This is a genomic window from Anaerolentibacter hominis, assembly GCF_032380675.1.
Classification (GTDB): domain Bacteria; phylum Bacillota; class Clostridia; order Lachnospirales; family Lachnospiraceae; genus Anaerolentibacter; species Anaerolentibacter hominis.
The window spans coordinates 115,344-173,014 of record NZ_JAWDIX010000003.1 but is presented as its reverse complement, the minus strand read 5'-3'; the positions used below and the strand labels follow the sequence as shown (position 1 = coordinate 173,014).

Here is a 57,671-nt window from a genome sequence, read left to right as displayed (position 1 = left end):
ACTATATATTACAGATCTGAACTCGACCAATGGAACTTATGTAAATGGCATACGGCTGACACAACAGGAGAAACAACTTCTGCAGCCGGGAGATCAGGTATTATTTGCCAGGCTGGAATTCCGGCTGGTACGTGAGGAATAGAAACACTCTTATTTTGTTTATATTGCTTCCAGGCTTAAAAAATAGTAAAATGAGAACCAGAACAAGAAAGGAGTCTGATATGATAGATCAGATAAAAAATGTTCTGGACTCATTGGGGTATCGTGCAGTTTCGCTGAATGTGGCAGGCTGCGCTATGTATTTTACGGAAGAAAACGCAGAAATGTATATTGTTGCTCTGTTTCACTGTCCCCGTGGGGATGAGTTTACGCAGGCCCAATATGAGCACATACTATATCAGATTAAATATGGATTTTTGCCGGAGCGGGGAAAGAACCGTCATATTCTGGGAATTATCTGTACGAATGTACCAGATGAAGGAAGAAAGATATATTCTGAACAGTACGGCGGCTGGATCGTGGATGAATATAATAAGCGGCTGCTGGTTTATGATATGCCGGCCAACTTTTTTTATCCGGTACGCGCCTCTATCGAAAGGCTGCTGGCACCGTTTTCTGCCGCACAGGGGAGCAACCCGTACCAAAGTACCCGGAGTTCCGTTAACCAGGCCCGGCCGGATAAGAGGAAGAACCGTTTTTTTTCTCCCTGTAATACAGTTATTATAGCGGTTAATATAATTGTATACCTTGTAGTTTCTCTGGGCGGCTCCGTCTATGATTCCGAATATATGCTCTCAAAGGGAGCTATGTACTGGCCTTATGTAATAGGAGGGAAAGAATACTACAGGTTATTTACTTATATGTTTCTTCACTTTGGACTTAGTCATTTGTTTAATAATATGCTGGTTCTCTGGTTTATCGGTGATAATCTGGAGAGAGCGGTAGGAAAAGTGAAATATCTGATTATATACTTCGGGACCGGAGTGCTGGCAGGAGCAGCGTCCATGATTTGGAATATGAGCAGGAGCCAGCCGGTTGTATCCGTAGGAGCTTCGGGGGCTATTTTTGGAGTGGTTGGAGCTCTGCTCTATGTGGTAACCGTGAATCGGGGCAGATTGGAAGACCTGAGTACCGGACGCCTGATGCTGTTTGTCCTGCTCAGTGTCTACAGCGGGATAGTCAGCCAGGGCGTTGATAATATGGCGCACATCGGCGGCTTTATTTCAGGTCTGGTTCTTGCGCTGATTCTTTATCACAAAAAGGAACGCAGGAATAATGGTTCAGTATGGTGACAATTTCTGATATGTCGGAGCGAAGCTGAACCCAGTAGGGCAATAATTTCAGGTTTGGATCTTTGGCCTCCAGCAGCTGTACCGTACTGCTTACTGCTGCAATCGGATTGCGCAGGTCATGAAGCGCCTGTTCGAGGAGGCCGGAGGAATCGTCATGGTCGGAAGATAGAATGGACGTTTGAGTGACCGGACGATCGTTCATAAGTGTAGAAGGCTGATCTTTAAGCAAACTTAGCACCTCCGTTCAGGTAAATTCTGGAATTATAATGATATCAGGTATTCTGGCAAACAGCAATAAAAATGTTGTTACAATTTTAGACAGTTTGTGTCTATTTAAAGGAGGATTTCAGTAATGAAAGAGGATAATTGTATTTTTTGTAAAATTGCGGCTGGAGAAATACCGTCCATGACGATTTATGAGGATGAGAACTTTCGGGTAATCTTCGATATTGCGCCTGCTTCCAGGGGCCATGCGATTATACTGCCGAAAAATCATGCGGCAAATATCTATGAACTTTCCGAAGAAGACTGCTCCAAAGTTTTTGTGGTTGCCGCAAAGGTTGCCAGGGCAATGAAAAAGGTTCTGAATTGCGACGGCATGAATGTGCTGCAGAATAACGGAGAGATTGCCGGTCAGACCGTATTCCACTTTCACGTGCACCTGATTCCCAGATATAAGGATGATACAGTAACGATTACCTGGAAGCAGGGCGAAGCTGATATGGAAGAACTGGAACAGATAGCAGATAAAATAAAAGAAGAACTGTAAATATATGTGGCAGTTTTGCCTAAGACAGCAAAACAGGCCGCAGATGCGGCCTGTTTGTTCTTGCATAGGAAAGTTCTCCAAACTTTCCTATGCAAGAAAATAACCATCCTATGCGCACTCGCGTAAAAGGAGATAGTCAGCGAAGCTGACTACGCTCGGCGCGCAAAGCGTGCAAACCCCTCAAAGATTGAGGAGTCAGGGGAGCTGAGGTGGGCTGCCCGCTTTGTTCATTACAATTTTTCGGCTTTTTTCGATTCTGGTGTACGAACATTCTGATTGATTAAGCCAACGATTTTTTCTATAGCATTGCTCTGACCGCTCAGTTCCATAGCCTGAATATAAGAATTCAGGTTTGAGTAGACGGTCGTCACCGCTTCCATAAGAGTTTCATTAGACATCTTTTCTTCTTCGAGCACATAGCTGAATCCCTGACGTTCAAAGGATCTGGCATTTAATATCTGATCTCCTCTGCTGGCAGCAGCCGGAAGCGGGATCAGGATATTTGGTTTGCGCAGCGCCAATAGTTCACATATTGCATTTGCGCCGGCCCGGGATATTACAATGTCAGAGGCTGCAAACAGATCAGCCAGTTCTTTCTTAATGTATTCAAATTGTACATAGCCGGGAGTTCCTTCCAGGACAGGGTCCAGTTTATCTTTGCCGCACAGATGAATGACCTGAAAATCCCTCAGAAGTTCCGGAAGAACCTTGCGGACCGCATCGTTGACAGACGCAGCGCCCAAACTGCCGCCGATCACCATTAATACCGGCTTGGAGGAAGTGAAATGACAGTAATCCAAACCTGATATTTTATTGCCGGCATAGAGCTCTTTCCGGATCGGAGATCCGGTTAACACGGCCTTATCTCCGGGCAGATTATTCAGTGTCTCCGGAAAATTGGCGCAGATTTTTGTGGCCCAGGGAATACACAGACGATTCGCCAGGCCGGGTGTCATATCCGATTCATGAATGATAGCAGGGATTTTTCTACGTTTTGCAGCCAGTACGACTGGAACCGCCACAAACCCGCCCTTGGAAAATACAATATCGGGTCTCAGCTTTTTTAACAGTGTGTTCGCCTGGGAACAGCCCTTTAATACCTTGAAGGGATCAGAAAAATTCTTCGGGTCAAAGTAACGGCGCAGTTTGCCGGAAGATATACCATAATATGGAATACCAAGATCTTCAATCAGTTTCTTTTCGATCCCGTCATAAGAACCGATGTAATGTACATCATAACCTTCTTCTTTTAATTTAGGCAGCAACGCAATATTGGGAGTTACGTGACCCGCTGTGCCGCCTCCGGTTAATACAATTCGTTTCATATCCGTACTTCCTTTATTTTATACTAAAACTTGTGCAGAGACCGGCGTTTAGCCCTTTACATACTCTTTTAGTGCGCGGGCCAGCTGGTCCGGACAGGATGTAGACTTGTATCCGCATTTGATTCCTTCCAGACGCGTGATGGCTTCGTGAACTTCCATACCCTCAACCAATCGGGCAATACCTGTAGTATTCCCCGCGCAGCCGCCATCAAAACGGACCGATGCAAGCCTGCCGTCTTCCACCTCAAAATGAATGGCTCTGGAGCAGACTCCTGATGTCTTGTATGTCATTTGATCATACCCTTTCCGTTAACTTTATCCTTTATTCTATACTATGACCTTTTTTTTTGCAAACCCTATTCTTTTCTGCTAATATATTATTAAATTTCAATTCGGAGGAAGAAAAAGGTTGAAGGTAATCTTTCAACCATACGTATTGGGCCTATTCCCGTTTTGGGAGGGACTCAAAACGGGAAAGGCATGGGTATAAAAATGAAAAAGATAGGCATTATCGGAGCCATGGAAGAAGAAGTTGAACAGTTGATTGCAGAGATGAACGACAAGCAGCTGGTACGGAAGGCTTCTATGAATTTTTATACAGGGAAGCTCTGCGGATGTGATGCTGTTGTAGTCCGGTGCGGAATCGGGAAGGTAAACGCGGCACTGTGCGTTCAGATTCTGGCAGATATCTTTGAGGCAGACTGTGTGATCAATACGGGAATTGCCGGCGGTCTCGATGCCCGGATCAAAATTGGAGATGTGGTTGTCTCTACAGAGGCCCTGGAGCATGATATGGACGCAGGGGGATTCGGTTATGAGGCAGGAGTGATACCACAGATGGATGTCTCCGTCTTCCAGGCAGATGAGCCATTGCGCGATCTGGCAGTCCGGGTATGCAGGGAGGTAAATCCGGATATTCAAGTACTGCCCGGCCGGATTCTCACCGGGGACCAGTTCGTCTGCAGCAGAGAGAAAAAGGAGTGGCTGACAAAGACTTTTCACGGAGCCTGTGTGGAGATGGAAGGCGCGGCAATTGCCCATGCAGCCTATCTGAATCAGATCCCGTTTGTCATCCTGAGAGGTATCTCCGATCAGGCGGATGATGGTGCGGAGATGGACTACGATACGTTCGAAAAGCTGGCGATCTTGCACAGTGTCAGACTGGTGAAGGGAATGCTGGAACAGTTGATGTGATAAAGTTCTGCATGGTTCCCCTTTTTTCCTTAAAATACAGTAAAAAACGGCCGGGACAGGGCTGGTTTTTGTCGAGATTTTACGACGAAATCATGGCCTGGAAGTCTTGTTTGCAGAGGGCTTGTCCGCTATACTTGTTGTGATAACTTTAGAAGGCAGTCCGAAAAACAGTGTGATCCACAGCCGGTTTTTCAGATCTGGCTGCCCGGAGTACAACCAGATAACTGTGTGCGGGACAACAAAGCCAGGTACCTTTGCTGTTCGATTTTCTGGGTTTGGTGATAATAGCGGTATAGACGCAAATCACTGGAAACGGTATTCTGCAAGGAAGGAAAGGAAGGGGCTTACATGGTAAAATTTTTAGAAAATCATTGGATTATCTATGGAATGCTTGGAATCTGCGGACTGGAGATATTACTGCGCCTGATTTTGAGCGGCATGTACACCAGACTGATAAGGACATCCAATAAAATTGGGAGTACAAAGAACAAGCTGATGAAACGGTTTTATGAAGCCGGACAAAAGGCGCTTAAGGGCGAAATACATATACAAAATGTGGATATATATGTGGATAAGTGCCTGTTTAACCACAAATGCGGTGGATTTCGTCTTTCTACCTGGGAAAGATTATGCAGAAAATTGACGGCATTGTGCTTTCTGACCGGCTCAGCCGGGGTTGTTTTGGGACTTTATTATGAGGTGGGACCGAACTATATGTTATCCACACTGGTCACCTTATTTGTGTCTGGGGAATTGTTGATAATTATGGAGATACTGTCTAAATTACCCCTTCAGAAAGAAATGCTGTATGTGAATATGAGAGACTATATGGAGAATGCCCTGGGTGTGACCAGGATACAGGAACCGGAACCCGTGAAGGAACCGGTGCTGTCTCTGAAGGAGAGAGCGAAGCGCAGAGAGTCCGATCTCGAAGCGGGACAGGCTTTGGCAGAGCGCACGGCAATGAATCCCAGGGAGCAGCAGGTGGTAAAAGAAGTACTGCAGGAATTCATGACAGAGGCCACCTAAATAAGTCAGAAAATTGTTGTTTTTACTTGCTTATTTTGATACAATAATAGATGAAAAATTCTTTTTTCAAAATGGTTTCGACAGCCTTCGGGCGGGAGATTTTGGAAAGAGAGGGCCGGATTATTTAGAGGGATTTATCAGATATCCGGGCCGGGATGATAGGTATCACTATCATCAAAATTATTGGAAAGGAGCTGCAGTTAAAATGGGAAAACAAGTGACGTTTGACTATTCTCCTGCTAAAGTTTTTATCTCAGATGAAGAAATAAAAATGATGAAGCGTATTACGGACTGTGCCAAGGACGAGCTTCTCGGAAGGCAGGGAGCAGGAAATGATTATCTTGGATGGATTGACCTGCCGGTAGATTACGACAAGGAGGAATTCTCCAGAATTAAAAAGGCGGCGGATAAGATCCGCAGTGATTCAGAAGTGCTGGTTGTAATCGGAATCGGAGGTTCCTATCTGGGAGCCCGTGCTGCAATTGATTTCCTGGGGCATAATTTTGCAAATAGTGTTTCCAGAGAGATCAGAAAATCTCCGGAGATCTACTTTGTTGGAAACAATCTCAGCAGTACATATATGACACACTTACTTGACGTAATCGGCGACAGGGATTTTTCTATCAATGTAATCAGCAAGTCTGGGACAACGACAGAACCCGCTGTTGCTTTCAGAATCTTTAAAAAGAAACTGGAAGAGAAGTATGGAGATAAGGCAGCAGAACGAATCTATGCGACAACTGATAAGGAGAGAGGCGCGCTGAAGAACCTTTCGACGGAAAAGGGCTATGAAACTTTTGTAGTGCCGGATGATGTGGGCGGCCGTTATTCTGTATTGACCGCGGTCGGACTTTTGCCGATTGCAGTCAGCGGTGCTGATATTGATCAGCTGATGGAGGGTGCTGCGTCCATGCGCAAGATTTGCCTGGACAGTGATTATGATAGCTGTGACGCCGCCAAATATGCGGCGATCCGTCATATCCTTCACAGAAAGGGTAAAAAGATTGAGGTTCTGGCTAACTATGAGCCATCCTTCCACTATACAGGCGAGTGGTGGAAGCAGCTCTTTGGCGAGAGCGAAGGAAAAGACCGTAAGGGCATTTTCCCGGCAGCTGTGGATCTGACAACAGATCTGCACTCTATGGGCCAGTTTATCCAGGACGGGGAGAGAATTCTGTTCGAGACTGTGGTGGAGATCGAGGAATCAAAATGTGAGCTTAAAATTGAGGAAGAACCGGTTGATCTGGACGGTCTGAATTATCTGGCCGGCAAGACCGTGGACTTTGTCAATAAGAACGCCATGAGAGGTACTGTTTTATCTCACACAGACGGTGATGTGCCGAACACTTATGTGAGGGTGCCGGAACAGAATGAATATTATCTGGGACAGTTGTTCTATTTCTTTGAATTTGCCTGCGGCATCAGCGGTTATATTATGGGAATTAACCCCTTTAACCAGGAAGGCGTGGAAGGCTATAAGAATAATATGTTTGCCCTTTTGGGGAAACCCGGATATGAAGAAAAGAGAGAAGCTTTATTAAAGCGTCTGTAAAAGATAGTTATAACGATAAAAGGGGCTGTCGCTTTAACGATTGAAAAATCGTGAGCGGCAGCCCCTTTTTTAGGATCAGGAAAGAATATTATTTCGCCAGATAATGCTGGTATGCTTTTCGATAGGCTTTGATATCCGACCCGCCGCACATATCCAGCAGGCTGTTAACAATTTCGCCGATAATCCGGCTTCGGGAGACCATTTCGCTCTCATCCGGAAGCAGAGAAGTGATCAGACTCTGCTGGGATTTTGGAAATAATTCCGGCGCAGCCGAAATATAGATGCCGATGCCTACAATGATGGAATCCACCATCTGATTTTCCAGGGTAAGAAGGGTTTCTGTCAGTACACCGCATATTTTTTTGTCTCCAATATAGACATTGTCAATGTCCCGCACAGACAGGGGAGCGCTGGTGAGCCGCTCCAGGGCGTGACAGATAGAGACGGCAACGGCAGGCGGAAACTGGCGTGTTTCTTCCAGGCTCTGATTGACCCGGAGAAGCAGGCTCATATAGATACCGGTATCGGCCGGCGAGAAAAAGACCGAGCCGCCCCGTCCTCTGCCGCAAGTCTGGTGATTTGCCACGATCAGTGTTCCATGGCCGGTGGCTTCCAGGTTCTTTCTGCGGGCCTCCAGATTGGTGGAATCAATTGATTTATGGGTATAAATAGGAATATTTTTATACTCTTTTTTCAAAAATGGCAGGATGCTCTCGGGAGACAGAATATCGGAACGATCCAGAAGACGGTACCCTCTTCTAGTGGCCGCTTCGATGGGATAGCCCTCTTCCTTCAGAGCCCGGATAGCCTTCCAGACCGCTGCCCGTGTCACCTTCAGGTGATCGGCCAGCTCCTGCCCGGAGATATCGGTCTCCCGGTTTTCCTCCAATATACGAAGGATATAATGTTTCAGTGCCATAGGCTGCCTCTTTTCTCAGGAAACGAAAGGATCATCTTCCTCAATGACCATGATCTCAAAGGCATCGAAAGGAATTGATTCAATAAAATTGTCCTGTGTAAACCGGGTCCTGTCATGACGCTGAAATTCCGCTATATTTTTATCCAGCCAGATAGGTTTCGGCAGATCAAATTCATAACAAAGGCTGTCAATGGCAGAGAAAACCTTTCGGGTCCGGTTGATCTTAGGGCTGTCATCGCAGACGACATAATCTTTCATTAAACGTGTATCTTTCCAGATTTTTCCCCACAGACGAAACATGCTGTTTACCTACTTTCTGATTAAACTCGGCGTAATTTTAGAGTTCCGGTGTATGATGTATTTAGTATATCCGGTTTGTGTTTTGAAGTAAAGGTTGAAAAAATTGCATTTCACAGGTAACTCCCTGGAGGCAATGCTGTCGTGCAACTTGTCCTTGACCGGCAGGCACCGGCCTTGTACACTTAAATAAGAAAACTTCTGGACACAAAAGGGTTTTGAGTGTTCAATGATTCGGCATGGAGGAATGATATGGAAGGCGGAGCAAGAAGGGAAACGATTATCCATATCCTGGAGCAGGAAAGACAGCCTATTTCAGGAGCAGAACTGGCCAGGCGCCTGGGTGTAAGCCGCCAGGTGATCGTACAGGATATTGCACTGCTGCGTGCGATTGATAAAAATATATTATCTACAACCAGGGGCTATTTATACTTCAGCCCTCACCGGGAGAAGGTGAACCGGTGTTTTCCGGTAAGGCATACCACGGAGGAAATTGAGGATGAACTCTGTACCATCGTGGACCTGGGAGGCAAGGTGCTGGATGTAATTGTCAGCCATGAGATCTACGGGCAGATCGCGGCTGATCTGGTCATAGCCAACAGGCAGGATGTATATGACTTTGTAAATAAGGTAAAGTTAAAGAAAACAGTCCCCCTGAAAGAATTAACGGAGGGTATCCACTACCATACGGTGGAGGCGGACAGCGAGGAAACGCTGGATCGGATTCAGGAGGCTCTCCAGGGAAAAAATTACTTGCTTAATCAGTAGACATATGCTAAACTATGGCCGACATAGCTGACAAGACAGCTGTAAATACATAGTGAAAGCGAAGACGGGGGATTGATGATATGAAACGGTTACTGAATCGTATTTTTATTGATGGTCTGAGCGGAATGGCGCTCGGACTATTTGCAACACTTATTGTTGGAACGATTATCCAGCAGGTTGGGCTGCTGATCGGCGGCAATATCGGAAATTATATGTTTACGGCGGGCAAGGTGGCCGGTGCGCTTACAGGCGCGGGGATCGGCTGCGGCGTGGCATATAAATTCAAAGAAAGCCCGCTGGTAGTGCTGTCCGCTGCTACAACCGGTATGGTAGGCGCTTTTGCAAGCAAACTAATCGCTGGGACCGTGCTGGTGGACGGCGCTATAACCCTGGCTGGCCCGGGAGAGCCTCTGGGCGCTTTTGTAGCGGCTTATGTAGGAATTGAAGTTGGACATCTTATCTCAGGGAAGACGAAGATTGATATTGTGCTTACACCCATTGTTTCTATCCTTTCCGGCTGTGCCGTAGGACTCCTGGTGGGCCCCCCGATTTCTTCTTTTATGCTGAAACTGGGTGAGTTGATTAACTGGGGAACGGAGCAGCAGCCTTTCCTGATGGGAATTGTGGTATCGGTTCTGATGGGTATGATTCTGACCCTGCCGATCAGCTCCGCGGCACTTGGCGTTATTCTGAACCTGTCCGGTCTGGCCGCGGGTGCGGCGACGGTGGGCTGCTGTGCCAATATGATTGGCTTTGCGGTGGCAAGCTACAGAGAAAATAAAATGGGCGGATTTCTGGCACAGGGTCTGGGAACCAGCATGCTGCAGGTTTCGAATATCGTGAAAAAGCCGATTATCTGGCTGCCGGCGATTATATCAAGCGCTATTTTGGGACCGGTGTCCACCCTGCTGTTTGGAATGACAAATAATGCAACTGGTTCCGGGATGGGAACTGCAGGCCTGGTGGGTCAGATCATGACGTATCAGACAATGGTCGGCGACGGCGTAAGCGCCACGGTTGTGCTGATCAAAATTTTTATTCTGCACTTTATTCTGCCGGGTATGCTGGCGTTTGGCATTTCGGAGTTTATGCGCAGGAAAGGCTGGATTAAGTCCGGGGATATGAAGCTGGACGTATAATATACAGGCAAATGGCCGGGGCGCTATTGCCGATCAGGTTACGAATGGTTATGGGATGGGAGAGTTATGAGGAATCAGAGATCCAGAAAAATTGTTTTTATTGGGATGTTCGCCGGGCTGATGGCTGTATTTTCCCAGATCTCTTTTCCGGTTCCCTTTTCCACGGTCCCTTTTTCTCTTGGTGTTTTTGGAGCATTTTTAAGCGGGGTGATGCTTTCGCCATCGTCCGCCGTTCAGGCGCAGGCAGTTTATCTTCTGTTGGGCGCGGTGGGGCTGCCGGTATTTTCTCAGTTTACCGGAGGGCTTTCTATCCTGGCGGGACCAACCGGAGGCTTTCTGGCGGGATATGTGCTGCTGGCCTTTTTCAGCAGCTTTGTGTCCCGGAGGATGAAAAAATATCAGATTATCGGAGAATTTGCCGGAATGCTCTTAGGCCTGGCACTGTGCTACATCTGCGGCATGCTGTGGTTTTCCAAAATTATGAATGTGCCGGTGATGTCGGCCTTCGTCCTGTCTGTGATGCCCTTTATTCCCTTTGATCTGGTTAAACTTGTACTGGCGTGGTATGTGGGAAAAATATTAAAGACAGCCTTTGAAAAGTCAGGGCTGCGGATGCCATAAATGAAATAGTACTTTAACAAGATGGACCCCTGGTAAGACTGTGGATGAGAAACAGGTCTTTTCCAGGGGTTTGCTGTATTAAGACATTAGTATAAGGCAATATACCGATTGCTGGCAAGGCGGCAGATTTTTGACAAACCTGGGGATATATAGTAAAATATTTTACATAATTAACGGCAAAATAAGGAATTTTAAGAAAGCCTGAGAATGCACATCTTCCAGGGTTGGCGGCTAGCAGGCCGCAGGAAAGAATGGAAACGGAAAGGAATGGTGAATACATGAAACGAGTTGGCTTTATTACGAGCGGCGGCGACTGCCAGAGTCTCAACGCAACCATGCGAGGCGTTGCGAAAGCATTATATGAGGATTTTCCGGATATTGAAATTTTTGGAATCCTGGAAGGCTATAAGGGCTTGATATATGGAAATTATAAGAAAATGCAGCCTCAGGACTTCTCTGGTATTCTGACCCGGGGCGGAACGATTATCGGTACTTCCAGACAGCCGTTTAAGCTGATGCGGGTGCCGGACGCGAACGGTCTGGATAAAGTAGAGGCAATGAAGGAAAACTATAAAAAATGGAAACTGGACTGTCTGGTTATTCTGGGCGGCAACGGTACACAGAAAACCTCCAACCTGCTCAGGCAGGAGGGGCTGAATGTAGTTGGTCTTCCAAAGACAATCGACAATGATATCTTTGGAACAGATATGACGTTTGGGTTCCAGAGTGCTGTTGATATCGCCACCAGCGCTATCGACTGTATCCATACCACGGCGGCCTCCCACGGCAGAGTATTTATTGTAGAAGTTATGGGGCACAAGGTTGGATGGCTTACTCTGCATGCAGGTATTGCAGGCGGAGCGGACGTGATCCTGCTCCCTGAGATTCCATATGATATTAATAAAGTGGCTGATACGATTCAGAAGAGAAATAAAGCGGGCAAGAGATTTTCCATTATCGCCGCGGCGGAAGGTGCTATCTCCAAAGAAGATGCGGCCCTGCCCAAGAAAGAATTGAAAAAGAAGCTGGAGAATAATCCGTATCCGTCCGTAGCCTATAAGATTGCGGCGGATCTGGAGAAGATTACCGGGCAGGAGATGAGAATTACGATTCCCGGACACACCCAGAGAGGCGGCAGCCCCTGCGCTTACGACAGGGTAATTTCTTCTCGTCTGGGAGCGGCGGCGGCTGAGCTGATCCGACAGGGAAAATTCGGATACATGGTTGGGTTTAAGGGAAATGAGATCATCCCGGTTCCGCTGGAGGATGTGGCGGGTAAACTGAAGATGGTTGATCCGGATGCTTCTATTATCAAGGAAGCAAGACACATAGGAATTAGTTTCGGAGACTAAGGGATATACGGGAATGTCTGCAGGCAGGGACTCTGTTTACCGACATTCCCGCTCCATGTCTCCCTGTCTTTAAGAGGCTGCAGTTTCCGGAAATGGACGGCGGCCGGTGCAAAGGAGTAAAATACATGTCTTATACGGCCCTGTACAGAAAGTTCCGGCCCAAACGTTTTGAGGACGTAAAAGGGCAGGAGCACATAGTCACAACATTGAAAAATCAGATCGCGGGAGAGCGGATCGGTCATGCCTATCTGTTCTGCGGCACCCGGGGAACCGGAAAGACGACGATAGCCAAGATATTTGCCCGGGCGGTGAATTGCGAACATCCTGTAGACGGAAGCCCCTGCGGGGAATGTGAAACCTGCCGGAATATATTGAATCAGACTTCCATGAATGTAATCGAGATTGATGCCGCATCCAACAATGGTGTGGATAATATCCGGGAAATCATCGACGAGGTGCAGTATTCCCCTACGGAGGGGAAATATAAGGTTTATATTATCGACGAGGTACACATGCTGTCCACCGGGGCGTTTAACGCCCTTCTGAAAACGTTGGAGGAACCGCCCTCCTATGTTATTTTTATCTTGGCGACCACAGAGGTTCATAAGATACCGATTACGATTCTCTCCCGGTGCCAGAGATATGACTTTAAGCGGATTACTATTGACACGATTGCGGAGCACCTGAAGGAGCTGCTTGAGAAAGAGCAGGTGGAGGCCGAAGAAAAGGCGGTCCGCTATATTGCCAAGATGGCGGACGGCTCCATGCGTGATGCTCTGAGCCTGCTGGACCAGTGCATTGCTTTTTATTTCGGGAAGCCGCTTACCTATGACAATGTTCTGTCCATGCTGGGTACGGTGGACAGTGAAACATTTGGAAAGATCCTGCTGGAGATCCTTCAGGAAAATGTGGTGGGTGCCATTGAATTGCTGGAGGATATGATCATCCGGGGCATTGAGCTGGACCGGTTTGTCCAGGATTTCACCTGGTTTCTCCGCAATATTCTGCTGCTTCAGGCTTCTGATCAGGCGGCTGATATGGTGGATGTGCCCAGTGATCAGATCAGCTTTTTAAAACAATTGGGAGAAAGAATTGACAGCGACCAGCTGATGCGGTATATTCGGGTATTATCCGAGGCTTCCGGCAGCCTCCGTTACGCGTCTCAGAAGAGGGTGCTGGTGGAGATGACTTTGATCAAGCTGTGCAGGCCTCAGATGGAAAGCAATTACGACAGCCTGCTGGATCGTGTGCGGCAGCTGGAAGAGCAGATTGAGAGGGGTGTCCCGGCCGCGGCTCCGGGACCGGCCGCATCTGTGTCTGCTGCGCGCCAGGATAAGAAAGCGGAGGCCCCGAAACCGGTCCTGCCCGCGGCGCTGTCCGATGAGCTTAAGGCGGTTGCGGCTAACTGGCAGGGAATTGTTGCCAGAGCGGGAGGGGTACTGGGAAATACCTTGACGGCGGCAGTCCCCAGCGTGGGAGAGAATAATACACTGATGCTGGTATTTTCCGATGGATTCGATTACGAATTTGTCAGCAAGGAGCAGCATATAAGAGACATAGAGCAGTTGATTGCGGACGCCATCCAAAAAACGGTGGTTGTTCAGACGAAGCTTCTGGAAAACAGGGAGGATTCCCGCAGCGCAGTGGATATAACAAAACTTGTGAAAAATGTACCGATTGAATTTGAAGATTAAGGAGGATATGAGCGATGGCAAGACGTGGAGGATTCCCGGGAGGCGGTATTCCCGGTAACATGAATAATTTAATGAAACAGGCACAGAAGATGCAGCGCCAGATGGAAGAGAAGGCGAAGGAGCTGGAGGAGAAGGAATGGGAAGCAACTGCCGGAGGCGGTGCGGTAACCGTTAAGGTCTCCGGAAAAAAAGAAGTCCTCTCTGTAAAATTATCAGAAGAGGTTGTAGACCCGGATGATATTGAGATGCTGGAGGATCTGATTGTAGCAGCGACGAATGAGGCGCTCAGGAAGATGGAAGAAGAGTCTTCGGCGGTGATGAATTCCATGACAGGCAGCCTGGGAGGAGGATTCCCATTCTGATATGGATTATTACAGCAATCAAATCGGTAAACTGATCGAATGCCTGGGCAGGCTTCCGGGTATCGGTAACAAATCGGCACAGCGGCTGGCCTTCCATATTATCAATATGCCGGAGGAACAGGTGAAAGAGCTGGCAGATACCATTACCGAGGCGAAGCACAATATCCGTTACTGTGAGGAGTGCTGTACGCTGACGGATGAAGAGCTGTGTCCCATTTGCCGGAGCCCGAAGAGAAACAAGCGGCAGATTATGGTGGTGGAAAATCCCAGGGATCTGGCGGCCTATGAAAAGACAGGAAAGTACGAGGGCGTCTATCACGTGCTTCACGGGGCGATCTCCCCGATGCTGGGCATCGGGCCGGGAGATATTAAACTGAAGGAACTGATGCTGCGCCTGCAGAAGGATGTAGATGAGGTGATTATCGCCACCAACTCCAGTTTGGAGGGAGAGACGACCGCCATGTACATCAGCAAGCTGATCAAGCCTACCGGGATTAAGGTGACAAGGATCGCCAGCGGTGTGCCCGTCGGCGGAGATTTGGAATATATAGATGAGGTTACCCTGCTCCGGGCCCTGGACGGCCGGATCGAGCTGTAAACCGGAAACATAGAACAGACAAAAAGAAAAAGAAGTTCCTTAGCGGAACTTCTTTTTCTTAATTAATGAGAGGGGGAGTATTTTCAAGGTTTCTTGAAAATGTTTACGATTATTAGTATAGACGGAATTTGTGGCGAGAGTGTGTACAGTCTATAAAAGAAATCTTTCAATTATAAAAAAAGTCTAAACCAATCCTTTCCTTTTTGAAAAACGAAAGGATCTTATTTCTCAAGACAGCAGAATGCGAATTGCAGCCCTTTGCAGATCGCATCCGCCAGATCCATCACCACGCAGAGCCTGGTTGTCTGCAGGCTGGTATAATTTAACATCAGCTGTTCCTGACTGGCCAGAAATTCGTTGATCTCCGGGGTTTCCTCCGGGTAGCTTCGTTTCGCTCCGGCCTTGCTTATACCTACTATGCCGGTAATCGATATATCACCCACGCTGGGAAGATCCTTTCCTATTCCCAGTCCGGGACGAAGTCCGCCCTCACGGATCGTAACCAGCCCAACATGATGGCTGACACCCAGGGAGGCGTCCACTGCAATGATACATGCATCCGGATGTTTGGCGCCGATCTCATTCAGTGTACTTTTTAAGTTACCGGCGTGGACCGGTTTTTTCAGGGAACCATAGATATAAACAGGACGAAGCCCGGAGCGGGGACGGATTTTTCTGCGCTCTTTATTTAACTGACGGTATTTATGGCCGACCAGGGGCCCAAGACAATCCCCCGTTGCCCGGTCAGATCCGATACAGAGCAGGCAGAGTGTTCGGGAACCCCCGGCCTTTTCATGAATCAGTTCTGCCAGGCCCTGACAAAAGGCAGCCAGATCGCCGGCATCTTTACAATTATAGTATTGCACGGTATGCATGTGAAACCTCCCAATTTTCCAGGAATTACAAATCTTGACTATATTCAGCTATAGTATTACCTAAAATTGCCACCCTATACCGGAAAACCCTGTCCCGCCGCCGTGGTCATCCTCCCGGGAAGCCGGAATATGGGGAAAAATGTCTTACTCTTAAGACCATATATGACAAATTTTTGTCCTGGCTTGTGATAGAGTGAAAGAAAAATCTTTTAATGCCTGCAGGCAGATATTCGCTCTGCAGGGCCGGCATCTAAGATAAAGGGAGGAAAAGCAATGAGTGACTCAGGATTTCAGCTGCCCAAGAACATCCGGCAAATGGGACAGGTCAAAGGGAAATACCGGATTTATATGGAAGACTATGTCAGTACATATATAAAGCAGTTGACAAACAGCGAAAATGAGACGGAACCGGTTGCGGTTTTACTCGGCAGAACGGTGGAAGAAGATGACTTGTGTAATGTTTTCGTGGTAGGAGCGGTTGCCATTCCGGAAACTTCCCTGAAGGACGAAGAAGTATTTGGCGGCAGCATGTGGACCGAAATCTATGACAATATCAAGAAATACTTCAACGATGTGGAAGTGATCGGCTGGTTTACTACCTGTGATATGCAGTCGGAGACGGCAGACGGAGTTTATATGCAGACTCACCTGAAATATTTCGGAGGCCAGGGAAAAATTCTGCTGCTGTACGACCGGTTTGAGCAGGAAGGGAATTTTTACATCTATTATGACGGAGAACTGCGGCGCCAGAGCGGGTACTACGTCTACTATGAGAAGAACAAGGAAATGCAGAATTACATGGTGGAGTCCAAGGAACCCCGGCCCAGCCTGGAAGCGGACTACGAGGACAGAGCTGCCAAGAAGATCCGGAGAGTGCTGGAGACGAAGACAGAACAGAAGCCGCCTGCCTTTATGTCAAGGCTTGTGTATGTGGGGACCGTGATGCTGGCCGGTGCCTTGCTGGTGACAGGTGTGACGGTATTTAACCAGATGAACCAGATGGGGAAGATGGAACAGACCCTGGCAAATATTTCGGACAACTTAAACGATAAGGAACAGCAGCAGACTTCTGTGGAAACCGTGTACGGCGAGCTTGACGGGGCAAAGAAGGACTCCGAAGGTATTATCAAGGATATGGAAGTGCCGGGGGAGGAACCCACGCCGGAAGAACTGGCACAGCTGGAAAAGGAAGAGAAACAGGCAAAAGAAGAGGAAGAAAAGAAAAAGGCCGCGGAGGAAAAGAAGGCCGCGGAGGAGAAAAAGAAAGCTGCGGAGGAAAAGAAGGCCGCGGAAGAAAAGAAGAAAGCGGCAGAGGAAAAGAAGGCCGCGGAGGAGAAAAAGAAAGCTGCGGATAAGAAAAAGGCAGAAGAAAAGAAAAAAGATGATAAGAAGGATTCCGTCCCTGCAAGCGGAAATCTTATTTATTATACGGTGAAGAAGGGCGATACCCTTTCCACAATCTGCGAAGAACTGGGAAAAAAGTGGAGTTACATAGATGAGATCAAACAAGCAAATGATTTGGAAGACGAAGACATGATTATAGAGGGCCAGAAAATTATTTTGCCTTAGTCTGGTCAAGCAGATAAAAAAAGTGTATACTAAATCACGATACTGTGAATTCAGAGAAACGTTTTACGGGATAAGGTGTTTTAAGCTGCATGAAGAAGAAAAAACAGATGATTGGAATTGGAATCGCCGCTGTCTTGGTGGTTCTGATCATACTTTTTGTCATAAATATCGTTAATAGAAATTACGTTGGATATGAGGTGTTGAACACGGCAGAGCGGAGTGACAGCAACACGGTTCACTATCTGCCCTACGGCGGAAACATTTTAAAATACAGCCGGGACGGAGCGTCTGCTCTGGCGCCGGATGGGTCTCCCATCTGGAACGGCAGCTATGAAATGAAAGCCCCCTATGCGGATGTATGCGGCAGCTATGTGGTGATCGCCGACATCGGGGGAAAAGAGTGCTATGTATTTAACGGGTCTGATTCGGGCACGCTGATCCGCACGCTGGACCCGATTCTGCAGGTGCGGGTTGCGTCACAGGGAGTGGTAGCCGTTGTAACGGAACAGAAGGACGCGAACCTGATTACGGTTTATAATCCCTATGATGCTTCAAATCAGGTCGTTTTTGAGATACCGACGGTTGCCGCGGAAAGCGGATATCCTACGGGAATTGCTCTTTCCCAAGATGGTATTAAGCTGGCCACGGCCTATGTCTCCGTAAAAGGCGGGGTGCTGGAAAGCAGCCTGACCATTTATAATCTGGGAGATGTGGGGAAAAATAATATCAATTATGTAGTAGGCGCTAAGGCCTATGAACAGAATCTGATCGGCGAACTGAAATTCCTGAATAAAGATGTCCTCTGTGTTTTTACTGAGACAGGCTATACCCTGTTTAAAGGTAGCCAGATTCCGGAAGAAGCCTATACGGTTACCCTGGAGGAGGAGATACGAAGCATCTTTCATACAGACAGTCAGGTGGGGCTGATTACAGAGAATAAGGAAGCGGAGGGCGGACGCTACCGGGTCAGAGTATTTGGCACGGGAAGCGAGGAACCCGCCTTGAATACCACAATAGATTTTAACTATGAATCGGTGTCTGCTTCCGGCAAGGACATCCTCTTTACCTCCGGCAACAGCTGCCTGATCCTGACAAACAGCGGCAGCGAGAAGTTCCGTTATTCGTTTGACTACATGGTCCAGTATTTGTTCCCGGGCAATGGGAAAAACAGATACTGCCTGATCAGCGATACGTCAATTGAAGAGATCCGCCTGAGCAGAAAGGATAACCAGGCAGAAGCCGAGTAGCGGAAGAACAGTATAGAAAGGTACAGGGAATAGAAATTGAATTGGTTATTAGCGGCAGTGATTGCCCTGTTGGTGATTTACGCCCTGGCCGGCAGGCGGCAGGGCTTTATCAGGACTGTTTTCTCCATGCTGTCTCTGCTTGTGGCGCTGACGGTATCTGTGGCGGTCAGCCCGATGATCAGCAGGATGTTAAAGGAGAGCAATACAGTATTTGAATTTGTGAAAAGCAAGACGAGCGTGTCGGTGGATGTTAAAAAAGATGCAGATGTTGCAGACCAGATGGAGGCAATTGATGAATTAAAGCTTCCGAAGAATATCAAGACAGCGCTGATTGAGCATAATAACAGCGATATTTATAAGGCGCTGGGCGTGGAGAGCTTTCAGGACTATGTACTTTATTATCTGACCAGCATGGTGATCAACGCGGGAACTTTTCTGATCGTGTTTCTGGTGATACGAATCCTGTTGTTTATTATTAGTGACGCGCTGAATATAATCGCCAAGCTCCCGGTGCTCCATGAGCTGAACAAGGCGGCGGGGATTTTCGCAGGTATACTTAAGGGCCTGCTGGTGCTGTGGATTCTGTGCATTGTGCTGACTGTGTTTGGGACGACCCATCTTGGTCAGACGATTTTTGCCCAGATGGAGGACAGCACATTTCTGATGAGTATTTATAACAACAATCTGTTCCTGAAGGTGGTAACAAGCCTAAAGAAGATGTTGTTTCTATAAAAGCCGGCCTGTCTCTGTGAAGACAGGCCGGTTCTTTATGATCAGGAAGATATTTTATTCGATATTTCCAATTCCCTCCACGATCCTCCTGGTTTTCCATTCCTTTAATATCCGGAAGGAAAGCAGGGCACAGATCAGCAGGGCAACCACAGATACACCTATAAAAGCGCCATAAGAATATTGGAACGGATGTCCCAGGGCCAGCATATCCGACAGTTTATAGAGATATTTAAGTACCGGATGGGTAAGAATAAATGCTGCGGCGACGGCCAGGATGCCCAGGACCATATTTTCAAAGAGCAGCATTTTCTTAGTCATCGCAACGCTCATCCCGATTGACCGGAGCATACAGATCTCCCTGGTACGGCTCTGCATGCGGTAGGTCAGGTTAATGATCATATTCAGGAGAACCAGAATAAAGGCGATTACGGCAATTCCGTAGACATAAACCATCTGCTTGCGGTAAAACATGTCATTCTGTCTGATATCCGAAATCAGACTTCGGGTAGAAACATTGCTGTTTTGATTGCATATACGGATCAGCTGCTGCTCCAATTCCTTCTGACGGGCTGGTGACAGGTCGTCCCTGCCGTCCACATACATAGACTGGAAGCCGCCGTCCGGCACGATTTCCTGTATCCGCTGATCGCTGGTGATCAGCAGGGGATATACGGTCCTGCTGCAGTCGTACATATACTCAAAGGAAACGACCGCCGCAATGGTATAGGTTTTATAGACATACTCAACATCGGAATCGGTAAATGTTTCATAATCGAGGGAGTCGGTCTGAAAATCCGGCCGGTATTTAACCCGAATCTGATCTCCGGCTTTGTACTGCATCAAAAGGCTTCCCTCTTTATAATGGCCGGGAAATTTATTTGACTTTGTGTCATCCATGGACAGCACAGATAAAATAATCTCATCTTCACCGATCTGTTCCGGATCAAAATCTCCTGATATAATATATTTTTTAAGCTCTTTTAATGCGGTTGTATTATATCCGTATAAAACGGATTTATAGACCTGATTTGTTCCGTCATTCCCTGCCCCGCTGTAACCGTTATACTCAAGCATAGAGGCGTTGAAATTATCATAGTAAGAATCATTTCTTTCAATATGATCTTCGTCAATGACACGGACAGGCAGGCCGGAACTTGTTTTCACCGATGCCACATCCGGCAGTTCCTCTATGGCTGCCGCACTTTCCCGGGAGACACCCTGCTTCACATTGGTGTAATCCCGCATGGTCATTGCATACTGGCCGTTCAGATACCACATTTCCTTGGTATCCTCCCGGAATGTCTCAAGGGTCTGGGCCCGGTAGGCAAGGCCGGTAAACAGGGTCACACCCATACAAATAGTAAGGATCACAAAACAACTGGTTTTCACATCCCTGAGAATGTATTTACATCCCATATGAAAGAGCGTGCTCGTTTTGCCGTCAGATTTTCTGATTCCAAAGAGACGGATACCCTCTTTTCCGTCCATAGGATTGCCGGATATTGTCTCAATAACCGGCCCGCGAACAAATTTTCTTCCTGAAGCATACCCGACGATTCCGATCAGAATAGCGGTAATAACTATACAGAGAAGAAGCAGCCCGTAAGGAACCATAAGCGGGAGTATATATTGTTCGTTAAAAAAATAGATTTCTATGTCCCAGTCTCCCGACAATTTCAGAATAAATGCGGATAGAAGCAGGCCGAGGCCGATCCCAGCAGGCACACTTACCAGATAGATCTGATATAATTCCCGTAAAATCATACTCTGCAGCTGTCTCTTCTTCATTCCGACCGCTCTCAGGATACCATACTGTTTCTGGCGGGCGGTGGAGGCGATCCTATAGATACCATAGAATACCACCATACATATGATCAGGATTACACAAATGATCATAGCATCCGTCCGATATAACTCCTCAAAGTTTTCTCTGCCCGGACATTCCTTAATCTGTTTTTCCTGGATATCTAATTCGGACACCAGACGGTTCATCTTATCGTGGTATTCTACGCCCTCCTTCAGCTTCAGATAAGCAATATACTGCTGACCGTCCTGCTGATCCATTGTGGTATACAGATTGATCACACCATATTTTTTATTGCCGGTCATATCTGACAGGATACCTGTCAGTGTACATTCCTCTGTTTTTCCTGTTTTATTATCCTGAATGTCAAAGCTCCGGCCGACGACAGGTTCAACTCCCAAATTCAAAAGAACCCACTTCTCTGCGACGACTTCCCCTTTCTTTTCCGGCAGTCTGCCTTCGATCACCTTTGACATAATGGTAATCATGCTGTCGTCGCCTTTTTCCATAAACAAAGTCTGGTTATTGCGTTCATAAAGAGAACGCCCGACCTGTTCCAACGCCACCCGTTCCAGGTCAGAGTCCTGCTTTAACTGCTCGATCTGCTGGTCCGATAAATCTTCTATGTAGCAGTCGGCGGGTGTGACGATTGTTTTGTTCTGTATATTTTCCAGTCTGTGATTCGTATGCAGAAGAACAAGCATAGCTGTTAAAAGGAGAAAGGTCAGTACAAAGCTGAAGAAAACCGCAAGGGTATTTTTCCTGTAGCTTTTTAAAAACCGTGTGTGCAGCCGAAGCTTGCTGCCGCTTGAATATTTCACTGCCTTCTCACCTGCCTGTTCACAATCTTTCCATCTTCCAGACGCAGGATCTGCCCCGCCAGCTGTGCGATTTCTTCATTGTGCGTAATCATGACCACAGTCTGATGAAACCGTTCACTTGTAATCTTGATCAGTCCGGAAACATCCTGGCTTGTCCTGCTGTCCAGATTTCCAGTGGGCTCGTCGGCCAGAATAATGGCGGGCTTTGCTGCCAGCGCCCGGGCAATTGCCACCCTCTGCTGCTGTCCGCCGGATAAGCGGTTCGGCATACTCGTCAGCTTGCCATGAATGCCCAGAACATCTGTAATTTCAGAAATGTAGTCATCATCGACCTTTCTTCCGTCTAATTTTAAAGGCAATATAATATTTTCCCATACAGTCAGCATGGGGATCAGATTATACTGCTGAAAAATAAAACCGATTTTTCTCCGCCTGAAAATAGTCAGCTCATTATCAGATAGTTGTTGCAGACTCTTATTATCTACAATTACTTCCCCGCTTGTGGGAACGTCCAGTCCCCCGACCATATTCAAAAAGGTAGACTTTCCGCTCCCCGAGGTGCCCACGATGGCCACGAATTCCCCTTTTTCGATCGTCAGGTCAATTCCGTCCAAAGCATGAACCTGCGCATCCCCCTCTCCATAAACTTTTCTTAAATCTTTTGTCTCCAAAATTGTCATCCTCGAAAACCTCCTCCAAGCTGCTCTGTGCATAGATCCGTGCCAAAATGAAAAATAGTCTGTATCTTTACATACAGACTATAACAAATCAATATCTCAAACCAGTTTCTGCAATGTCTCACTTTTGTGATATTTGTTTCATTATCCGGAAAGCACCGTAAAAATCCACCGTCAAATGTTTGAGATGATAGGTCTGACATTTGGGGTGCACTTTAAAACTCTGCCGCTTTTGATCTACCCTTCCTGTTTCAGTAAAAATATCGAGAAAATACTGCCCTCACCTTCTTTTGATGTGAGCTTAATATAACCGTTCTGTGCTTTCATTACTTCCTGTGCCAGGTATAAGCCGATTCCCAGGCCCGGGGCATCACTTACCTCGGGAGAGCGATAAAATCGGGTAAATATATTGGCCTGCTCCGACTCCAAAACTCCCATTCCAGTATCTGTCACATCAATCCGGACAAACGAAACAGCAGCAACCGCACGTACTCGGACAGTTCCGCCGGAAGGCGTATATTTTATGGCATTATCAACGATATTGGCAACGGCTTCTATCGTCCATTTTAAGTCAAATACAGCCGTCTCATCGGCGCTCTCCACAGTAAACTGAATCCCTTTCCCCTCGGACTTGGGGATAAACTGCTTCTGTACGGCGGCCAATACCGGCTCGATACTTTGCTTCTTCACCCTTACATAAATGATTCCAGTTTCTGTCCGGGATAATTTTAACAGCAATTCAATTAAGAAATCCAGCTTTTCTGCCTGATCCCGAATAGCAGCGATGGCTTCCAGGCTGTCACTGCCGGAATCCGCTGGCTGCCATTCACGAAGCAGCTGCGCGTAAATCAAAATATTTGCAATGGGGGTAACAGCCTGATGAGAAAGATCGGATATCAATGCCTGCAGCTGTTCCTTCTCTTCCGAGAGCTTTTGGACAGCAATCTCATTATCGCACAGATAACGCCACATGTTGCTTTCTATCGCTGACAGTTTTGTCTCATCCAGGTGTACATCCTGAAACTTTCGCTGGATTGCTTCATCCAGCATGTCCTGCAGCCGGTTCATGATTCGGTGCTCTCTTCTCACAACATAAAAAATAATACAAATACAAACTGCGATTAGCAGGACTGCCGCAGAAGAAACCGCAATTGCCAGATAGCTTAAATCCATATCTTACCCCCAGCATTCAAACTCCCGTCATTTTGTCCAGGTGTATCCGATACCATATACGGTCTTGATATACTCCGGATGATTTGGGTTATCCCCCAGCTTATTTCTCAGACGGTTGACGGCAACCGTAAGCGCGTGTTCATCTACAAACTCCGTATCTCCCTGCCAAACCTGGTCTATCAGCTGGCCCCGGCTCACACTCTTTCCCTTATTTTCAAGGAGGCAGCGGAGTAACCGCTGCTCTGTCTTGCTTAGCTCCAGGAGATCGATCCCATTCAGGAACTCCATTTTGTAAAAATCAAAATAGAAATTCCCGCTCCGGTATACTTCCTCCGTATTTCTTTCATTTCGCAGCTGGACACCTACCCTGGCCCGTAAAACCATCAGACTGAATGGCTTGGTAATGTAGTCATTTGCACCCAATTCCAATCCGGTTACAATATCCATTTCCATTTTATTGACGGTAAGCATAATAACCGGGATTTTGCTTGTCTTTCGTAGTTCTTTCAGAAAGTCCAGGCCGTTCCCATCCGGCAGATTCACATCTAATAAAATCAGATCAGGCTGCTGCTGTTTCAGCATATCTCCCGCGGTTCGCAGTGAGAAAGCCTGCGCACAGGAATAGTCATTCCGCAAGGTTAGTTTAATTCCTTCATTCAGTTTCTCGTCGTCCTCGACAATTAGAATTCGTTTCATTGCAGACCCTCTTTTTGGAAGCATTTTCATTCAGATATTTGAAGCTCGTGGTATTCGCCATTATTATAGCATTACCTTCCGGATATTTACCAGAGGTTTCGGAAGCAGGATAATATTAGGCCCAATATATGACTGCCCATGATCTGCTGTGAAGATGATCATAAGGATAACAATGATCCCGGATAATAAAATATATAAATAATTTCTCCCCATGATATGAATTATCCTCCGCTCACACTTCCTCTAATCTGCAAACCATAACCCACTCTTCTTCGGTTTCTTTCAAAATCTGAAAACCTGCGCCCAGATACATATTTCGCGCGTAATTATCCTTCTGCACCGACAGGGAGATTTCCGGATATCCCGACTCTTTCAAATGCAGCAGAATACGGTGCAGCAATTCAGTCCCAATCCCTCTGCCGCGCACCTCCGGCAGAAGGGAAATAGCTAGCTCAGGAGTGGTTTCGTTAATGCTGCCGTAGCCGGGAATCGTCCTTACCCAGACGGCCCCGACGACTTGACCATCCGCCTCCGCACATAGGCAGTAATCATCCATTTTTTCTCCAAACCGATCTATGTACCGGTATAAGTCTGGATTGAAAATGACTGCTTCCGGCAGCGGTTCTGCTCCTGCCCTCTGGAAAATAGCCTCATATAAAAATCGCTCCAGCAGGGGATATTCTTCCCTTTTCATTTCTCTGATTCTATAGTCCACAGCACTGGCCTCCCTTTTTATTCGAAACAAAAAACCTCCGGTCCATTTAGCAGGAACGGAGGTTTCAGATTCATATTATTTTGTTAACTTCTTCGCCAGTTTCTGACGAAGGGAGAGCTTAGCCGGTTTTTCCAATCCGGTACGGATTCCTCTTACATCCATGATGTAAATACCATTGACTACAGCCTTGATTTCCTTCTTCACAGGCACATAATCAAAGATTTTCTCATCACACACTAAAGACATAATCTTCGGCCCTACCTTGGCTTTCACGATCGGAACCTTGGAACCCCGCAGATACTTGGGAGTCTGTTCCAGGACGATACTGGGAAGCCCGGCCTCTTTTAACTTCATCCTTTTTTTATCAATAACCAGCATGGAAACGGTCTGCTTGCCGACCTCCAGCTGAGCGGAAGCCTGATCCTGCTTCTTCTGAAGTTTTCTTCCAACAAAATACAGTACGGCCAAAACGACCAGCACAACGGCTAAAACGACTAATAAAACAATCTGCCACGTTTGCATCTGCCTACCCCTTTCTTTCATACATGCTTTGTTATTGTATCATTTATTTTGCCAAAAATAAATAGCAAAATGGAAAATTCTCAAGTTAACAGAAAAAGGGCGGACAGACAGACCTTCAGGGTGCAGGATACCCTGCGGACAGGGGATTTACGGCGGGAAAAAAGAAAGGAGATGCTGCTTTTGCAGAATCCCCTTATGAGATAAATTTATTATTTTTCAAGTGAATCCAGATACGTTTGGTTTGCTTCATACATCCGGCGGATGATCTCCTGCACATAGGGGGCGGGATGTTTTTTGTCCTCCGGGTCAAGATCCTTTAATTGAATGGGCTTCCCGTATTCGATAGAAACATTAGCCTTCCTGATCCAGGGAAACTGATTTTCAAAGAGTTTATCCGTGTTATTAATGGCAACCGGCACGATAAGACAGCCGGTCTTCTGCGCAATTTTAAAACTGCCTTCCTTAAAGGGAAGCATCTCGCGGCCCTGATTTCGGGTGCCCTCCGGGGCGATGTGTACGGAGTAACCTTCCTTGATATGATCTATCGCTGTCAGAATGGTCTTTAATCCAGCCCGGATATCGTCCCGGTCCAAAAAAACACAGTTGAGATAACGCATCCAGCGGCTGATGCAGGGGATACGCTCCATCTCTTTCTTGGCGACAAAGCCGGTCAGCTTCGGCGTGGTGGTATATACCATCAGAATATCATAATAACTTCTGTGGTTGCTGACAAAGAGAATCGGTTCGTCCTTCGGAACATTTTCCAGACCCTTCACCGTTACTTTAGCATTCGTGATCACCTTCAGGATGAATTTCATCGCATGGGACACGATAAACTGGGATGAACTTACCTTGGCATGCGGATTGATTTTACCAATAATAAATTCCACGAGATACAAAGGAATACTGACAATTGCAAAAAGGACCAGAAACAGGCCGACCAAAAACGTTCTCATCTGAATATCTCCTTAGCAGTAATAAGTTAAATGAAATCTCACATAGTGAGGAAACGGGAAACTACTTAATTCCCTTCGGCAATCAAGTAGTTAAACTAAATCTCACATAGTGAGAAAACGGGAAACTACTTAATTTCCTTCGGCAATCAAGTAGTTAAATGAAATCTCACATAGTGAGATTTCATTTAGTATATCACAGATGGGAATTTCTTTCCAGCCATTCCCGGCGTATCAAGTCAGCAGGGACATCCGCAGCAGCGGCGGTAATATTCTTCCAGCGTAATATTATTTTTGTACATGTATGTGGCGGGGATCATTCCCACATACCGCAGGTGCCAGGGCTCATAGGCATATCCGGTGATACAGGTTTTATCTGAAGGATACCGGATGATGAATCCATACCGCCAGGAGTTGGCTGCAAGCCATCTGCCCTCCGCTGTATCGGCAAAAGATTCTTCCAGGCCAAAGTCTGCCGAAGCGGAAGAAACATCCATGGCGAGACCTGTCTGATGCTCACTGGCGCCGGGAGGCGCGGAGTACAGGCTGGTGTGCTCTTCCCCCTTTTCCCGGAGATTTGCCTCATATATTTCTTTTTGCCGCCCATAGGAACGGAACCCGGATACTGCATACAGGAACAGGCCGTCCATAGCTGCCGCAGCAAACAGAATTTCCAGAGCGCAGGCAGCCTTCTGGACCAGAAGTGTCTTTTCCCCCTGCGCATGAGAGTCGGCAAAAGGCACATTTGGCCTTACCAGACAGGGCGGAATATAGTCTGCGCTCAGCCGGTGCGATTTATTTACTAATATAAGAATGGAACGATCATTCATAGCGGCCTCCATTCCGGAGTGTTGCGACGGGGGGAGAAATTCGCGAAGGCGGTTTCTCTTCTGCTGTTGCCGACAGTATTTTATCGAAGCAAACGCCGGTACACTTTGCGGACCGTCTGATTGCAAATAAGTGATCGGACTTATTTATCATAGTAACACCCCAAAATTTTATTTTACCAACAGTATATGTCGTTCGGGGGATGAATGGACGAAAAAAATGAGGATGGTGTATCTTCACCATCCTCTTAAAAAAAATATGCTTATGTTATATCTTATATCAGTGCCTTAATCACTATTTCAGTGAAGGCTGGTGCGGTCAAGCAGCTGATTTTTTACCTGCCACAGCTCATTGGAGAGATCGACATACACCTCCTGAGGATTGACCAGACGCCGGGTCTCATCCCAGAGCGTGTTTAATTCTTCCTGGCAGTAGGTGCGGATATCCATAGTTGATGGAGACTGGTATACACATTCCCCGTTCAGGAAGACAGGAACCAGAAGTTCTCTTAATTCATAGGTGCCAGGTTTCATATATGTCTTCTTCCAGGTGGCGATGGGATCAAACAGCAGCAAAGTATTGTCGGTGTTAAATTTCTCACCCACCATGGAAATCAGATCGGCCTTAATTTTATGCTCTTCTTTGTCGTAAACCCGGTAGATTGTTTTATTGCCCGGATTTGTGATCTTGCTGTGGTTCTCGGAAATCTTGATCTTCGGAATGAATTTTCCATCTTTCTCTACAGCAGCAAGCTTGTACACCCCGCCAAAAGCCGGGCAGTCCTGAGAGGTAATCAGGTTGGTGCCCACGCCCCAGGAGTTGATTGCCGCACCCTGCGTTTTCAGGGAATCAATCAGATATTCGTCCAGATCACTGGAGGCACAGATGGAAGCCTCGGAAAAACCGGCCGCATCCAACATTTTCTTTGCGCGTTTGGAAAGATATGCCAGGTCGCCGCTGTCCAGACGAATTCCGTAGCGGGCCGGCATTTTGCCGGCATCTCTCAGTTCCTCAAATACCTGGATGGCATGGGGCACACCGGAGCGAAGGGTATCATAGGTATCCACCAAGAGGGTTACATTATCCGGATAAAGCTCCGCGTATTTCCGGAACGCGGTCAGCTCATCGTCAAAACTCATGATCCAGCTGTGAGCGTGAGTGCCAAGGGCCGGCATCCCGAACAGTTTGGCGGACAGGACATTGCTTGTACCGATGCAGCCGCCGATGACCGCCGCGCGGGCCCCGTAAGTACCGGCATCCGGTCCCTGGGCACGGCGCAGGCCGAATTCCATGATTCCGTCTCCTCTGGCCGCAAAACAGACCCGGGAAGCCTTGGTGGCAATCAAACTCTGATGGTTGACAATAGTCAGAATCGCGGTCTCCACCAGTTGGGCTTCCATAATCGGTGCAATGACTTTTACCAACGGTTCCATGGGAAATACCACGGTCCCTTCGGGAACGGCGTAAATGTCGCCGGTAAATTTGAATTTCCGCAGATAGCTCAGAAATTCCTCATCAAATATAGAAAGACTCCTTAAATAGGAAATATCATCATCATCAAAGTGCAGGTTTTTTACATAATCGACGACCTGTTCCAGACCGACGCAGATCGCGTAGCCGCTGCCGGAAGGATTGCTGCGGTAAAACATATCGAAGATTACTTTATGATTATTGCCGTTCTTGAAATAACCCTGCATCATCGTCAATTCATAAAAATCGGTGAGAAGAGTCAGGTTTTCGCTTGTTATACTCATTTTCTTTCTCCCTTTTCGTGTCTGCACGGTCCGAGTAAATTAAGATGCCGCGCGGCTGTAGCTGTAAAATATTTTAAGTTTTAACGGAACATATTGTCAAGATTAGGGTGTCTAAAGCACCGTTGGTGCTATACTCTTACCATATATTGATATTGCAGACAAGTTTACACATCAACGTATGGTACAGAGACGGTGCAAAGCACTGTTTTGACACCCTAATCTTATTAAAAATAACGATAAAATATATTCCAATGCCCGATCACACTGATTATAACAAATTACCTTCATAATAGCTAGTGTCTTGTCAGTATTCTTGTCTGTGCAGCCTTTTGCTATACATGCAGCCGGCTGCTGATCCGTCAGATAACAAAACGCCTGGCTGCCTCATTTCCCTGGTTCTTCCGCCTTGACTTTTGAAAATAAGTATACTATATTAAAGAAATGAAACCGTCTGCGGCTGAAAATGCCCGCAGAGGATGGTAAAGACGAGGACGGAGACAGTAGAAAGCAGACAGGCTGGCAAAGCGAGCCGGGGATGGTGAAAGCCCGGAGCAGAGACTGTTTTTGAAAATCACTCCCGAGTTGCAGACTGAACTTACAGTAAGTTGTGCCGGCTTCCGCCGTTATACGGAGGGCATATATTTGTATGCTTCTAAATAGGTGGTTTTTGTGACGGCAGATGTAAGCCCTCATCCTGTTTAGGATGGGGGTGTTTTTTATTTTATAGGCTACTGTTTAAAATCAATCCGGTGGAAGAAAAAATAAGGAAAGGGAGGCCATGCAGGCTCAGACCTCTTTCATCCGGCTGAATGAGCGGTTCTGCCATGGGGCAGGACAAGAGCATGGAATGTCAACATGTACAATAAGGTGTCAACGAATCTGAATTTTGTGGACAGGGAAAAAAAGGTCGAGAAATTCTGGGAAGACAACAACATTTTTGAAAAGAGCATCGACGCGAGAAAAGAGGGGGAGACCTATACTTTCTATGACGGCCCGCCGACCGCGAACGGCAAGCCTCATATCGGCCATGTGCTGACCCGTGTCATTAAGGATATGATCCCCAGATACCGTACCATGAAGGGGTGTATGGTTCCGAGAAAGGCAGGCTGGGATACCCACGGACTTCCGGTGGAGCTGGAAGTGGAAAAGCTCCTGGGCCTGGATGGAAAGGAGCAGATCGAGGAATATGGTCTGGAGCCGTTCATCGAGAAATGTAAGGAAAGCGTATGGAAATACAAGGGGATGTGGGAAGATTTTTCCGGAACGGTAGGTTTTTGGGCCGATATGGAAAATCCCTATGTCACTTATGATAATAATTTTATTGAGTCCGAGTGGTGGGCGTTAAAGCAGATCTGGGAAAAGGGGCTGCTTTATAAAGGCTATAAGATTGTGCCTTACTGCCCGCGGTGCGGTACCCCGCTGTCCAGCCACGAGGTGGCTCAGGGCTATAAGGATGTAAAGGAGAAATCTGTAATCGCAAAATTCCGTATGAAGGGCACGGAGAACGAGTATTTCCTGGCATGGACCACGACTCCGTGGACGCTGCCCTCCAACGTGGCGCTCTGCGTCAACCCCAACGAAACCTATGTGAAAGTACAGGTTTCTGTCAATGACAAGGGGAACGTTGTTAAGGAAGGGGAAGAAGATACTGCCGTTAAGACGGAATATTATGTACTGGCGGAGGCTCTTCTCAGTGTAATTGAAGGAACCTATCAGGTACTGGACCATTATAAGGGTACCGATCTGGAATATAAAGAATATGAACCGCTCTTTGACTATGCGGATACAAAAGGAAAGAAAGCCTTTTACGTGGTGTGCGACACTTACGTAACTCTGACCGACGGTACCGGTATCGTTCATATCGCTCCTGCTTTCGGTGAGGACGACTCCAAAGTGGGCCGCCGCTATGATCTGCCTTTCGTGCAGCTGGTGGATGAAAAGGGCTGCATGAAGCCGGAGTGCACCGATATGGCCGGACTGTTCTGTAAGGAGGCCGATCCTAAGGTAATGACTCTGCTTGCAGAGAAAGGGCTGCTGTTTAAAGTCCTGAAGTTCGAGCACAGCTATCCCTTCTGCTGGCGCTGTGATACCCCGCTGATCTACTATGCGAGAGAGTCCTGGTTTATCAAAATGACCGATGTAAAAGAGGACCTGATCCGCAATAATAATACCATTAACTGGATTCCGGAGAGCATCGGCAAAGGACGTTTCGGCGACTGGCTGGAAAATGTTCAGGACTGGGGCGTGAGCCGGAACCGTTATTGGGGCACCCCGTTAAATATCTGGGAATGTGAGTGCGGACATCAGCACTCCATCGGCAGTATCGAGGAACTGAAATCTATGTCGGACAACTGTCCGGATGATATTGAGCTGCACCGTCCATACATTGACGCGGTTACGATCAAATGTCCGGTCTGCGGCAAAGAGATGCATCGTGTACCGGAGGTAATTGATTGCTGGTTTGACTCAGGTTCCATGCCGTTTGCGCAGCATCACTATCCATTTGAAAATAAAGAGCTGTTTGACGCTCAGTTCCCGGCCGACTTTATTTCCGAAGCGGTGGATCAGACCCGTGGATGGTTTTATTCTCTGCTGGCGATCTCTACGCTGATCTTTAATAAGGCCCCCTATAAGAACGTAATCGTTCTGGGCCATGTGCAGGATGAGAATGGTCAGAAGATGAGTAAGTCCAAGGGAAATGCGGTTGACCCCTTTGACGCGCTGAATGAATATGGGGCAGATGCAATCCGCTGGTATTTCTACAGCAACAGCGCACCCTGGCTGCCAAACCGGTTCCACGGCAAGGCGGTTATGGAGGGACAGCGTAAATTCATGGGAACCCTCTGGAACACCTATGCGTTTTTCGTTCTTTACGCTAATATCGACCAGTTTGACGCTACGAAATACAGCTTGGAATACGACAAGCTGTCCGTGATGGACAAATGGCTGCTGTCCAGACTGAATACCGTTGTGGGCGCGGTGGATGAAAACCTGAATAATTACCGGATTCCGGAGGCGGCGAGAGCCCTTCAGGACTTCGTGGATGAGATGAGCAACTGGTATGTAAGACGCTGCCGCGAACGTTTCTGGGCAAAGGGCATGGAGCAGGATAAGATCAATGCGTATATGACGCTCTATACCGCATTGGTAACCCTGTGTAAGACAGCGGCGCCGATGATTCCGTTCATGACAGAAGACATATACCAGAATCTGGTGCGCAGCATCGACAAGGATGCGCCGGAGAGTATTCATCTGTGCGATTTCCCGGCATGCGATCAGTCAAGAATTGATAAACAGCTGGAAGAGGATATGGAGAAAGTTCTGGAAATCGTGGTGCTGGGCCGTGCCTGCAGAAATACGGCCAACATCAAGAACCGCCAGCCGATCAGCCGGATGTTTGTTAAGATGGAAGGGGAAGGACTTTCTGAGTTCTACCAGGATATCATCGCCGATGAATTAAATGTGAAAGCAGTGTTATTTACCTCCGATGTGAGAGATTTCACCACCTATTCCTTTAAGCCGCAGCTGCGGACGCTGGGACGGCGGTTCGGTAAGAACTTAAATGAAGTAAAAGAAGTTCTCACTGCTCTGGACGGCAATAAGGCTATGGATGAGCTGAATGAAACTGGTAAACTGCTGGTTACAGTAGCCGGAAATGAGGAAGCCCTGACAGAGGAAGATCTATTAATTGAGGCGGCCCAGATGGAAGGCTATGTATCGGATTCCGACAAAGGCATCACGGTTGTGCTGGATACGAACCTGACGCCGGAACTGATCGAGGAAGGTTTCGTGAGAGAGCTGATCAGCAAGATCCAGACCATGAGAAAGGAAGCCGGCTTCGAGGTGATGGATCATATTACGGTATATGAATCCGGCAATGAGAAGCTGGAAGCAATCCTGAAAGCCAACGAGGCGATGATCCTCTCCGAGGTTATGGCGGATGCTCTGGTTCTGGGAGAGACGAAAGGCTATGTGAAAGACTGGAATATCAACGGGGAAGATGTAACCCTGGGGGTTGAGAAGAACTAGACGAGAAAGTAATAGTAGAATAGAAAATAAAGTGGTTATATGAGGACCGGCAGAGTTTTATGGCTGCCGGTTTTTATATTTGATCTTAAGATAAGAGTAGATGTTGTTAGTAAATAATCCCCAAATTCAATGTTGTTAGAATAAAGAGATATTGGGAGTACAAATACCTTATGTGTATTCAAATTAGAACGTAAAGCATATACATTGAAAACGTCCAAAAAATGAGGAAGTGTAAGAAAAATTTAAGATATAAGATATACATTTAAAACATACAGATAATAAGTAATTGAAAGGGGGAGAATCCGATGTACAGATTACAAACAATTTAACTAAAAAAATAAATTTATAAGATTAAGGAGGAAAGAATATGAAAAAGAACATCATTAGCAAAATAATCTGTTTAGCGTTAAGTATAATTATGAGTTTTACATTCCTTGCACCTGCAGCAGTTGGAGCAACAGAAGTATCTAACCAAAATATAAAAGTTATAAGTCATGATAAAAAAGAAATGCAAGGAAAGACAGTTGAAACGGTAGTTGTAAGAAATGAATTCGGCGGGGAGTCTATACTTATTAGAGAAATTTATGATTCAGGAACAGTTATTAGTAAAGGTATTGAAAATGGTAGGGAGTATGTATATACTGGTCATATAAATAAAAGTGTTAATGGTAACACTCCAATTCCTATGATAGTTCGTGAATTCGATACAAGGATTATTGCTTGGACAGCAACTGCCATTGCATCCGCATTAGGTGCATACTTTACAGGAGTAGATCCTGGTGTGATTTATTCTCTTGCTATGAGTATAATTTCAGCAGCTACCGAAGAATTGCCGTATATTTACTATAGAGCATATATTGACCAGACTTTAGTAAGTGACGGAGCAATATCCTATTACATAATAGATGTAAGATTATATTCGTTTGCAGATTCTGCTCGAACAATTAAAGTGGCTAATATGAAACATTTTAATTACGAGAGTAATTTGCCTTATTAGAATGTAAAGTGGAGATTAATATGAATCGCAATAAAAATATACCGTTATCTATTTTCTTACTTAATTTGGCACTTACTATAAATGGTGAATTTATATCAATTTCTCAATGGCTTTTCCCTATGTTTTCAATTAAGACTGTCTCGGAAGGCCAAATAGCTTTATTTGTAGAGGTGGCGGTAAAATATTATATTGTTTTTTACTTATTTAAAACCATGTTTTATCTTTTGGATGGTAGTGAGCGAGATCGTATAAATAAATATAAAATTGCGCTCAGTATGTATCTAATATTTGTTTTATTGCGGGAAGTAAGTGCATTCTTATAATTATATCAGATGAAGATCTTTATGAACGGGGGCAGTCGCGCTAAGTGAACTGTTCCCCGTCTAGTAGACAATTGAAAAAAATATAAAGTTTTTCTGCCAGCTGGTAATTCAGATGGCAGTTTTTATGATGCTTATAAATATAGTTCATGTTTTTTCACAGGTGCTAATACTCCAAGGTTTCTTTGTAGACTTTGTTTATTATAATACTCAAAATAATACTCTATTATTTTAACAATAGCTTCCCTACTGGTAAACTGTTTTCAATAGTATCGTTTGCAATTGATGATCCCCCCTGAATCCTTCCATTGGACCATAATCGACGCATTTTGCTATCCTGGACATGTTTTGTGTCATTCTGTCGCTTCAAGATTTGTATGAAAAATCCGGTTAGTATATTGGAATCTCCAGTCACCATGAAAAATTGGGTGAGTACTAATGCGATATCGAATGATTTAAATATCAATATAGTATGGTTTTGGTCACGAATTATTTAGGATACAATCCTTCCTTCATATAAATTCAGTATGATACTGAGATGAGATAACCTTTGTGTTTTTCAATGCCCGTAGAATAATGGAATTCTGTTACAACAACTGTATATTTTCAGCCATGTACTACAGATTTGCAGACTGCCTTGTATATCCACTATTCGCATATTTTCTCGTTGATTCGATATTTAACTTACAACACAGGCGTAGTTCTTTTATCATTTACATTCATTCCGTGATAACATTCCAATTTGCACCTGATACAGCGATACCCCATGTTAGGGAAGGCGGCATGAATTTTCGCAATCTCTTTAGAGATTTTGTGTCTTTCGCTCATTTTCCGGGCCCTCTCTATTCAGCCCATTTATAATATGGGGCCTTGAAACGCCTCCAAGACTATATAATGTACTGACCGGATAAAGATGCTCCTGATACTTTTCTTTGGTTTCCTGGTATATTAACTCATGGCGCACCAGTTCTAATCTCGCCTCCTTGTATTATAAAGTAGTAGTATTTATGTCCCTATCCAAGGACTGTATGCTATACTTTTTGATTGGTTCCGACCTTCTACCACTCGATGGTTTTAGAGAGATTCCAACCACAGTCTCTTTGTATTTTGCTAATCAGTTAGAATATCACATGACGGTTTATTTAGAACGAAGTTACAATCTCAGAGATTTCCTGTGGGTTCCAAACAGTATCAAATACATTTAAAGGAGAACAGCTATAATTTACTACTTAGGTATTGATGCTACTAAAGATAAGCATGATTGCTTTATCACTAACTCAGATGGCGAAGTACTCTTTAAAGTGTTCACCATTGCCAATAACCGAGATGTTTTGACGATCTCTATCAGAAAATTGATTCAACTACAGTTGATTTAACCAAAGTAAGGCTTGACACCGGACGCTTCAGTAAAAATATCTTGAGTTATCATTTAGATAAAGGTCTAGGTGCATCTGTTATTGGCGATAACATACCTTACCAGACTACAAACCTTCTATATTAGTGCCTTCTAAAGGTCATTATGTAAAAGGACACTGCAATCCTTTTTCATGGAGCTACGAAAACCTCTATCGCCTTTCGTATGCCAGCAAAGTCACTGGAATTAAAGCAGACCAAAAACTCATTCAAGAAAGCACTACTGAAATTGGTGAGATTGAAACTGAAATAAAACTCATCATGGATAAAATCATTGCTCCAAGCTTAACTATTCTAGGTATCAATAGTATGTGTGTGCCATGATTATCGATGAAATTTTAACAAAATTGCTTATCCAGATAGAATAATTGCCTAAATAACGGAATGTCTCTATTAACATATAATCTTCCAACTGCTCTCGTCGTATTCTCATATGGAGAAACGTGGTTCACGATACTTAAGTTACTCTCTATATAATACAACAAAGCACATCTGCCATTGAAATTTAACCTTTACTGCCTATCTAGAAAAGAGATGTTCTGCGAGTAAGCATTATAACGTTGCGCTATCTCATAGTGCAAAGAAACTCGTCAGAGTGGTATACTAATTGGAAAGAACAGAGCAATCCTACATAAAAGCAGCTTAGCTTTTATATTTAAATATCTCCTTTTTTGAACACTTGTAAAGATACTCAACTTACCATGCAGTTTTTATGTTCATTAAACTGTTTTTCAGCTTATAATTTATCTGAAATACTATTCTACAAATTATTCAAATGTCTTTATTAAAATAGGCTCTCTATATCTTCAGTTTCCCAGTTCATTCATTTCATTGGGGGCATTACGTTTCCCACACTTGTCCCTTAAAGCTTCCACTCCACTGGATTCATATTTTGCGGAATAGTTCCGTGACGCTAATAAGACAACCGATATTTTTCAGATGACAACGCATAATTGCAGTCATTTGCAATACAATACTTTACAACTTCTTCGCTTCCTTCAAAAAAGTTTTTTGCCAGAATTATGAGATATGTCTCCCTGTTCCAGAAGATTTCAGTTCCTCATGACTATTATGCTTCTTTATCCACTTTTACAGCTTGCTTTTTGAACGGATGCTATACTTTACTTTTTGCAGATATCAGTCTGAGATACCTTGCACGACATATAATTCAAAACCGCATGTTTTTTCAAATCGGTAGGATAACCTTTGTAGCGTTCTATCAAAAAAGCTTCTTCCCCCATGCTTTCATAATTAGTAATACATTGTTGAACGGAAGTTTGTGATATAACAAACTCATTTGCAAGTATCCGCTGTCTTGTCAGACCATCCAAATACCTTTTTATCGTAACTATCTTATCTTGTGTAGATATATTTTTTAGATATAAATATCTCTTTACTAAGAAACTGGTTTTTATTATTTTACTTGTCTACCTAGAAGGGAGCATATCAGCGATTTTTCATTCGATAAAGCGGCAACCCCTTTTATGTTTATTAGTTTTTGATCAGCCTATTAGTGTTACAGTTAAGTTCGGATAAATTTTATAATTATAAACTCGTAGAATCAATTTCATCTATTCTAGATACTTGTTTTCATACAAAAACCTGTAAAAATTCTAATGTGACTTCTTTAGAATCTTGTCATTAGCTATGAAATATGAACCATTATTCCGGCAGTACACTCCGCTTGAAGCTGGTGTAGGCCGCCAGGATATAGACCAGATAGATGACGAAGAAGATGGCAAGCATGGTCAGGGTAATCATCCAGAGATGACCTGGGCTTGTCAGTACGCCCGGGTCCATGGCGCTGCCCGTTGCCAGAACAAACGGGATGCTGATGAGCAGGGGCGGCAGTGCGGGCATGGCGAAGAATATAGCGAACTGGCGGAACAGAGACCGTTTCATGTCCCGGCTGTCCATACCCAGATTGTGAAGTAAATCATAGTGATGCCTGTAACGTTTGCTTTCGCTCAGCAGCTGGATGGACAGGATGGTGGCCGCCACCATGGTCAGTACCAGGGCAAGGTAGTAAAGAGGGAATACGATCATCGCGTACATGGATGCGTTTTCATTTTCCAGGGCTGCCTTTGAAAAAATAGTATCATAGCCGCCTATGGAGGTATCTTTTTCATCCCGGATGGCTCTCAATCCTTCGTAAGCGTCCTCGCTCACCGGTGCGGATGTCATCGCCGCATAAATGCTGTGACTGACCGGCTGCGCGGCCAGTACCTCATCGGGGACAACCAGAATAAACCCTCTGCCGTTGCCGTCCCACAGGGACTGGGTGAAACTCTCCGTATAAAGGCCTCCCCGGGACAGGGTCTGCCCTCCGGCTGTTATGGTGTCAGGGTAATCTGTCAGGGTATCCTTTAAATAGGCCATACAGTGAACAATATAGTGCCCCTCTTCCAGCTGCACCGGAGAATATCCAAGCATGGCCCGCAGGGTAGCGTAATCCTGAAAAGACATCAGCGTATCTTTCTCAAAGAGCTCGATATAATCCGTTTTTGTCTTGACATAGTCCTGAACCTTTGCGTCATCGGCTAAATAAACGTCATAACGGTAATTCTGGGTTACAGGGATAGTTGTATCTATATAGTCCAGATACTCATCGAAATAACCTTCTTCCTGCGCGGTGGACCCGATAAACAGGTCAAAACAGGTAGTCTGTTCGCTTCTCTGCTGAAACAGAGAGTGAAAGAGCATCCCGCTCCCCTCCGCAATGAGGGTTGCGGTAAAGAGAACGGCAATGGTAGCCATCACAACTCCCATGGAGGCTAGCTTGGAAGAAAGAAAACGAAAAACAAGCAGATTAAAACCCTTGTATTTCTTTCCAGGGCGCTTGTTGAAAAAGCCTGGCACACCGGAGGAAAAGCTGATAAAAAAGCCGTAGAGAAATACGATAATCATAGCCGCGCCGACGATTCCGGTCGGCAGACTCCGCAGCATCAAAAGCACAGTGCCAAGAATACCAGTGATGATAGATATGGTAAATACTTTTCTGCGGGCGCGGTCGGTTTTGATGGTTTCACTCTCATTCTGCCGGTTCAGATAAAGCAGATCATATATTTTCATCGCCCTGATGCGCTTGCTGCTCTTTCGAAGGGCAAGGAGATAGATCAGCGCAAAATACAGCAGAGTGAGCAGTACAGCCTGAATGGAGAAACGAAAACTGAATGTGTAGGGGACATCAAACAGAGTCAGAGTAACGGCCCGGAGCGCCTGATAGATCAAATTGCCCAGAAGCGTGCCGATCACGATGGCTACGCCGCCCACAACCAGATTTTCCAGAAAGAATATGCGGGCCACCTGTTTATTTTCCAGCCCCAGGAGAATATAGGTGCCAAGCTCCCGGCTGCGCTTTGACAGCATGAAACGAGTGGTATAAGAAACCAGCCATCCGATGATACATACAACTACTATACTTGCCAGCACAATCACCAGAGGAAGGCTGTCAAGGACTTTGGATAAACTGCGGATTTCACCGGAAAAAATAAGTCCGTTAAACGCATACATTAATGCGGCGGCCATGACGATGGTGATAAAGTAAATCAGATAATCCTGCGCCTGACGCTTTGCATTGCGCAGAGATAGCTTAGATAACGTCATTCATATCACCTCCCAGCAGAGCGAGGACATCCAGGATTTCATGATAGAAAGCGGGACGCTTGCGCTGCCCGCGGATCAGCTCATTAAACAGGCGGCCGTCCTTCAAAAAAAGCACCCGGGATGCGTAGCTTGCGCTGTAAGGGTCGTGGGTCACCATCAGGATCGTTGCCCTGGTATCCTGGTTCATACGGGTCATGATTTCCAGCAGATTCTTGGACGCCTTGGAATCCAGCGCACCGGTGGGTTCATCTGCCAGAATCAAAGACTGTCCCGCCACAATCGCCCGGGCGCAGGCCGCCCGCTGTTTCTGGCCGCCGGATACCTGATAGGGAAATTTAGAAAGAATTTCCTCAATTCCAAATTGCTTTGCCGCCGCCTTCACCTTATCCTGTACGGTGCGGGAATCCGCTTTATTAATTGTCAGGGCAATGGCTATATTTTCCTCAATCGTAAGGGTATCCAGCAGATTATAGTCCTGGAACACGAATCCAAGGCGTTCTCTGCGGAATCGGGCCAGGTCACTTTGACCAAGTTCGGAAATATTTTCGCCGTCCAGCAAGATATTGCCCGCGCTTACAGTGTCGATGGTGGAAATACAGTTGAGCAGTGTGGTTTTACCACTGCCGGAAGCACCCATAATAGCGATAAATTCGCCGCGCTGCACCTCAAAGCTTACCCGGTCCAGTGCCTTGGTGACATTATTTTTGCTGCCGTAGTATTTTTCTATGTTTTGTACCTGTAGCATTATTCTACCTTCCATTCCTCAGCGTTAAACGCTGCTTTGTTGATGAAGCAATCATACCCCATCAGCAAAGCATGTTGTATCGAATTAACAGGAAAGTATCTTACATTTTTGAAAGGTTTTCTTTCGCGGGAAACGTTATCGTGATGAGCACGCCGGCCCCCTCATGGGAGGAAACCGATATTTCTATGGAAAGAAGCGCAGCAAGCTTCCGGCAGATATAGAGTCCCATGCCGGTGGAACCGCCCCGTGTCCGTCCATTGCTGCCGGTAAAGCCCCGGTCAAAAATCCGGGGCAGTTCGTGTTCCGGTATGCCGATTCCATTATCCTGTATATACAACTGTACAAGCTGCCCCAGGGGCTTGGCGGAAAAGGTGATAACCGGATTCTCACTTTGATAGCGCACAGAATTCTGTATAAACTGACCCAGCATAAATGTGGCCCACTTGCTGTCCGTATACACTTGATAGTCCAGTTGTTCCAGCTCTACCCGGACCCCGCTTTGAATCAGCAGCGCCCGGTGGCTGTCCACTGCTGTGGTGACGAGATCTTTAAGACTGCACGGACGGATGATAAAATCTTTCTCCGGGCTCTTTGCCCTGGCATAGAACAGCGCCCGCTCCACATGGCCGTTGATGCTCTCCAGCTCATGGCTGAGTTTGCGGCGGATTTCAGGATCGGCATTCCGGCAGATCAGCCCTGCGGCAGTGATCGGCGCCTTGACTTCATGCACCCAACTCTCAATATATTCCCGGTATTCCTGCTGGTCCGCCCTTGCATCCGACACGGCCTCAATCATTGATTTGCCCGACCGGCGAAGCAGGTCAAAGAGGTGCCTCTCATAACAGGTTTTAGGTTTTTTGATACATTCAGCAAACAGATACTTCTGGTCAAGGCCGTCTATAATGGAAGCAAGTTCCTGCAAATGAGAGTTACCCTTCCAATAGGAAACGGAGAGGGTTACAGCAAGACCCAGCACCCACACAATCAGGATTAAGGTGATAACCCCTCCGGCGGTTCCGGTAAAATGCAAAAATACGGTCAGTGCGGTCATGGAAATGAGATGCAGAAGCAGCCCGCCAAGCCTGTCTGAGATAAATTCACGTATGGTCATATCTGATACCCCATTCCCCGACGGGTTTTAATATAATCCGGCAGCCCCAGGTCATTAAGCTTTGTTCTTAGCCGGGTTATATTGACACTCAGCGTGTTGTCGTCAATATAGATCTGGCTGTCCCACAAAGACTCAATCAGATCGGCCCGGGAGACTATTTCATCCGGCCGTCCCATGAGGCAGGACAGAATCCGCAGTTCATTCCGTGTCAGTTCTGCAGACTGGCCATCATGGGAGATTATACCCTTCATCAGATCCAGCGTGAGCCCTTTCGTCTCTATTGTATCAACATCGGCGGCTGTCCCGCTCCGCTTAAGAACTGCCTTAATACGGGCTAAAAGCACCGGAACGTTATAGGGCTTTGCGATAAAATCATCGCTGCCCATACTCAGCGCCTGAAGCTCGTCCATCGCAGTATCCCGGCTGGTTACTACGATGATGGGCAGACTGGACATTTTGCGGATAGCGGCGCACAGGGTAAAGCCGTCCCGTCCCGGAAGGCCCAGGTCCAGCAAAACCAGGTCGGGCTGCGCCTCTTTGACCTGGCCGGTTACATCCTGAAAGTCGGTGATCGGAAGGGGCTGATATCCTTCATTTTCAAGTAAAAAGGTGATTTCTTCCCGGATGCCGGGGTCATCTTCGATTATCATTATTTTCTGCATGACTCTATTATTTCCTCCAATTTTAAGGATTATTTTGCAGGTCAGAAAGCCAATCCGCGATCCAGGCGGAATCCACTAAAAATCTTTTATGGTTTCGTACTGATCCGGAAACCGGAACTTTTTCTATGGTACATAGATAGGGCTGGGAGCTGCTGTCGCTGTACAGTTGTATATGATATCCCTGGTATCGTATATCGGAATCCTCATAAAGCCAGATATCTCCATAGGCGTGCTTGACAGCCGGGGGAAGCGACAGGGGGATATCAAAAAAGCTGATATAGCTTGTTCGCGCATTGTCTTCCAGGAACCGGTACAGGGTATCGGCTTGTTCCGGTGAAGGCGTGTATTCGTTTCCATGTATCACCACATAAAGACGAGTTTTATCTTCAACAGCCGGCAGCTCCATTTTTCTGGGAACATAGAGGAACAGCAGAAACAGCACCGTCGCCAGAAACAAAAGGCCGCTCTCGATTAGCCTCCTCTTATTTTGCTTGCTGCGGATCAATAGAATAAGTTCCAGCAGCAGAACAAGAAGCCAAAAATAGATGGAATAACTTCTGAACAGGGCCATAAGGTCACCTCCGGTAAATTAAACAATCAATAGATTTCACTTTATATGTAATGTAAATATATAAAATAATTATATTTATATCAAGATTTAATATAAAATGACTTAATTTAGTACCAATTTGAGGCTACAATATACTTATAACCAAAAATTACCATTGTTATGACTAGGTACCTACAAAAAAAGGGAGGAATAGCGATGCGTGTACTAATTTTGGAAGATAATACTGATCTTAGAGAGATTTTAATGCAAATTTTAAATAGAGAAGGATTTCAATGTACAGGGGCAGGAACAATTAAAGAGGCGAAAGACCTTATTAAAAATCAAATGTTTTATCTTTATCTTTTGGATGTTACATTGCCGGACGGCTCATCCCTTTCATTGTGCGAAATGATTAAAGAGAATGATCCGGATGCTTTGGTATTATTTAATACAGTAAACGAGGAAGAGGATAAGGCAGTTCAGGCATTAGAAAAAGGAGCAGACGATTATATCAGAAAGACACCCCAAATGAAAGAACTGCGTGCCAGGATTCACAGAGCTGTGAAAAACAAAAAGGAAAGAGAAACAAAAGGAGTCTTTTACACAGCGGATTTAAAAATAGATACAGAAAAACAAAGTGTAATAAAAAACAATCAGGTTATTAAATTTGGTAAAATGGAATTTAGTATTTTGACAGCTATTATTACAGCAAAGGGCAGAATAATTACTTCAGACTTTATATTAGAAAATTTTATGGATACTGAATATGACTTTAAAGGTAAGAATGCAGTATTTGTGCATATCAACCGGATTCGAAAAAAACTTGGAGACTGGAATGGCAAACCTTATATAGAGACAAAACATGGAGTCGGATTTAGATGGATGCATAAAGTAGAGTAGGAGGATAGGCCATGTTCTGGAAAAAGGAATATATTATTTGGATACTTGGTTTCGTTATGACACTAGGATGTATCTGTGCATGTTTATTCACAATAGAAATATCCAAGAATAACTTGTTGTATCGTGAAGTTGCTATATTAAAGGAGAATTTGTCTGGAGATGAGATCGACAAGCTTATTGCAGATAGGGCCGCATCTAATGAAAATGTAAAGACGTTACAGAATATCGGAAAGACGTATCTTGATGACAGGGGTTACTCACCTGGAATAATAAGATATTTAGAGTTTAAACATTTCTGGATTCCAATCTTAGTTCCATTTACCATAGCAATGGGAATGACTTGGATCTTAATAATATACCTCTTACAGCGAAACGCTTTGCACAGGCAAAGAGAAAAAGAAATACTAGTTGAATGGATAGATAATTTATCTATTGACGCTGACAATAAATATAAGAGACCGCTATTAGAGAATGCAGACAGCAGCGATTTGCAGGAAGCTATCTGGAGGCTATATAATCGCTATCGAAGAAGAAGGAGAGAACTGATGTTGAGATACGAGCAGTCAGTAACTTTCATGGAGAATGTCAGTCATCAGATATTAACGCCTGCGACAAGTCTTGGTTTAAATTTGAGCGTTTTAGAGGAAGATGCAGAAAATCCCGAAACTGTTGCTAAACTGAGAATTTGTTCCAGACAATGCAGTAAAATAGATACGTTAACCAGGACGCTACTTCAAATAGCCAAATTGGACCGAGGAGAAGCCGGATACAATTTTAAAAGTAAAGACCTAAATACATTAATGAAAAAAATTGAAGAAGATAACCAATTACTTAATCCAGATACATGTTTAAATGTGTTATATTCGAATGAGACAATAATTGTTGCATATGATGAAAAATGGTTGAAAGAGGCTATAGAGAATATAATTCGAAACTGTTTTTTGTATTCTCAGATAGAAGAGCCAGTTATACTTACTCTTTCAATAGATGATGTTTATGCAAGAATTGTAATTGAAGACGAAGGTATCGGTGTCCAGGAAAAGGATTTCCCTCATCTATTTGAACGCTTTTATCGTTCAGAGACTAATCAGTTTCAGCATGGCTTTGGTATTGGTTTAAATATGGCAAAGATGGTTGTGGAGGCACACCATGGTGAGATTATGGCAAAAAGAAAACAAAAGGGAACAATTTTTATAATAAAGTTACGATATAAATAAGAAGTAATGGGAGAGAAGATATGAACACGGTAGTTAAAGCTGAAAATCTTACAAAGTATTATAAAAGAGGAAGACAAACGATTAAGGCGTTGTATCGTGTGAATCTGGAGATAGAAGAGGGACAGTTTACGGCGGTGGTGGGACCGAGTGGATCAGGAAAAACTACTCTGTTAAGACTTTTAAGTACGCTGGATAGTCCGTCTGAGGGGCGTGTTATTCTTGATGGAATTGAAATTACAGGAAAAAAGAATAGGGAAATAGAGCTAATACGAAGAGAAAAAGTTGGATTTGTTTTTCAAAGTTATGATCTATTTGCTGAGTATACAGTATTTGAAAATATTATCCTGCCAATTATGCTAAGTCATAAAATAGTAAATACAGATTTCATAGATGCTTTAATGGATTCATTGGGAATAACAAAAATAGCGAAAGCGTTTCCCATAGAACTTTCTGGGGGAGAAATGCAGCGAGTAGCGATTGCCAGAGCATTAGCCAACAGACCTGCAGTAATATTTGCAGATGAACCGACTGCTCAGTTGGACTCTGAGAATTCTAGAAGAATTGTAGAATTATTGCATGTGTCAGGACAGATGTGGAACCAAACTATTTTAATGGTAACTCATAATATGGAACTTTCTCAATATGCGGATGAGATCATACATTTAAAAGATGGAGAGTTATATTTACCGGGGGAACAATTGTGAATTGAAAAATAACAATTATGCTTACTGGAAAAAAATATGGTATGGGAAAAATAAGAGCATTTTACTGGTTGCTCTTATTTCCTGTGCTATTTTTTTGTTTACTGGATGGGCAATGTTTCATAGAGTAAGTGTTAAGATACAAAGTGAAATCAGATATAGTCATTATGGAAGTTGGGATTTTGCAGTAACGAATATGTCCAAGCCCACGAAAGATTTTGTCGATAGTTTTCCATTAATGCAAAAACGACTCTATATCAATCAAGAGACAAAACTATATAGCAATGATGGGGTGCTATTAGGCTACGGCGGAACTTTTACTGGTGACGTGGAGTTGTTAGGAATGTATCAGATTATTGACGGGCGTATGCCTGAACAAAAAAATGAAATAGCCTTAGAAATTTCAGGCTGTAGTATATTGTCTCAGAATATAGAGGTTGGAGATATGATCTCTCTAACATTAGAAAACAATGGGAATAAACCTATACATAATACATTTGTGGTATGCGGAATTTATAACACAAACACACAAGAATCGTATCTTAAGCAAGATATGCTTATGGGAATCTTATTTAGAAATGAAACAAGTCCTTCTAACAAACAAACCACGTTTCTAGGAAAGTTAGAGAAAATAGATGTTGAAAGTGCAGTGTTTGACAATTTGGTTTATTCTCATAAAAATAACAGTGAGCAGTGGGTCCGCAACGAGTATCTGCTGGCAGAGAAACAAGTAAATAGTTATCCTTTTACGATACTGAGGACCGTACTGTTAGCTATATTGGTATGTGGAGGATTGGTTACATTTCTACAAAAAAGATATCAAAAGATGATAGTATTATATAATTTGGGTATGGGCTATAGAGAGCTATCAAGCTATATTTATCGAATTACATTAAATATATTTTTTAGAGGGGTTATCATAAGTATAATACTCAATCTGTTTATGATTATAGTAATACAATATATATGGTTGGATTGCCTGAAGGTTCCTGAATTAAATGATTTACTTTGGATTGCACTTCAACATATATATGCATTAGCTATTTCAGCAGCGGGAATGAAAGCTGGAATATTATGGGCAGTCAATAAGTGTTTTCATAGACCTGTTAAAAGGAATATTTTCGTCAATAGAAAAAATAAAATATGCAAATATGTTATGCCATGGTTGATCAAACGAGAAATATACAGTCATTGGAAAAAATACTTAAAAATGACAATGTTGACAGGCCTACTGCTTGGATTTGTAATTGCGCTTGGTAAGATAGGTGTCGATCACTGGGAATATTATAAAACTAATGATTCATTAAACTATTGTGATTACTTAATTAATAGTTCTCCAACACATATTTATAGAAATGCAAAGCCATTAGATATTGATATTTATAATGAATTTAAACAAGTATATGGAATTGATTCAATCCAGGCGATCTGCTGGCACGAAGATTTAAAATTAAAGTTAAATGATGGAAAGGTACAACAGGTTAATATAATAGCAATTGATCAATCTGAAGAATTGGTAGAAGAAGTAGAAAATAGTTTATTAGAAAAGGATACTAACTTTACTGATTTTATCAAGGAACAGGAGGTTGTTTTAGCGTACCCTGATAATAATAGCACTTGGACTGGTGAAATAGTTGAATTACAGAACGAGTATGGTAATAAAACTGTTAAAATCGGAGGAACCATCTTAGAATTTGAAGATTATAGAGTCATGGAAAAGCTTGGAAATATGATACCTACTATAATTTGCAGCAGAAAGTTAATGTGGGAGCTATATCCAGAACTCCGGGACACATATTCTTGTTTTTATATTACTTTGAGTAAAAGTGCACGTTATCTTGCTACTGATAAACAAATACAAAAAATTCTATCTGAAAATCCCAGAATATATAGTGATTCTTACTGGCAGGATAGGGAGGCGCAGCGAACTCAAATTGTATCCTGGCTAAGTTGGCTAATTTTACTCTTTAGTAGTTCTATTATTTTATACATTGTATGTTCAAGAGAAATGATAAAAGATAGAAAAAACATAAATCATGATTTAATGTTACAAGTTGGTTTTTCAGTGCGGCAGATTGATGTATATAATTTTATAATATATTTTATTCAAATTCTATGGTTGCTTATGGTTGCGTTTGGTTTTTCCTGTTTATTATTCGAGCGTTGGCCTTTTGTAATATATAAGGGATACTATTCGTATGTCAGGAATTCATTTGGAGTAATAAAATATGTTGGTGCTGTAACCTTACTTATATTTCTGATGAATATATTAATCTACGCAAACTCGGTTATAAAAAATGGAAAAAAGTAAGAAAAATTTAAGATTTGCCTTCTATACTTAAATTAAACTAATAATTTAGTAAAGAAGGGGGATTTTTATGAAAAAACTTAGATTTAAAAGAATACTTGTTTTCTTACTTAGTTTGATGATTTGTTGCGGTAGTATAGGAGCTACTTGTGCAGAGGCTTCAACAAAAGCGTTGTTAACCTTTGATATGAGTGCTGATGCCCCTTCCGGGAAGGTTGGGGTAGAAATGAATGTTACACAGCAAGATTCAACCCGTGTATTTACATGGATTAATTCAATTCATGCGTACGTGAATAGCGTAACTGTACTTAACGCTAGTATCTATTCATTTGGAATAGAAGATAATGGGAAATATATTTCCGCTACAGTCCGCTACTTTGATAAAACGCTTGATAAATATGTCTTGGAAGATGTGTATTTTTATCCACTGTAAAATCTGTATTGTGTTACAGATTAATAAATAATGAATGGTTGCAAATAGATGATAAATACCTGCTAGATATAGTATCAAGTAAGTAATATCTAATTTCCCCATAAGGGCCATTGCCGTGAAGTATTCATATTCCGGTAGTGGCCTTTGTTTTGTATTTTTACGAATTTAATTGGTAGAAACGTTATACAGATAAAACATGATCACGATTAAGATTCAGTGCTTTTAGTGTATGTAGAAATAATAGCTGACGAGAATAAATTAGAACTTAAACTAAGTTATAATCCATATTTTGCCAGTCTCCTGTGTTATAATGCTTATATGGAACCTGCTGTGTGCCTGCCGAAGAAAGGGTGAGCGTATGCGTGCACTGGTAATAGAAGACGACAAGGAATTACAGAAGGTCTTAATACGAATTTTGGAAAAGGAAAACTTCGTCTGTACGGGAATCGAAACATTGAAAGAGGCCGTACCGCTGGTAAAAAAGACAAGATTTTATCTGTATCTCATAGATGTCCGCCTGAAAGACGGGTCCGGACTCAGCCTGTGCCAGATGATCCGTGATTTGAATCCGGGTGCTCTGATCCTTGTAAATACTGCGAATAAAGTAGAGGAAGATGTGGTTCTTGCCCTGCAGAGGGGAGCGGACGACTATATAGAAAAAACAGCAAAGATGCAGGAGATGAGGGCCAGGATACAGATGGCCGTGAAGCGGAAGAGGGACAGCGAAACGAAAGAGGTATACTATTCCGGAGATATTAAGCTGGATCTGACAAGAAAGGTTATGTACAAGGAGTTGAAACCCGTTGTCCTGACAAAAAAGGAATATAACATTGCTACGACAATTATGACCGCGAAAGGCCGGATTGTATCTCAGGATTATCTCCTGCAGAGCTTTATGGATACGGCAGATCGTGCGAAAAGCAGCGGAACACTGTCTACGCACATTACACATATCCGTCAGAAGTTGGGGACATGGGAGGGAAAAGGGTATATCGAAGCCAGATACGGAGAGGGGTTTTACTGGAATCACCGGGTAGATTAGAAGCCCATATGAAAGGGTGGATGAGGAATGTACTGGAAAAGGGAAAAATATATCTGGATCACCGCAGTTTTGCTCACCGGTCTCTGTCTGCTGATGGGACTGATCAGCCAGAACCGCTTCCGGGACAGGCAGTTGTGTGCGGCAGTGGGAAATCTGGAAAATAAGCTTACTGAGGAAGAGAGAGCGTGGGTTCTTACTTATCTTCTGGAGAAAACCAGTGATCATCAGGCGGAGCAAAAAGGCCGGGAACTGCTGGAACAGGGCGGCTTTGACAGCTCGCTTCGAAGCAGGATGGAATGGAATAATATTCTCCTTCCCGCCTGGCTCCTCTGGATACTGGCAATTTGCGTTATCTGGCTGACACTTTTTCTGGTGCTGTACTGGAAGGCCAGGCAGAGAATTGCTATGGAAAACAAGCTGATCGTCTGGATGGAACAGCTGGAAAAAGGAGACGGGAAGCGGCCGCTGACAAAGAAAGACAGCCTGTATGGCGTGCAGGAGGCTATCTGGCATCTGGAACGTATCTTCCAGAGACGGATTCTGGAGGGCCGCAAGCAGCAGAACCAGTTCAATCTGTTCCTGGAAAATATTTGCCATCAGATTTTAAATCCGGCTGTCAGCGTGGGGCTTAACCTGGGATTTATCAAGGAGGATTCCACGGACGAGGCGATTATCAGGGATCTGGACGCCTGTGAAAATAAATGCGGGCAGATCGTGGACCTGACCAGGGTCCTGTTAAAGATCGCCAAGCTGGAAAAAGGGGACGCTGGCTACCGGTTTTACAATCAGGATATCCGCAAGGTGCTCAACGATATTAAGGAGCAGCATGATCTGTTTTATCCGAAGCAGGAGCTCTTGCTTCGGGTTCCGGATGAACCGGTTTATTTTCCCCTTGACTATAGCTGGATGAAGGAAGCTCTGGAAAATCTGATCCGAAACTGCTTTATGTACAGCCAGACAGAAGAGCCTGTCCGGGTAATCCTGGAGACATCCGGCAGCTACGCCAGAATCCTGGTAGAAGATGACGGGGTTGGGATAGCGGAGGAAGATTTACCAAATATATTCGATCGGTTTTACCGGTCTGCGACAAATGCGAACCAGCAGGGGTTTGGAATCGGACTTAATCTTGCCAAGATGGTAGTGGAGGCCCATCACGGAACCATAGAGGCAAAGAGAAAAGAGCCGGGAACACAGTTTACAGTCTCTCTGAGGTGGAAGGCATAAGAAAAACCAGGAGACATCGTGTAACACTCCGAAATGGAGGGATTTTTATGGAAAAATTAGTCCGGGCGGAAAAACTGAGAAAGTATTATCACAGGGACGGGCAGATTATCAAGGCCCTCGATCAGATCACGGTCAGTATGGCAAAAGGCAGCTTTACTGTCGTGACCGGGCCCAGTGGTTCCGGAAAATCAACCTTGCTGCACATGCTCAGTTTCCAGGAGAAGCCAACAGAGGGTATCGTCATACTGGATGGAATCTCTTCCTTTGGAAAGTCGGAGCGGGAATTATCCCGAGTCCGCAGAGAAAAGGTGAGCTTTGTCAACCAGAATTGTGCACTGATGCCGGAATATACGGTATATGAAAATATCATTATGCCGGTTATTCTGGAGAAAAAACGGGTGGATGAGGCTTATATCGGGGAGGTAATGGAGTCTCTGGGGATTGCCGGGCTATCCAGGGTATTTCCAGGCGAAATTTCAGGAGGGGAAAAACAGAGGGTAGCGATAGCCAGAGCATTGGCAAACCGTCCGGCTGTTATTTTTGCGGACGAACCTACCGCACAGCTGGACTCGGAAAACTCCCGGCTGGTGGTAAAGCTCCTTCGGGCCTCCGGAGAATACTGGAACCAGACCATTGTCATGGCTACTCATGACATGGAAGTGGCGCAGTATGGAGATGCAATACTGTATTTGCGCAATGGGCGTTTGAAGACGGGCGGGGAGACAGGAGAAAACGGTAGAAGCTGATCCAGGTACAATGAGGCAGACTATGAAAAAAGAATCGGCGTTCTGGAATAGGATATGGAGAGGCAAAAGACATGGAGTGATTATGATCGCTTTATTTCTCTTTGCCTTTTTCTGTTTTATCGGCAGCGGTTCTTACTATGAAACAACACTCTCAATGGAACAGATGGTTCGGGAAGAAGCCTACGGCAGCTGGCAATTTGCAGTCTTGGACATATCGGAGGAAACCTCCGAATATGTAAGCCATTATCCATTGCTGCAGGACAGCCTGATGCTGGTTCAGCAGAACACCCTGTACAGCAGCCGCGGAACATGGCTGGGCTACGGAGGGCATCTGGAAGGAAATTCCTCTCTTCTGGGAAATGAAGGTCTGGTAGAAGGCCGTCTGCCGGAGCGGGCGGGCGAGATAGCCCTGGACATTTCTGCTCTGACAGATCTGAAGGAGCCGGTGCAGCTGGGGGATACGATCACCATGTGGGTGGAAACGGACGGACCCCGCTCCAGGGAAGTACAAAAGTATGAGATATGCGGATTCTGTAATCTGGGAATCGATGAGTCCCTTCTAAGCGAAGAGATACCGGCGGGGCTGATGGCTCCGGCTGCTGGCCCGGCCATTCGGAAAACCTATCTGGGTACGCTCTCCGGAGGATTGGAAAACGAAAAAGACTTTGAAAAGATCATAAAAACCGGCAAGGTATTTCAGGGAACCTGGATTCGGAATGAATACCTTTATGCCGGCGATACGGAGACTCTGCTGTCTGTCCATCTGCTGCGTGATTTCCTGATGTTTGCATTTTCTGTGGGTATGGCAGGTATGCTGATCAGCAGGTGCAGAGAACAAATTGCAATATTAAGGGAACTCGGCATATCCTGTGCGGGAATTGCGGGGCAGATCAAAAATGCCGTTGGAACGCTGGTTATTGCAGGTTCCATAATTGGCCTGGCCCTCAGTTACGTACTGATCCTATGTGTCGGCTTTGCCTGGAGGGGAGAGTGGAACCTGGCTGTGGGGCAGGATACCATGCTGATGCTGGCAGGACAGTGGGCGGAAGGAATTCTGCTTCTGGCGGTGGGTCTTGTGGTGTCAGTGCCTATTTATATCAAGGCAATGGAACGGGAAAAACGAATCAGCTTTCTGTTTGTGCGGCGCAAAAACAAAGTTCCAAAACGTATTTTACCCTGGATGGTGAAGCGGGAGATAAACAGCCAGTGGAAGTTCTTCTGGGGCAGTACGCTGGTTGTCAGTGCGGCGCTGGGATTCCTGCTGAGTACGGGATTTATTGGGGTAAGTCATTGGAAATTCTATCGGACTAATTTTCCACAAATCTATTACGACTTCCTGATTAATAGCTCTCCACTACATATAAATGTAAACTCAAAGCCTTTTTCGGCAGACGTAGTTAATGATTTGGAGAAGATTCGGGGAGTTCAGAGCATACAGGCATTGGCCTGGAACGAAGGAATAACAATAGTACAACCTGAAAATAAAATTAAGGATGTAAACTTAATAGCCATTGATCAGTCGGAAGAGATGGTAGAGAAAGTGTTGTCCCATGTCGAAGAAGGAACTATTTCGATAGAAGAATTCTTAAGAGGGGAGGCTGTTATAGCTTATTTACCAGGAGATACATGCTTACAATTGGGAAATGGTAATATTCAATTTAATGGTTTTGAGGAAAAATGCAAGGTAGGGGGTATTATACGGCAATATGGAGAGGATAATGAAGCAAAAGAAAAATTAGGCGCATTTGTTCCAACAATTTTGTGCACCAGAGAGGCATATTGGAATCTTATGCCGGATCAGAAAGGACAGTACAGCTGTCTATATATCAATTTAAATAATGAAGCAAACTATCTTCCTACCAGTCGGCAGATTAGGCAGTATATGATAAAAAATCCTATGATATCATATACAGAAAATTGGTCAGACAGAAATGATCAAAGAAAACAATTGATAAGCTGGACATGCTGGATCTTGCTTTTTGGACTTATTGCGGGAACATTATCTCTATACTGGCTTCGTAATATAATAGAAAGATGGCAGGAACGAATTGATAAGTTGTGGAATGATGATATTGGGCTAACATACCAATTCAGTAAAAATATAAATACGATTATATTTTTAATACAACTATGTACCATTTTTTTGTTAACTATGTTACTAACGCTTTTAGTGGCAAAAAATTGGACGTTTACAATATTTAAGGAGGATAGGACATATGGTATAATTTTAATAGAACATTGGAAAGAAATTATTACTGTTCAAATGGTCATTATTTTTTATGTTATAATAAATTATTTCGAAAAAATAAGAAATGTCTCAAGGATTGACTCTTAGAATAGTATTAAGCAACAAAAAGTGCTGTACTATACAAAGGAGGAAGACCATATGAAAAAGAGAAAAATGTTAGCGCTATTTTTAAGTGTACTGGTTTGTCTTGGAGGATTGTGTACGACCTACGGTACAACTCGTGTGCAAGCATCAACACGAGCGATATTGACACTTACCATGACTGCAGATGCGGCATCAGGTAAGGTTGGTGCGGAACTTAATGTAGCTCAACAGGATTCAACCCGGACATTTGCATGGATTAATGATATCTATGCGTATCGTAAAAGCTCTACAGTTTCTGCAGTTTCTATATATTCCTATGGTATATATGATAACGGTGCCTATGTAAAGGCAACTATTCGCTATACGGATACTTCCATAAAGGGAGATGATAAGACTGTTTTTGAAACGGTTTACTTTTATCCCCTCTGATCATTAAAAACTAAAAGTATACGAGAATCATAAAAAGACAGCGTGAATAACGCTGTCTTTTTATGATTAAAATCAGAATAATATAATTTAAAATTCTATATTAACTAATAATAAATAGAAAAACATAAAAATATAGAGACATATTTGAGACATCGTGCTAAAGTAAAATTAAGAGAAATAAGTACATATGTAATTACTTAATAAAGCGAAAAATTACTTGGGGAGAGGGGGAATCCCAATGTCTGCATGGAAAAAGTCATTTCTGTATCTGACAAGGAAAAAAACTAAAAATCTAATTATGTTGTTCATCACATTTTTATTGGGGTTTCTTGCTTTTATCGCTATCGGTATTAAGCGCAACTGTACAGGGAGCCTGCAGGAGCTGCAGAAAAGTTTTAGCAGCAGTTTTGTGGTTACCGCGCGACAGGATTGGAATAACGACGAGTTCGTGGAAACTACTGTAAATCAATTTGGAATAACAAAAACATATATAGGGCCGGCCATTGACAGAGAGCTAATTGATGAAATAGCAAGCATGAATGAAATTAAAAGTTATAATTCAGAACGATCAATATGGCTTTGCCTAGATGAATTAGAGATATATCCAGGTAGCTGGTTCAACCATTTGGAAGCTAGTAAAATTAATGAGGAAGCAGCAATAGTGCCAACGTTAGGAAAGGATTATTATATTATGCGATCCAAATCGGTACCTGTCTATGGCAATGACGATACTCAACTAAATCAGTATTTCAGAACGGGTGCCTTTGAACTGATAGATGGTAGGCATATTCATCCGGATGATTATAGAAAAGCAACCATTTCTGACTATATTGCTGATAAAAATGGTCTCAAGATAGGAGACACGATAGCAGTTTCAAAACATTATAGAATGTTCGACCTTGATGCACCTGATAATAAAGTATCAGCTACCTTTGATTTAGAAATCGTAGGAATTTTCCGGGTAAGAGTTGAACAGCCGATCAGCTATTTTACTGCAGAAGAAGAAATAGCACAAAATTATGTGTATGTAGATCATACTACATGCAAAGAGGCAATCACGGAGGCAGAACCAACCTATTCGGATACATATAGTAATGCAGTCTTCTTTGTAAAAGATCCTGCTGAATTAGACGCAGCAATAGAGAATGCAAGAAAGATATCATCAATAGACTGGAGATATTTTGATATCAAACCGGATAATACACTGTACAAAACAGCCCAGGACTCTTTAAGCCTGCTAAATATGTTATCCACGATCATACTGGTGGTGATCGTCTTTATGGCGCTTATTTTATTAAACCTGCTGTTGAAAATGAGTATGCGCGAGAGGACTCATGAAACCGGGATATTACTATCGCTTGGCTATAATAAAAAACAGATAAAGAGTTCCTTCTATATAGAGGGTGTAGTTATCGTTATATGTTCCTTGTTCCTTGCATTTCTGTTAGCTGGTTTTGTATCTAAGGTAGTAAACAATAAAGTGCTGGAAGCCGTAACCCCGGAAAAAGAAGTAACGGAAGTGAAGTCAAAAGAGGAGTTAGAACAGGAAATCGTGGATGGTACGTTTAAGGATAAGCACGAAATCGTCCTGCCCAGCCAGATGCCGGAACAATTTAACGCCACAATATCACTGACCGACTTTATGTGTGTGGCCCTTATGATGGCGGTTGTCCTGAAGCTAACGACTGAGTGGGCGATATATAAAGAATTAAGTCTGTCACCTCATAATTTGATCAATCGAATGAAGTAACAAGGAAAATCGACACAGTGTAATGAGGTATAAACAATGAGAGGGGAGGGATAAGGATGTCTTTGTGGAAAAGAATTTGGTTATATATTACCAGAAAAAAACTAAATACAGTTGTCCTGGTCTGTACTATCTTCGTCTTAGCTGTTTTAATGTTTATGGCATTTGCATTTCAACGCAGCAGCAAGTTGGCGTTAACTAGCTTAGCAGAAAGTTTTGGGGATGGTTTTGAAATTAGGGCAATAATAGATGGTGAGAATCCGAATCTCTGGAAAACGACTCTTTATGATAATGGCACGATAAGTAAAAGGTATATAGGGCCAGCTTTGAATTCTGAGATGGTGGATCAAGTCATCGAAATGGAAGGGATCAAGGATTATAATGTTAGGACTTATACGTATATATATATGGAAGGCATTAATACAATTCCTGGCAATTGGGCAAATATTATTGAAGAAGCAAATAATATGGAGCAAGAAGTCTATGCAGATGAAATATGGGATTATGCTGTTATGCAGACTCAAACATTTAATGTAAATGGAAATAGAAAAGGTGAACTGGATAGATATTTTAAAACAGGAGCATTTGAGATCATTAATGGTAGGAATATTGAACTAGGAGACAGAAATAAAATAGTTATTTCAGAAGAGGTTGCGCTGCTAAACAACCTTGCTGTTGGCGATACGATTGATGCAGTTGTAAATACAGTAATATTAAGTGAGGGATCGTTGGATGAGGTTCTTGGAAGATTTCCGTTGGAAGTAATAGGAGTATTTAGAGTGAACAGTACACAGGCCATATCCTATTATTCGGCAGAACAGGATATAGCGGATAATTTTATGTTTATGGACATAGAGTCACTTCAAAGCATTATAGACTGTATGCCGCTATCAATAGATACATATGACAGCGCATCATTTTATGTAGATGATCCGGATGAAATAGATTCAATGATAGAGGAAATATATAGCAAAAAAGATTTTAACAGGCATTATTTTGAGGTGAAGCCAGACACTACATTATATCAGTCTGCCGATAAATCGTTGCGGTTATTTAAAGGTATTATGAGCCTTTTGTTAATCATAATTATCGTTGCCTGTTTCGTTATCCTTTCGTTGATCTTATCATTTGCTTTAAAAAATAGGAACAGGGAGTCGGGTATCCTTTTATCAATCGGCATTGAAAAAAAGCAGATATTACAGCAATATTCGGTGGAATGTTTGCTAGTGGCTCTTTTCTCCCTGATTTTGGCATTTGGAGCAGCTAACATAATCTGTCAGCCTTTGGGGAACCAGGCATTAAAACTTATTACGCCGCAACAGGAACAAACAGAAGTAAAGTCAAAAGAAGAACTTACCCAGGAACTGATAGAAAACAGACAACTATCATCCAGCCTAAATGACGAAATCATTCTGCCCAGCCAGATGCCAGAAAAACTGGACTGTCGTGTATCTGTTGCTGACTTTGTCATTATTTTTATCATACAGAGCATCGTTATAGCAGCATCCGTTCAGTTTGCATGTTACCGGGTCCTATCACTCAGACCACAGCAGGTTATTTCCAATATGAGCTAGGATATGCTCAAGGGGGGATGGATAATGAATGTACGAAAGAGGACGCTGCTGTACATAAGGAGAAAACATACCAAGGTTATTCTTTTGCTATTTATTTTCTTTCTTCTGAGTATGTTTTCGCTTATCGGAATTTCTCTATATACCGGTATAAGAGGATCGCTGGAAGATCTGCGCAATAGTTTCGGGGGAAGCTTTAAGGTGGAAGTTAATTTTCACAATGATAATGAGGATTTGTGGGAAATAAAACATTACGAGCAGGGTGGCTCAAGCCGGTCTTATATAGGTCCTGTTCTTGATCAAGCTTTAGT

At 44.2% G+C, this 57,671-nt stretch carries 51 protein-coding genes (2 of these 51 cut by a window edge); 32 read left to right on the top strand and 19 right to left on the bottom strand.

Annotated features, from left to right (window positions below):
* From ABCW47_RS12145 to ABCW47_RS12135, 3 genes are all read left to right on the top strand, one after another.
* Positions 1-142, top strand: partial view of a DUF6382 domain-containing protein gene (locus ABCW47_RS12145; RefSeq protein ID WP_343210201.1) — the 3' end only. Its footprint begins 1,100 nt before the window's first position; only the last 142 of its 1,242 coding nucleotides appear in the window; its start codon lies off the left edge, out of view; the stop codon is at positions 140-142.
* Positions 143-221: 79 nt separating this feature from the next.
* Positions 222-1,292 carry a rhomboid family intramembrane serine protease gene (locus ABCW47_RS12140; RefSeq protein ID WP_343210200.1) on the top strand — a complete coding sequence of 357 codons (1,071 nt, stop codon included), beginning with the start codon at positions 222-224 and terminating at the stop codon, positions 1,290-1,292.
* 352 nt (positions 1,293-1,644) lie between these two features.
* A complete protein-coding gene (locus ABCW47_RS12135) occupies positions 1,645-2,061 on the top strand; it encodes an HIT family protein (protein ID WP_343210199.1) in 417 nt (138 codons plus the stop codon).
* Positions 2,062-2,291: 230 nt separating this feature from the next.
* Here ABCW47_RS12135 and ABCW47_RS12130 read toward each other — a convergent pair whose 3' ends face one another.
* On the bottom strand, positions 2,292-3,386 hold the full coding sequence (locus tag ABCW47_RS12130; RefSeq protein WP_343210198.1) for an undecaprenyldiphospho-muramoylpentapeptide beta-N-acetylglucosaminyltransferase: 1,095 nt from the start codon (positions 3,384-3,386) through the stop codon (positions 2,292-2,294).
* Between the two features lie 48 nt (positions 3,387-3,434).
* On the bottom strand, positions 3,435-3,677 hold the full coding sequence (locus tag ABCW47_RS12125) for a TIGR03905 family TSCPD domain-containing protein (RefSeq protein WP_343210197.1): 243 nt from the start codon (positions 3,675-3,677) through the stop codon (positions 3,435-3,437).
* A gap of 201 nt (positions 3,678-3,878) precedes the next feature.
* Between ABCW47_RS12125 and ABCW47_RS12120 the strand changes: the two genes are divergently transcribed.
* From ABCW47_RS12120 to ABCW47_RS12110, 3 genes are all read left to right on the top strand, one after another.
* Positions 3,879-4,580, top strand: a complete 702-nt coding sequence (locus tag ABCW47_RS12120) for a 5'-methylthioadenosine/adenosylhomocysteine nucleosidase (protein ID WP_343210196.1) — start codon at positions 3,879-3,881, stop codon at positions 4,578-4,580.
* Between the two features lie 348 nt (positions 4,581-4,928).
* Complete coding sequence (locus tag ABCW47_RS12115; protein ID WP_343210195.1) at positions 4,929-5,609, top strand: hypothetical protein; 681 nt, start codon at positions 4,929-4,931, stop codon at positions 5,607-5,609.
* A 205-nt stretch (positions 5,610-5,814) separates the two neighbouring features.
* Positions 5,815-7,161: a glucose-6-phosphate isomerase gene (locus tag ABCW47_RS12110; protein ID WP_343210194.1), complete on the top strand. Its 1,347-nt coding sequence runs from the start codon at positions 5,815-5,817 to the stop codon at positions 7,159-7,161.
* Positions 7,162-7,249: 88 nt separating this feature from the next.
* Here the strand turns inward: ABCW47_RS12110 and ABCW47_RS12105 are convergent, their stop codons facing one another.
* Both ABCW47_RS12105 and ABCW47_RS12100 read right to left on the bottom strand, forming a co-directional pair.
* Complete coding sequence (locus ABCW47_RS12105) at positions 7,250-8,080, bottom strand: biotin--[acetyl-CoA-carboxylase] ligase (RefSeq protein WP_343210193.1); 831 nt, start codon at positions 8,078-8,080, stop codon at positions 7,250-7,252.
* A gap of 15 nt (positions 8,081-8,095) precedes the next feature.
* On the bottom strand, positions 8,096-8,380 hold the full coding sequence (locus ABCW47_RS12100) for a hypothetical protein (protein WP_343210192.1): 285 nt from the start codon (positions 8,378-8,380) through the stop codon (positions 8,096-8,098).
* A gap of 249 nt (positions 8,381-8,629) precedes the next feature.
* On the opposite strand from ABCW47_RS12100, the gene ABCW47_RS12095 reads away from it, so the two are divergent.
* The 7 genes from ABCW47_RS12095 (at position 8,630) to recR (ending at position 14,911) form a co-directional block, all read left to right on the top strand.
* Positions 8,630-9,145: a transcription repressor NadR gene (locus ABCW47_RS12095; RefSeq protein WP_343210191.1), complete on the top strand. Its 516-nt coding sequence runs from the start codon at positions 8,630-8,632 to the stop codon at positions 9,143-9,145.
* 80 nt (positions 9,146-9,225) lie between these two features.
* A complete protein-coding gene (locus ABCW47_RS12090; protein ID WP_343210190.1) occupies positions 9,226-10,284 on the top strand; it encodes a PTS sugar transporter subunit IIC in 1,059 nt (352 codons plus the stop codon).
* Between the two features lie 66 nt (positions 10,285-10,350).
* Positions 10,351-10,905: a biotin transporter BioY gene (locus ABCW47_RS12085; protein ID WP_343210189.1), complete on the top strand. Its 555-nt coding sequence runs from the start codon at positions 10,351-10,353 to the stop codon at positions 10,903-10,905.
* Positions 10,906-11,183: 278 nt separating this feature from the next.
* Positions 11,184-12,257 (top strand): 6-phosphofructokinase, encoded by a 1,074-nt coding sequence (locus ABCW47_RS12080; protein WP_343210246.1) that lies wholly within the window; start codon positions 11,184-11,186, stop codon positions 12,255-12,257.
* 125 nt (positions 12,258-12,382) lie between these two features.
* Positions 12,383-13,951: a DNA polymerase III subunit gamma/tau gene (gene dnaX, locus ABCW47_RS12075; RefSeq protein WP_343210188.1), complete on the top strand. Its 1,569-nt coding sequence runs from the start codon at positions 12,383-12,385 to the stop codon at positions 13,949-13,951.
* Between the two features lie 14 nt (positions 13,952-13,965).
* On the top strand, positions 13,966-14,313 hold the full coding sequence (locus tag ABCW47_RS12070; RefSeq protein ID WP_343210187.1) for a YbaB/EbfC family nucleoid-associated protein: 348 nt from the start codon (positions 13,966-13,968) through the stop codon (positions 14,311-14,313).
* Position 14,314: 1 nt separating this feature from the next.
* On the top strand, positions 14,315-14,911 hold the full coding sequence (gene recR / locus ABCW47_RS12065) for a recombination mediator RecR (protein ID WP_343210186.1): 597 nt from the start codon (positions 14,315-14,317) through the stop codon (positions 14,909-14,911).
* A gap of 221 nt (positions 14,912-15,132) precedes the next feature.
* On the opposite strand, the gene yyaC is transcribed toward recR, so the two are convergent.
* Positions 15,133-15,786: a spore protease YyaC gene (gene yyaC / locus ABCW47_RS12060; protein WP_343210185.1), complete on the bottom strand. Its 654-nt coding sequence runs from the start codon at positions 15,784-15,786 to the stop codon at positions 15,133-15,135.
* Positions 15,787-16,059: 273 nt separating this feature from the next.
* On the opposite strand from yyaC, the gene ABCW47_RS12055 reads away from it, so the two are divergent.
* From ABCW47_RS12055 to ABCW47_RS12045, 3 genes are all read left to right on the top strand, one after another.
* Positions 16,060-17,355 (top strand): LysM peptidoglycan-binding domain-containing protein, encoded by a 1,296-nt coding sequence (locus ABCW47_RS12055; protein WP_343210184.1) that lies wholly within the window; start codon positions 16,060-16,062, stop codon positions 17,353-17,355.
* An 89-nt stretch (positions 17,356-17,444) separates the two neighbouring features.
* On the top strand, positions 17,445-18,602 hold the full coding sequence (locus ABCW47_RS12050) for a DUF5711 family protein (protein ID WP_343210183.1): 1,158 nt from the start codon (positions 17,445-17,447) through the stop codon (positions 18,600-18,602).
* A gap of 36 nt (positions 18,603-18,638) precedes the next feature.
* Complete coding sequence (locus tag ABCW47_RS12045; RefSeq protein ID WP_343210182.1) at positions 18,639-19,334, top strand: CvpA family protein; 696 nt, start codon at positions 18,639-18,641, stop codon at positions 19,332-19,334.
* Between the two features lie 54 nt (positions 19,335-19,388).
* On the opposite strand, the gene ABCW47_RS12040 is transcribed toward ABCW47_RS12045, so the two are convergent.
* The 9 genes from ABCW47_RS12040 to ABCW47_RS12000 form a co-directional block, all read right to left on the bottom strand.
* The gene (locus ABCW47_RS12040) at positions 19,389-21,959 is read right to left on the bottom strand and encodes an ABC transporter permease (protein WP_343210181.1); all 2,571 of its coding nucleotides are present in this window, start codon (positions 21,957-21,959) and stop codon (positions 19,389-19,391) included.
* Complete coding sequence (locus ABCW47_RS12035) at positions 21,956-22,639, bottom strand: ABC transporter ATP-binding protein (protein WP_343210180.1); 684 nt, start codon at positions 22,637-22,639, stop codon at positions 21,956-21,958. Before ABCW47_RS12035 ends, ABCW47_RS12040 begins: the two co-directional genes overlap by 4 nt.
* A gap of 234 nt (positions 22,640-22,873) precedes the next feature.
* On the bottom strand, positions 22,874-23,809 hold the full coding sequence (locus ABCW47_RS12030; RefSeq protein ID WP_343210179.1) for a sensor histidine kinase: 936 nt from the start codon (positions 23,807-23,809) through the stop codon (positions 22,874-22,876).
* A 27-nt stretch (positions 23,810-23,836) separates the two neighbouring features.
* Positions 23,837-24,505 (bottom strand): response regulator transcription factor, encoded by a 669-nt coding sequence (locus ABCW47_RS12025; protein WP_343210178.1) that lies wholly within the window; start codon positions 24,503-24,505, stop codon positions 23,837-23,839.
* Between the two features lie 232 nt (positions 24,506-24,737).
* Positions 24,738-25,220: a GNAT family N-acetyltransferase gene (locus ABCW47_RS12020; protein ID WP_343210177.1), complete on the bottom strand. Its 483-nt coding sequence runs from the start codon at positions 25,218-25,220 to the stop codon at positions 24,738-24,740.
* Between the two features lie 75 nt (positions 25,221-25,295).
* The gene (locus ABCW47_RS12015; RefSeq protein WP_343210176.1) at positions 25,296-25,742 is read right to left on the bottom strand and encodes a hypothetical protein; all 447 of its coding nucleotides are present in this window, start codon (positions 25,740-25,742) and stop codon (positions 25,296-25,298) included.
* Between the two features lie 209 nt (positions 25,743-25,951).
* The gene (locus ABCW47_RS12010; protein WP_343210175.1) at positions 25,952-26,698 is read right to left on the bottom strand and encodes a lysophospholipid acyltransferase family protein; all 747 of its coding nucleotides are present in this window, start codon (positions 26,696-26,698) and stop codon (positions 25,952-25,954) included.
* Positions 26,699-26,934: 236 nt separating this feature from the next.
* Positions 26,935-27,525, bottom strand: a complete 591-nt coding sequence (locus ABCW47_RS12005; protein ID WP_343210174.1) for a M15 family metallopeptidase — start codon at positions 27,523-27,525, stop codon at positions 26,935-26,937.
* Positions 27,526-27,822: 297 nt separating this feature from the next.
* On the bottom strand, positions 27,823-29,271 hold the full coding sequence (locus ABCW47_RS12000) for a nicotinate phosphoribosyltransferase (protein ID WP_343210245.1): 1,449 nt from the start codon (positions 29,269-29,271) through the stop codon (positions 27,823-27,825).
* 861 nt (positions 29,272-30,132) lie between these two features.
* Between ABCW47_RS12000 and ileS the strand changes: the two genes are divergently transcribed.
* The 3 genes from ileS to ABCW47_RS11985 all read left to right on the top strand — a co-directional run bounded on the left by ileS (position 30,133) and on the right by ABCW47_RS11985 (position 34,626).
* Complete coding sequence (gene ileS / locus ABCW47_RS11995) at positions 30,133-33,306, top strand: isoleucine--tRNA ligase (protein WP_343210173.1); 3,174 nt, start codon at positions 30,133-30,135, stop codon at positions 33,304-33,306.
* A gap of 367 nt (positions 33,307-33,673) precedes the next feature.
* Positions 33,674-34,303, top strand: a complete 630-nt coding sequence (locus ABCW47_RS11990) for a hypothetical protein (protein ID WP_343210172.1) — start codon at positions 33,674-33,676, stop codon at positions 34,301-34,303.
* A gap of 20 nt (positions 34,304-34,323) precedes the next feature.
* Positions 34,324-34,626: a hypothetical protein gene (locus tag ABCW47_RS11985; RefSeq protein WP_343210171.1), complete on the top strand. Its 303-nt coding sequence runs from the start codon at positions 34,324-34,326 to the stop codon at positions 34,624-34,626.
* A 3,072-nt stretch (positions 34,627-37,698) separates the two neighbouring features.
* Here ABCW47_RS11985 and ABCW47_RS11980 read toward each other — a convergent pair.
* From ABCW47_RS11980 to ABCW47_RS11960, 5 genes are all read right to left on the bottom strand, one after another.
* Positions 37,699-39,642 carry an ABC transporter permease gene (locus tag ABCW47_RS11980; protein ID WP_343210170.1) on the bottom strand — a complete coding sequence of 648 codons (1,944 nt, stop codon included), beginning with the start codon at positions 39,640-39,642 and terminating at the stop codon, positions 37,699-37,701.
* On the bottom strand, positions 39,629-40,387 hold the full coding sequence (locus tag ABCW47_RS11975; protein ID WP_343210169.1) for an ABC transporter ATP-binding protein: 759 nt from the start codon (positions 40,385-40,387) through the stop codon (positions 39,629-39,631). Before ABCW47_RS11975 ends, ABCW47_RS11980 begins: the two co-directional genes overlap by 14 nt.
* 100 nt (positions 40,388-40,487) lie before the next feature.
* The gene (locus tag ABCW47_RS11970; protein ID WP_343210168.1) at positions 40,488-41,498 is read right to left on the bottom strand and encodes a sensor histidine kinase; all 1,011 of its coding nucleotides are present in this window, start codon (positions 41,496-41,498) and stop codon (positions 40,488-40,490) included.
* Positions 41,495-42,160, bottom strand: a complete 666-nt coding sequence (locus tag ABCW47_RS11965) for a response regulator transcription factor (RefSeq protein ID WP_343210167.1) — start codon at positions 42,158-42,160, stop codon at positions 41,495-41,497. Before ABCW47_RS11965 ends, ABCW47_RS11970 begins: the two co-directional genes overlap by 4 nt.
* 22 nt (positions 42,161-42,182) lie before the next feature.
* On the bottom strand, positions 42,183-42,731 hold the full coding sequence (locus ABCW47_RS11960) for a hypothetical protein (protein WP_343210166.1): 549 nt from the start codon (positions 42,729-42,731) through the stop codon (positions 42,183-42,185).
* Positions 42,732-42,926: 195 nt separating this feature from the next.
* On the opposite strand from ABCW47_RS11960, the gene ABCW47_RS11955 reads away from it, so the two are divergent.
* The 13 genes from ABCW47_RS11955 to ABCW47_RS11895 all read left to right on the top strand — a co-directional run.
* Complete coding sequence (locus ABCW47_RS11955) at positions 42,927-43,610, top strand: response regulator transcription factor (protein WP_343210165.1); 684 nt, start codon at positions 42,927-42,929, stop codon at positions 43,608-43,610.
* Between the two features lie 11 nt (positions 43,611-43,621).
* Positions 43,622-44,827: a sensor histidine kinase gene (locus tag ABCW47_RS11950; RefSeq protein ID WP_343210164.1), complete on the top strand. Its 1,206-nt coding sequence runs from the start codon at positions 43,622-43,624 to the stop codon at positions 44,825-44,827.
* A 20-nt stretch (positions 44,828-44,847) separates the two neighbouring features.
* Positions 44,848-45,531, top strand: a complete 684-nt coding sequence (locus tag ABCW47_RS11945; RefSeq protein ID WP_343210163.1) for an ABC transporter ATP-binding protein — start codon at positions 44,848-44,850, stop codon at positions 45,529-45,531.
* 1 nt (position 45,532) lies between these two features.
* A complete protein-coding gene (locus ABCW47_RS11940; protein WP_343210162.1) occupies positions 45,533-47,839 on the top strand; it encodes a hypothetical protein in 2,307 nt (768 codons plus the stop codon).
* Positions 47,840-47,906: 67 nt separating this feature from the next.
* Entirely contained in the window at positions 47,907-48,269 is a 363-nt protein-coding gene (locus tag ABCW47_RS11935; protein ID WP_343210161.1) for a hypothetical protein, read from the top strand.
* Positions 48,270-48,627: 358 nt separating this feature from the next.
* Positions 48,628-49,311, top strand: a complete 684-nt coding sequence (locus ABCW47_RS11930; protein WP_343210160.1) for a response regulator transcription factor — start codon at positions 48,628-48,630, stop codon at positions 49,309-49,311.
* Positions 49,312-49,338: 27 nt separating this feature from the next.
* A complete protein-coding gene (locus tag ABCW47_RS11925; RefSeq protein ID WP_343210159.1) occupies positions 49,339-50,535 on the top strand; it encodes a sensor histidine kinase in 1,197 nt (398 codons plus the stop codon).
* A gap of 47 nt (positions 50,536-50,582) precedes the next feature.
* The gene (locus ABCW47_RS11920) at positions 50,583-51,281 is read left to right on the top strand and encodes an ABC transporter ATP-binding protein (protein ID WP_343210158.1); all 699 of its coding nucleotides are present in this window, start codon (positions 50,583-50,585) and stop codon (positions 51,279-51,281) included.
* Positions 51,282-51,303: 22 nt separating this feature from the next.
* Entirely contained in the window at positions 51,304-53,616 is a 2,313-nt protein-coding gene (locus tag ABCW47_RS11915; protein ID WP_343210157.1) for a hypothetical protein, read from the top strand.
* A 51-nt stretch (positions 53,617-53,667) separates the two neighbouring features.
* On the top strand, positions 53,668-54,042 hold the full coding sequence (locus ABCW47_RS11910; RefSeq protein ID WP_343210156.1) for a hypothetical protein: 375 nt from the start codon (positions 53,668-53,670) through the stop codon (positions 54,040-54,042).
* A gap of 238 nt (positions 54,043-54,280) precedes the next feature.
* Positions 54,281-55,792: an ABC transporter permease gene (locus tag ABCW47_RS11905; protein ID WP_343210155.1), complete on the top strand. Its 1,512-nt coding sequence runs from the start codon at positions 54,281-54,283 to the stop codon at positions 55,790-55,792.
* Between the two features lie 56 nt (positions 55,793-55,848).
* Complete coding sequence (locus tag ABCW47_RS11900; protein ID WP_343210154.1) at positions 55,849-57,363, top strand: ABC transporter permease; 1,515 nt, start codon at positions 55,849-55,851, stop codon at positions 57,361-57,363.
* 198 nt (positions 57,364-57,561) lie between these two features.
* Positions 57,562-57,671, top strand: partial view of an ABC transporter permease gene (locus tag ABCW47_RS11895; protein ID WP_343210153.1) — the 5' portion only. 1,222 nt of this gene lie beyond the right edge of the window; the window shows 110 of its 1,332 coding nt (coding positions 1-110); it begins with the start codon at positions 57,562-57,564; its stop codon lies off the right edge, out of view.

Coding starts and splice junctions, on each gene's coding strand:
- ABCW47_RS12055 (WP_343210184.1), top strand. CDS start 16,060: ATGAGTGACTCAGGATTTCAGCTGCCCAAGAACATCCGGCAAATGGGA.
- ABCW47_RS12090 (WP_343210190.1), top strand. CDS start 9,226: ATGAAACGGTTACTGAATCGTATTTTTATTGATGGTCTGAGCGGAATG.
- ABCW47_RS11935 (WP_343210161.1), top strand. CDS start 47,907: ATGAAAAAACTTAGATTTAAAAGAATACTTGTTTTCTTACTTAGTTTG.
- ABCW47_RS12115 (WP_343210195.1), top strand. CDS start 4,929: ATGGTAAAATTTTTAGAAAATCATTGGATTATCTATGGAATGCTTGGA.
- recR (WP_343210186.1), top strand. CDS start 14,315: ATGGATTATTACAGCAATCAAATCGGTAAACTGATCGAATGCCTGGGC.
- ABCW47_RS11905 (WP_343210155.1), top strand. CDS start 54,281: ATGTCTGCATGGAAAAAGTCATTTCTGTATCTGACAAGGAAAAAAACT.
- ABCW47_RS12035 (WP_343210180.1), bottom strand. CDS start 22,639: ATGACAATTTTGGAGACAAAAGATTTAAGAAAAGTTTATGGAGAGGGG.
- ABCW47_RS12005 (WP_343210174.1), bottom strand. CDS start 27,525: ATGAATGATCGTTCCATTCTTATATTAGTAAATAAATCGCACCGGCTG.
- ABCW47_RS12120 (WP_343210196.1), top strand. CDS start 3,879: ATGAAAAAGATAGGCATTATCGGAGCCATGGAAGAAGAAGTTGAACAG.
- ileS (WP_343210173.1), top strand. CDS start 30,133: ATGTACAATAAGGTGTCAACGAATCTGAATTTTGTGGACAGGGAAAAA.
- ABCW47_RS12125 (WP_343210197.1), bottom strand. CDS start 3,677: ATGACATACAAGACATCAGGAGTCTGCTCCAGAGCCATTCATTTTGAG.
- ABCW47_RS11965 (WP_343210167.1), bottom strand. CDS start 42,160: ATGCAGAAAATAATGATAATCGAAGATGACCCCGGCATCCGGGAAGAA.
- ABCW47_RS12030 (WP_343210179.1), bottom strand. CDS start 23,809: ATGGATTTAAGCTATCTGGCAATTGCGGTTTCTTCTGCGGCAGTCCTG.
- ABCW47_RS11960 (WP_343210166.1), bottom strand. CDS start 42,731: ATGGCCCTGTTCAGAAGTTATTCCATCTATTTTTGGCTTCTTGTTCTG.
- ABCW47_RS12130 (WP_343210198.1), bottom strand. CDS start 3,386: ATGAAACGAATTGTATTAACCGGAGGCGGCACAGCGGGTCACGTAACT.
- yyaC (WP_343210185.1), bottom strand. CDS start 15,786: ATGCATACCGTGCAATACTATAATTGTAAAGATGCCGGCGATCTGGCT.
- ABCW47_RS11920 (WP_343210158.1), top strand. CDS start 50,583: ATGGAAAAATTAGTCCGGGCGGAAAAACTGAGAAAGTATTATCACAGG.
- ABCW47_RS11985 (WP_343210171.1), top strand. CDS start 34,324: ATGAATCGCAATAAAAATATACCGTTATCTATTTTCTTACTTAATTTG.
- ABCW47_RS11930 (WP_343210160.1), top strand. CDS start 48,628: ATGCGTGCACTGGTAATAGAAGACGACAAGGAATTACAGAAGGTCTTA.
- ABCW47_RS12095 (WP_343210191.1), top strand. CDS start 8,630: ATGGAAGGCGGAGCAAGAAGGGAAACGATTATCCATATCCTGGAGCAG.
- ABCW47_RS11950 (WP_343210164.1), top strand. CDS start 43,622: ATGTTCTGGAAAAAGGAATATATTATTTGGATACTTGGTTTCGTTATG.
- ABCW47_RS11990 (WP_343210172.1), top strand. CDS start 33,674: ATGAAAAAGAACATCATTAGCAAAATAATCTGTTTAGCGTTAAGTATA.
- ABCW47_RS11915 (WP_343210157.1), top strand. CDS start 51,304: ATGAAAAAAGAATCGGCGTTCTGGAATAGGATATGGAGAGGCAAAAGA.
- ABCW47_RS11980 (WP_343210170.1), bottom strand. CDS start 39,642: ATGACGTTATCTAAGCTATCTCTGCGCAATGCAAAGCGTCAGGCGCAG.
- ABCW47_RS12050 (WP_343210183.1), top strand. CDS start 17,445: ATGAAGAAGAAAAAACAGATGATTGGAATTGGAATCGCCGCTGTCTTG.
- ABCW47_RS12140 (WP_343210200.1), top strand. CDS start 222: ATGATAGATCAGATAAAAAATGTTCTGGACTCATTGGGGTATCGTGCA.
- ABCW47_RS12135 (WP_343210199.1), top strand. CDS start 1,645: ATGAAAGAGGATAATTGTATTTTTTGTAAAATTGCGGCTGGAGAAATA.
- ABCW47_RS12105 (WP_343210193.1), bottom strand. CDS start 8,080: ATGGCACTGAAACATTATATCCTTCGTATATTGGAGGAAAACCGGGAG.
- ABCW47_RS12100 (WP_343210192.1), bottom strand. CDS start 8,380: ATGTTTCGTCTGTGGGGAAAAATCTGGAAAGATACACGTTTAATGAAA.
- ABCW47_RS11910 (WP_343210156.1), top strand. CDS start 53,668: ATGAAAAAGAGAAAAATGTTAGCGCTATTTTTAAGTGTACTGGTTTGT.
- dnaX (WP_343210188.1), top strand. CDS start 12,383: ATGTCTTATACGGCCCTGTACAGAAAGTTCCGGCCCAAACGTTTTGAG.
- ABCW47_RS12085 (WP_343210189.1), top strand. CDS start 10,351: ATGAGGAATCAGAGATCCAGAAAAATTGTTTTTATTGGGATGTTCGCC.
- ABCW47_RS11945 (WP_343210163.1), top strand. CDS start 44,848: ATGAACACGGTAGTTAAAGCTGAAAATCTTACAAAGTATTATAAAAGA.
- ABCW47_RS11975 (WP_343210169.1), bottom strand. CDS start 40,387: ATGCTACAGGTACAAAACATAGAAAAATACTACGGCAGCAAAAATAAT.
- ABCW47_RS12110 (WP_343210194.1), top strand. CDS start 5,815: ATGGGAAAACAAGTGACGTTTGACTATTCTCCTGCTAAAGTTTTTATC.
- ABCW47_RS11970 (WP_343210168.1), bottom strand. CDS start 41,498: ATGACCATACGTGAATTTATCTCAGACAGGCTTGGCGGGCTGCTTCTG.
- ABCW47_RS12080 (WP_343210246.1), top strand. CDS start 11,184: ATGAAACGAGTTGGCTTTATTACGAGCGGCGGCGACTGCCAGAGTCTC.
- ABCW47_RS12070 (WP_343210187.1), top strand. CDS start 13,966: ATGGCAAGACGTGGAGGATTCCCGGGAGGCGGTATTCCCGGTAACATG.
- ABCW47_RS11925 (WP_343210159.1), top strand. CDS start 49,339: ATGTACTGGAAAAGGGAAAAATATATCTGGATCACCGCAGTTTTGCTC.
- ABCW47_RS12025 (WP_343210178.1), bottom strand. CDS start 24,505: ATGAAACGAATTCTAATTGTCGAGGACGACGAGAAACTGAATGAAGGA.
- ABCW47_RS11900 (WP_343210154.1), top strand. CDS start 55,849: ATGTCTTTGTGGAAAAGAATTTGGTTATATATTACCAGAAAAAAACTA.
- ABCW47_RS12010 (WP_343210175.1), bottom strand. CDS start 26,698: ATGAGAACGTTTTTGGTCGGCCTGTTTCTGGTCCTTTTTGCAATTGTC.
- ABCW47_RS12015 (WP_343210176.1), bottom strand. CDS start 25,742: ATGCAAACGTGGCAGATTGTTTTATTAGTCGTTTTAGCCGTTGTGCTG.
- ABCW47_RS11955 (WP_343210165.1), top strand. CDS start 42,927: ATGCGTGTACTAATTTTGGAAGATAATACTGATCTTAGAGAGATTTTA.